We start from the raw sequence: 55,367 nt of genomic DNA on the forward strand, positions 1-55,367 counted from the left end.
ACCCGAGCAGCGCACGCGCTGGCTGCAGCCGCTGCTCGACGGCACGATGCGCTCCTGCTTTGCGATGAGCGAGCCCGACGTCGGTTCCTCGGACCCGAGCCAGATCGCCACGACGATGCGCGTCGACGGCGATGAGCTGCTGATCAACGGACGCAAATGGTTCACGACCGGCGCCGCCCACCCGCTGTGCCAGGTCGCGCTGGTGATGGTCCTCGACCTGACGGTGCCCGACGGCAGCGGCCGCCACGGCCGGCACTCGATCGTCGCGGTGCCGATGGATGCGGCGGGCCTGGTGGTCGAGCGCAACATTCCGGTGATGGACCACCAGGCCCTCGAAGGGCACTGCGAGCTGGTGTTCAGGAACGTGCGCGTGCCGAAGAGCCATCTGCTGGGCGACCACGGGGGCGGCTTCGCGATGGCGCAGGCACGCCTCGGACCCGGTCGCGTGCACCACGCGATGCGCAGCATCGGGCAGTGCGAGCTGGCGCTGGAGCTGATGTGCGAACGCGCGCTCGAGCGCCGCGCCTTCGGCTGCCGCGTCGGCGACTTCGCCAACGTCCAGGACTGGATCGCGCACTCACGCCTGGAGATCGACCAGGCGCGGCTGCTCGTGCTTCACGCCGCCTGGCGCCTCGACAGCGAAGGGCTGGCCGCGTCGCGCATCGATGTTGCGGCGATCAAGGTGGTCACCGCACAACTGCAGACGCGGGTCGTCGACCGCGCGATGCAGGTCTTCGGCGCGATGGGGCTGACGCCGGACACGCCGCTGGCGCGGATGTGGAGCTGGGGCCGGGCGCTGCGCTTCATGGATGGGCCCGACGAAGTGCATCTGCGTTCCGTTGCCAGGCACGAGCTGCAGCGTGCGAAGGGGCGGGCTCCAGCCGGCGGCGCAGCGCCTTGATCGGCAGCGCGAGCTTCAGCAGCGCCAGGCCGAAGAGCAGCGTGCACCACCACAGCGTGTTGATCAGCAGCAGCACGGAGGCGATCACGCCGCGCATCAGCGGCAGCACATTCATCGTCATGGCCACAGCGGCCCGATGGCGTCGATCGTGTTCTTCAGCACCAGCGCCATTTCGGTGTCGCCCTCCATCACGAGCTGGCGTTCGAAGAACAGCCGGTCGGCATCGTCCTGGGCGGCCAGCAGGCGCCAGAACGCCGGCGCGGCGGCTGCAATCCGCAGCGCCGCGGGCTGCGCGGTGGAGCAGACGCTGAATCCGCGGCGGCCGAGCTCGAGCTTGAGCGTCAGGCCGAGGTCGGTGACGTCGACGGCCACCACCTTGTTGGAGAGCGCCTCGCGCGCGTCGGAAGGCAGTTTCGGCAGCAGCAGCCGATCGAGTGCCGTCGCCAGCAGCAACGCCGGCGGATGCATCGGCAGGCGCGCCAGCACCGGGCGCAGTCGCGCGGCGAGTTCGAAGCCGAGCGGCAGGCGCGCAATCATGGCCGCTGCACCCGCTCGATGCCGGCGCGCGCGGCGGCGAAGCCGTTGACCAGGCCGCCCGGCGGCGCGAGCGCATTCAAGGCCAGCAAGGCCTCGTCGGCATTGCCGCCGCGGTTCATCACCCGCTCGAAGGCCTCGACGGCCTCGATGAAGTGCTGCGATGTCGGCGACAGCCGCAGCCGCGACACGCCCGCCGCGAGCAACTCCGTGCGTTCGGTGATCAGGCACTGCAGCCCGGCCGACTGGGTCTGGATGCCGTTCAGCACCAGGAAGGGCCGGCCATCGGCGGTCGACAGCAGCAGCCCGTCGTCGTCGTCGCGGCAGCGGAACTCGCACTGGTCCTTGCTCAGCCGATGGTGCCGCGCGGTGAAGCAGCGCGCCGAGAAGGCCAGCGGCAAACGGCCGTAGGCGAAGACCTCGGTCGGCAGCGTGCGCTCGTCGGCATGCACGCCGGCGACCGCCGCCAGCGACAGCTCGACCGGTGCGACCCAGCGCACAGCCCCCAGACGAACGTATTCGCGCAGCGCCGGCTTGCTGTAAACATTGATGTGCGGGCCGAGGATGAAGGAGGCCTTCATCTCGACCAGCACGTTCAGCGCCGATGCGTCACCGGCCTCGACGATGAACTCGGGCTCTTCCGCAATGCGCCGCAGCACGCGGACATCGGCCTCCGATTCGATCAGGACTTGCGTCGCGATGATCACTTCCTTGCCGGTGGCACGCAGGTCGCGGGCGAGCGCGAGCCAGTCCGGGGTCTTCATCTCGTGCCGGCGCGAGCACACGACCTCGCCGAGCACGATCGAATCGACGCTCGATTCGGCCACGCGCGCATAGAAGCTCAACAATTCCGACCGCGACCAGTGGTACTGGACCGGGCCGACCGTGAGCTGGAAATCGCGGACCGGCGGGCCCGCCTGGTGGGTCTTCATCGCCATGGCCGGTCGTAGGCTCCGAGCGTGTGTTGTTGACCCTCGGCCAGGTGGGCGAGGGTCGTCGTCCATGCGGGCTCGACGCGAAAGCGCCGCCCGTCCGCGGCCGCGGAGTCGATGGCCTGGCGCCAGACCCGCGTGACCTGCTCGACGTAGGCCGGGCTGCGCTGGCGGCCCTCGATCTTGATCGCCTTCACGCCGATGCGGATCAGTTCGGGCAGGATGGCCAGCGTGTTCAGGCTGGTCGGCTCCTCGAGCGCATAGTCGCGCGCGCCGTCGACATCGAAGCGGCCTTTGCACAACGTCGGGTAGCCGCGCGCTTCGGTCGGCGCATAGCGGTCGATCAGCAGCCCATTGAGGCGGGCTTCGACGCCCTCCGCGCTCTCGGTCCAGCGCACCGCCGACGGCGGCGAGCAGACGCCGGCGTTGTTCGGCGACTGGCCGGTCGCATAGGACGATAGCGCGCAGCGGCCTTCGACCATCACGCACAGGCTGCCGAAGCCGACGACCTCGATGTCGACCGGCGTCTGCTCGAGCACCTTGGCCACCTGCGACAAGGTGAGCACGCGCGGCAGCACCGCGCGCTGGATGCCGTAGTGGCGCTGGTAGAACGCGATGGCCTCGTGGCTGGTCGCGGAGGCCTGCACCGACAGGTGCAGCCGCAGGCCCGGGTGGTTGTCGCGTGCATAGGCCATCACCGCGATGTCGGCGACGATCAGCGCGTCGGCGCCCAGCTCGACGGCTGCATCGACGGCGCGGGTCCAGGTATCGACCTGGCGCGCGTCGGCATAGGTGTTCAGCGCCATCAGCACCTGGCGGCCGCGGGCGTGTGCATAGGCGATGCCTTCGCGCAACTGGGCGTCGTCGAAATTCAGACCGGCGAAATTGCGCGCATTGGTCGCATTGCGCAGGCCGAGGTAAACGGCGTCGGCGCCGGCGTCGATGGCCAGCTTCAGGGCGCGCAGCGAACCGGCGGGGCACACCAGCTCGGGCGCTCGTGGACTTTGCATGTGAGGTTGTGTTTGTCGTTGAAGCGGAGGGAAGTCAGCCCGGTCGGCCATCCGGGCGGGGCGTGCCGTACCAGTGGCCGTAGCGGGCGCCCCAGGCCAGGCAGACGCCGGCCCAGCCGACCGCCGCGGCGGCGATCAGCGCGACGCTCCAGGCGGCGGAAGCCTCGCGCAGCACTGCGGCCACCAGGCGCGCGACGATGGCCAGCTGCAGCACCCAGAACAGCCGCCAGACGAAGTCGTCGGCGGCCAGCGTGCGGCCGCCGTGGCCGCAGCTGACGCGGGTGACCATCGCGAACATCGTCGAGCCGAGGAAGCCCATCGTGTAGGCGTGCAGCGGCGCGAGCCCGAGCAAGGCCGGTGCGCCGCCGGCAGCAGCCACCGCGTGCGACACGCCGCTCAGCAGCAGGCCGATGCCGAGCCAGGTGAAGCCGAGGTGCAGCATCGCCAGCAGCCGCACGCGCAGGCTCTGCACCAGGCCCCAGCGCACAGCAAGCGCAAGCAGGCCGATGCCGGTCAGCCCCTCGGCGGCGGCGCGGCCGATCTGCAGGCTGTGCGGCGCAATGGTCGCGACGGCATCGAGGGCCGCAAACGCCGCCTCGAGCGCGAACACCGCGACGAAGCACCACAGCAGCCACAGCGGCCGCCAGGCGTCCAGCGACGGCACCGCGGCGGCCGAGAAGAACGGAATCATCCGGTGCGCCACCGTCGCGAACACCAGCCCGACGAAGCCCCACAGCGCTGCGTGCGTGGCGCCGTGGACCAGCGGGGGGTCGCCCATTGCGACGCCGGCCGCGGCGACGGCCAGCGCGATCAGACCGAACACGCAGCCGACGGCCACGACGGTCGGGTGCACGCGATCGGCCACTCTGCTGGCCGCCCACATCGAGAGGTAGCGTCGGATCACGCCGGCCCAGCCGAACACGACCGCGCCGAGGCCGATCGCACCCACCGACTGGCCGAAGACCGGATCGCGCCCGTGGATCGCGAGCATGAAGACCATCCAGCCGACGACCTGCGCCGCCAGCGGCGCGAGCAGGTCCCTGGCCGCAGCGGCCGGCCGCCCCAGCCACTTCGGGCCCGCGGTGAACAGAAAGCCGATGAAGTACAGCGGCATGAAGCCGAAGGTCATCAGCAGGCTGTGGGCGGTGGCCGGGGCCATGGCCCAGTGCATGGCGACCCCTTCGCCGCCGGCCAGGTTCACCATCGCCCACCACAGGCTGATGAGCATCAGCATCCAGGTCGCGGCGGCGAACGCCAGGCGATGCGGCGCGTCGAACAGCCGGTTGAAGCGCCAGCCGGTGTCAGGGCGCATGGCAGAGCAACTGCGGCTCAGGCGCCACCGCGACGGCATCGCCGCCGAGCAAACGCATCAGCAGCTCGCGCACGCTGCGGATCTGCGCGCCGAAGGGCAGCGCGCCGCGGCCGGTGAAGAACAGGCCGCGCTTGACGTCGCCCTTCAGCGCGGCGGCCAGTTGCTGGTCGATGCAGAACTGCCCCCAGCCGACCTTGCCGTCGCGCAGGCCGCATTGCGCGAGGCAGTCGAAGGCCTTGGTGCAACGCTGCTTGACCTGCGCGACGGCCTGCAGCCGCGGCTCGGCGCGCAGGTAGGCCTTCAGCCACGGCGTCGCGACCGCCCGCGCCGGCAGGCCGGCGACGCTGACGAACTCGATCTTGTCCTCTTCGCGCGCCTCGGCGAGCACGCGCTTGAACTCCGGGTGCGCATCGCACTCGGTGGTCACCGCGAACGGCGTGCCCAGCTGCACCGCCGAGGCGCCGAGCGCGACGACGCGCTTCACGTCGTCGAAACTGCGGATGCCGCCGGCCGCGATGATCGGCGTGTGCTTCTCGATGCCGGCCGCGCGCAGCACCGCGAGCGTCTCCGGAATCACGCGCTCGAACTCGAAGCGCGGGTCGTTCAGGTCCTCGACGCGCGCTGCGCCCAGATGACCACCGGCCAGGCGCGGATGCTCGAGCACCACGGCGTCGGGCATGCGCTTCTTGCGTTCCCATTTGCGCAGCACCAGTTGCACGCCGCGCGCATCCGACAGGATCGGCACCAGCGCGGTTGTCGGGTGGTCGGACGCCAGGTCCGGCAGGTCCAGCGGCAGCCCCGCGCCGACGACGATCGCGTCGATGCCGGCTTGCAGCGAGCGCTTGACGTAGGCGACATAGTCGCTGACGGCGCGCATCACGTTCATCGCCAGCAAGCCGCGGCCCTGCGACAGCCGGCGCGCCGCATGCACCTCCCGCTCCAGCGCCTCCAGGTTGGCCGCATCGATCGCGGCCTTCGCGGCGGGTCCGACGCCGAGGCCACGCGTGCGCTCCATCAGGTCGGGATGGTGCCGTCGCAGGTCCACCGACGACAGCGTGCCGACCGCCCCTTCAGCCGCGACACTGCCGGCCAGGCGATGCGCGGACACGCCCACGCCCATGCCGCCCTGCAGGATCGGCAGCAGCGTGCGGCCGCACAGCAACAGGGGTTTGAGGCCACTGCGCTCGAGCAGGGTCGCGAGGTCGGGGGGGATCACGGATGAGTCGCTCGATCGGGAGGATCGAGGGACTCTAGGGGTGTGGGGGCGCGGTGTCCCTGATGCAGGTCAAGGCCGGGTGGGGGGCTCATGGCGTTGACGTGTGCCGGCCGACTGTTGAGTTTGGCGCGCGTTGTCGACGAATCGAATTGGGCTGACGCACTGCTGGAAGGTGGTGTGCGAGCGGCAGGTCGTGAGCGTCACGTCGCAGCTCGCTCCTTCAGCTTCTGACATGCGGAAGAAGTTGCGCGATGTGTTGCGGAGCAGAAGTACCCAACCGGCCAGGCAACGGCTTCGATCAGCTTTGCGATGAAGGTGAGTGCGCGCGGCCCTCATTGAATCACCCGGTCTGCGCGCTTGAGCACCTCTGGCGGAATCGTCACGCCAATCTCGCGAGCTATGCTTAAGTTGACGACAAGTTCTTGGCGTATGACAACCTCAACCGGCAGGTCGGCTGGCTTTGCCCCTTTGAGAATCCTGTCCACGTAGGTCGCCATGCGCCGCGACACCTCGACGAGACTGGTTCCAAACTCGATCAGCCCTCCTGCGCCTGACGAGGAAAACAATGTAGGCAGCCGATGCTTCGCTGCCATCTCGGCAATGCGTCTGCGATGAATGGCGGTAGCGGGCTGTGCCAGTACCAGGAGAGCACCAGCGCTCTCTTTCCTGATGGCCTGGAAAACGTCCTCCAGATCGGGGCTGGCCCCAGCGATCTTGAGGCTCTGTGGCTGTAGACCCAATGCGCGCGCCTGCTCTTCATGGCCCTGCGAGTCCCGAAGCGCCTGGTCCCCGAGGAGAGCCACGCGTGCCAACCCAGGCAACACCTCCTTCAGCAGTTCGAGCTTCTTCCTGGCCTCCTGCGGGTCAAAGGTGGTGAGTCCGGTCAGGTTGCCGCCAGGCCGCTCCAGACTCGCGACCAAACCATTCGCAACGGGATCGATGACCACTTCGAAGACGACGGGAATCGTCGTCGTTGCACTCTTCGCCGCCCGGACTGCCACCGCACCGACTCCGACAATGATGTCCACCCGGAGACGGACCATTTCGGCTGCCAAGGCGGGAAGCTGGTCGAGCTGCCCTCCCGCCCAGCGCGTTTCGATGATGACGTCGCGGCCGTCGACGTAGCCGTGTGCGGCAAGGCTCTGACGGAATGTCTGCAACAAGGGATCGGGCGCCGCGAGCGTGGGAGCGGGGCCAGCGCCGAGAAACCCGAGCGTGATCTTTTCGGACTGCTGGGCCACTGCCACGACAGGCAGGAGGATCGTTCCGGCGACCAGGATCCTGAGCATGATCTCTCTGTGCTTCATCGCTCCACTCCTCTATGTCCTCTGCTTGACGCGCCGCCGCCCGGGGGTCTAACGCCTAATGTGCATTGACAGACACCGAGGCGCCCAGCCGCAGGCTCCGGGCGCTCATGTGTCAACCGGTCGCAACGAGGCCGCAGCTTACGCCGCCCGGCGCGCGACCGTCCAGACGCAACCGGCCTCAGCCACCCGCCAGCACCACCCCCGGCCCGAACGCCTCATCAATCTCATTGAAGACCGCCGAGTCCCCATTCAGCGCGAACGGCCCGTCCCCACTGTGCTCGGCTTCGGATGCCGGCACGAACGCACCGCGCTTCAAGTCGAAGACGTGCACCTCGCCGTCTTCGATCAGTGCCAGCCGTGCAGCGCGAGCTCGCCGCGCTCGACGCGCCGGCGCACCATCGGATAGTCCATCAGCCGTTCCAGCTGCAGCACGATGGCGCGCTGTTCGGTGCGGCACAGTGATTCGGGCGTCGGGCAGACGGGCAGGGCGGCTTCGCGTGCCAGATCGAACCAGGCGCCCAGGTTCACGGCCTCGGAGGACAGGTCTTCGTACAGCGCCTTGATCGCGCCGCAGTGGCTGTGGCCGCAGACGACGATGTGCTTGACGTGCAGGTTCAGCACCGCGACTTCGATCGCGGCATTCGTGACGAAGAGGGATGGATCTAGATCAGGCGTCGGCGGCTTCGAACTGAGCTACCGCAACGCTTCGCGGCTTTGCGACAGACTTGCGCAGCGCTTTGATCCGTTCGATTTCGTGCATCGTTTGCGCAGTGAAATACGATTCGCCGCAACTCGGGCAGGACCACATCGGAATTCGCTCGACGACCAGCAGGTCCGATCCCTTGCCATAACTGCGTGTGACGTACTTCAACTGGACTTTGGTGCCGCCGCAGAAGGTGCAGGTGGTCTCAACTGACGTAGATGGTGATGACAATGAGCTTGCCGCTCGGGCCGACCTTGGCGACGACTTCGCCGGCTGCGCCTTCGAGCGTGACGCCTTGGATGATGTACTTGGTTTCGCGGGTCGTGCGGTCGCGCTGACGCTCGATGATTTGACCCGTGAGGATGATGTTCTCGAGGTCGAGGATGGTGAGGTTGTCATCTTCAAGTTCGTCCGCGGCGTGAGTTGAAACGACGTAGCTGAGCGTACGAATCAGATGGCGAAGCTGGGCGATCGACACCTGGGTCATGGCCTAGTGTAGCGACCCTGCGGTCGGCGCTGTTCTCCCCGACGCCTGGCGAATGGCACCTCTGCGAGGACGGATCGATCAGCCGCCAGATGCTTGATTTACGTGCCTGCGCCGCCCGCCAGCACCACCCCCGGCCCGAACGCCTCATCAATCTCATTGAAGACCGCCGAGTCCCCATTCAGCGCGAACGGACCATCCCCACTGTGCTCGGCTTCGGAGGCCGGCACGAACGCGCCGCGCTTCAGGTCGAAGACATGCACCTCGCCGTCCTCGATCACGTAATGCCAGCCGTGCAGCGCGAGCTCGCCGCGCTCGACGCGGCGGCGCACCATCGGGTAGTCCATCAGCCGTTCCAGCTGCAGCACGATGGCGCGCTGTTCGGTGCGGCGCAGTGATTCGGGCGTCGGGCAGACGGGCAGGGCGGCTTCGCGGGCCAGCTCGAGCCAGGCGCCCAGGTTCACGGCCTCGGGGGACAGGTCCTCGTACAGCGCCTTCATCGCGCCGCAGTGGCTGTGGCCGCAGACGACGATGTGCTTGACGTGCAGGTTCAGCACGGCGAATTCGATCGCGGCGGCGGTGCCGTGCATGCCGCCATCCGCGGTCCCGCAGCATGGCGGGACCAGTGCACCGACATTGCGCACGATGAACAGCTCGCCCGGTCCGGCGCCGGTCAGCAGGTAGGGTACGAGGCGCGAATCGGAGCAGCCGATGAAGAGGGTCGTCGGATGCTGGCCGTGTTCGACCAGATCCTGGAAGTGCAGGCGGTGTTCGGGAAAGGTGTCGGTGTGGAAGCGCCGCAGTCGCGTCAGCAGCAGGTCGTCCATGGTCGCCGGCTATTGCACCAGCGGGCTGTCCGCGGCCTGCAGGTCGACGCCGTCGATCCTCGACTGGCCGGCGAGCAGCTGCAGGTACTGGCGCAAGGCATTCGCCCAGGCCTGCTGGCGCAGCGTGGCTGCGATGCTGCGCTCCACCTCCTCGAAGCCCGCCTGCACGCCGGTCTCGCGTTGGCTGACCTCGACGATGTGGAAGCCGAAGCGGCTGTGCACCAGGCGCGGCAGGATGCCCACCGTCTGCTGGCCGAAGACCTCGCGCGCGAACTCGCTCACGCAGTCGTCGCGCGTCACCCAGCCGAGATCGCCGCCGTCGGCGCCGGTGGGGCAGTTCGACCAGCGCTTCGCGAGGGTCCGAAAGACGTCGCTGTCCGGGTCGGCACAGCGCAGCTCGAGCAGCAGGGCTTCGGCGCGTTTGCGCAATGCGTTGACGTCGATGCCTTCGGTGACCGCGACCAGCACGTGCCGCAGCCGCAGCCGCTCGCCGCGCGCAAAGCGGGCCGGGTTGGCGTCGAAGATGCGGCGGCAGGCCGCTTCGGTCGGCTCGGGGACCACCAGGGCCTGCTCGAGCAGCGACTCGATCGCGTGCTCGGTGGTTCCCGTCAGTCCGCGGCGCGTGGCTTCCTGGCGCAGCAGCTCGGTGCACGCGCGTTGCCGCAACGCATCGGGGGACAGGCGCTCGCCGGGCTCGTGCAGCGCCACGCCGTTGACCGTGGCGATGGCGGCCGCTGGCGCTTCGATGTCGAGGACGTCGGGCATGGTGACACTCCTTCAGGCTTGCGCGCGCTGGCCGACGGCCTGCTGCGCGCGGGGCGGCGTCGCGCTGGACGCCGACGGGATCGGCGCCCCGTGTCCGGCGATATGACGCTGCGGCGCGAGGTGGCCCTGCGGCAGGTTCAGCCGCCGGCTGCGCACCATCTGGTACGGGCGGAAGACGTAGGCCAGCGTGCCGAAGCCGCTCCACACATGCACCAGCCGCGTGAAGGGGAAGACCAGGAAGAGGCTCATGCCGAGCACCATGTGGGCCTTGAACACCCAGCCGGCATCGGCCAGCAGCTCGACGCCGCCGGCGCGGAAGGTCACGATGCGCTGCGCCCATTCGGCCAGCTTCATCATCATGCCGCCGTCCAGGTGGCTCGCCGACAGCGGGATCGTCGCCAGGCCGAGCGCGAACTGCGCCCACAGCAGCAGCAGCAGCACGATGTCGCTGGTCTTCGACGTGGCGCGGATGCGCGGGTCGGTGAGGCGCCGGTGCAGCAGGATGCTCAGACCCACGAAGCCGAGCACGCCGAAGAGGCCGCCGGAGATCATCGCCACCAGCTGTTTCGTGCCGGCGCCGATGAAGGGCTCGTACACGACGTGCGGCGTCAGCATGCCGACGGTGTGCCCGACCATCAGGAACAGGATGCCGACATGGAAGAGGTTGCTGCCCCAGCGCAGGCTGCCGGAACGCAGCAGCTGCGACGAGTCGCTCTTCCAGGTGTACTGGTCGCGGTCGAAGCGGATCAGGCTGCCGAGTAAAAAGATGGTCAGGCAGATGTACGGGTAGACGCCGAACAGCAGCGTATCGAGCCAGGGCGTGGCGGCGTTCATGCCGATGCTCCTTGCGAAGTGGTGGTATTGGCCTTCGTCGAACGGACGATCTGGATCGGTTGCGGCGTTCCGGGACTGGCCTGGCCGCGCGAGCTGCAGCCGTCGAAGGCCGGGGGCTCGGCCCAGGCCTGGTCCATGTCCTCGTCGGGTACCACCGGCACCGCCTGCACCTTCTGGCCGGCCAGCTCCAGCACCGCGGCGATCACCGACGCGTACGGGTTCTCGCGCTCGCGCAGCGCGCTGAACACGGCGTTCAGGATGTGCGCCATCTCGCCGAGGAACTCGCGCGCCACGCGCTCGGGCTGGGTCGATGCGAACTCCAGCACCACCGACAGGTGATCGGGCAGCTCGTCGCCGCCGAGCAGCAGGCCGGCGCGCTCGTACATCTGCCCGAGGTCGACCATCGCCGGGCCGCGATCGCGCGAGTCGCCGTGCACATGCTCGAAGACGTGCAGCGAGGTCGCGCGCCCGCGGTCGAAGGTGTCGACGAAGCGCGATTCGGCCTCGAACGGGTCCATCGCCTGCAGCTGGCGCAGCAGCGCGTCGAGCTCGGCCAGGCGCGGCCTCGGCAGGCCGCCTTCGGCCGCCAGCGCGGCGCGCAGATCGGGGATGGCGGCGCGGAAGTCGGCGTCGGGATAACGCAGCAGCGCGGCCAGCACGCGTTTCGTCAGTCGCTTGGCATTGCTCATCGTGCGCTCCTTACACCGTCGCCTTGATCGGAATCGTGCGGCGCTTCTTGCCGCCGAACAGCGACGTCTCGCCGGCACCGTCCGAGCAGCCGTTGCCGAACGAGAAACCGCAGCCGCCGCGCAGATCGAAGGCATCCTCGGCGTACTCGCGGTGCGTCGACGGGATCACGAAGCGGTCCTCGTAGTTGGCGATGGCCATGATCTGGTACATGTCCTCGACCTGGTCGACGGTCAGGCCGCTCTGCTTCAGAGCGGCGAGGTTCTCGGTGCCCTCCACGTGCTTCGAGCGTTGGAACGCGCGCATCGCGAGCATGCGTTCAAGCGCCCGGATGACGGGCTGCGTGTCGCCGGCGGTCAGCAGGTTGGCCAGGTACTGCACCGGGATGCGCAGGCTCGAGACATCCGGGATCTCGCCATTGATGCCGACGTGGCCGGCATTGGCCGCCGCGGTGATCGGCGACAGCGGCGGGATGTACCAGACCATCGGCAGCGTGCGGTACTCGGGGTGCAGCGGCAGGGCGACCTTCCAGTCCATCGCCATCTTCCACACCGGGCTCTTGCGGGCCGCGGCGAGCCAGGCTTCCGGAATGCCGTCGGCGCGCGCCTGCTCGATGACCTTCGGGTCGTTCGGGTCGAGGAAGATGTCGCACTGCGCCTGGTACAGGTCGCGGTCGCGTTCGGTGCTCGCCGCCTGCTGGATCCGATCGGCGTCGTAGAGCAGCACGCCGAGGTAGCGGATGCGGCCGACGCAGGTTTCCGAGCACACGGTCGGCTGGCCCGCTTCGATGCGCGGGTAGCAGAAGATGCACTTCTCGGCCTTGCCGGTCTGCCAGTTGTAGTAGATCTTCTTGTACGGGCAGCCCGACACGCACATGCGCCAGCCGCGGCACTTGTCCTGGTCGATCAGGACGATGCCGTCCTCTTCGCGCTTGTAGATCGAGCCCGACGGGCACGATGCGACGCAGGCCGGATTCAGGCAGTGCTCGCACAGGCGCGGCAGGTACATCATGAAGGTGTTCTCGAACTCGCCGTACATGTCCTTTTGGACATCATCGAAGTTCTTGTCCTTCGAGCGCTTCGAGAATTCACCGCCCAGGATCTCTTCCCAGTTCGGGCCCCATTCGATCTTCTCCATCCGCTTGCCGGTGATCAGGCTGCGCGGGCGCGCCGTGGGCGAGGCCTTCGATTCCGGGGCCGACTGCAGGTGGTCGTAGTCGAAGGTGAAGGGCTCGTAGTAGTCGTCGATCTGCGGCAGGTTCGGATTCGCGAAGATGCGCATCAGCAGCTTCCACTTGCCGCCCTGCTTGGGTTCGATCGAGCCGTCGGCGTTGCGGATCCAGCCGCCGTTCCACTTGTCCTGGTTCTCCCAATCCTTCGGGTAGCCGATGCCGGGCTTGGTCTCGACGTTGTTGAACCAGGCGTACTCCATGCCGGGCCGGTTGGTCCACACGTTCTTGCAGGTGACCGAGCAGGTGTGGCAGCCGATGCACTTGTCGAGGTTCAGCACCATGCCGATCTGGGCGCGGACTTTCATGCTTGCTCTCCAGGGTGATTGGCCCCCAAGACGCCTGCGGCGTCGGCCCCCCGAGGGGGCGCGTCCGCCTTGGGGCGGCCCGGCGGCGGACTGCTTTCACCGTCGAGCCAATCGATCTTGCGCATCTTGCGCACCACCACGAACTCGTCGCGGTTGGTGCCGATCGTTCCGTAGTAGTTGAAGCCGTAGCTCAGCTGCGCGTAGCCGCCGATCATGTGGGTCGGCTTGGTCACGATGCGAGTCACCGAGTTGTGGATGCCGCCGCGCTGGCCGGTGATCTCCGAGCCGGGCGTGTTGATGATCTTTTCCTGCGCGTGGTACATCAGCGTCATGCCCTTGTTGACACGCTGGCTCACCACCGCGCGCGCGGCGATCGCGCCGTTGGCATTGAAGAGCTCGATCCAGTCGTTGTCGACGATGCCGGCTTCCTTCGCGTCGTCCTCCGACAGCCACACCACCGGGCCGCCCCGATTGAGCGTCAGCATCATCAGGTTGTCGCTGTAGGTCGAGTGGATGCCCCACTTCTGGTGCGGCGTGATGAAGTTGAGCGCGATCTCCTTGTGGCCGTTGGACTTGATGTCCTTCGCACCGAGGATCGCCTTCATGTCCACCGGCGGCCGATAACTCGTGAACTCCTCGCCGAAGGCGCGCATCCACTTGTGGTCCTGGTAGAACTGCTGGCGACCGGTGAGGGTGCGCCAGGGAATCAGCTCGTGCACGTTGGTGTAGCCGGCGTTGTACGAGACCTTCTCGCTCTCCAGCCCGCTCCAGGTCGGCGACGAGATGATCTTGCGCGGCTGCGCCTGAACGTCGCGGAAGCGGATCTTCTCGTCCTCGCGGTGCAGCGCCAGGTGCGCATGCTCGCGGCCGGTGATCTTCGACAGCGCTTCCCAGGCCTTCACCGCGACGTGGCCGTTGGTCTCCGGCGCGAGCATCAGGATGACCTCGGTCGCATCGATGTCGGTGTCGATCTTGGGCATGCCCTTGGTCGGGCCGGCCTCATGCACCTTGCCGTTGAGCTCGGCGAGCTGGCGCACCTCGTCGACCGTGTTCCACCCGATGCCCTTGCCGCCGTTGCCGATCTTCTCGAGCAGCGGCCCGAGCGCGGTGAAGCGGGCATAGGTGGCGGGGTAGTCGCGTTCGACGACGGTGAATTGCGGTCCGGTCTTGCCGGGAATCAGGTCGACCTCGCCGCGTTTCCAGTCGTGCACGTCGAGCGCCTGCGCGAGCTCGGCCGGCGTGTCGTGCATCAGGGGGGTCATCACCACTTCCTTCTCGACGCCGAGGTGGCCGACGCAGAGCTCGCTGAAGGCCTTCGCGAAGCCCTTGTAGATCTCCCAGTCGCTGCGCGCCTGCCAGGCCGGGTCCACCGCGCAGGACAGCGGGTGGATGAACGGATGCATGTCGCTCGTGTTGAGGTCGTTCTTCTCGTACCAGGTGGCGGTCGGCAGCACGATGTCGGAGTACAGGCAGGTCGTGCTCATGCGGAAGTCCAGCGTCACCAGCAGGTCGAGCTTGCCTTCGGGAGCCTGGTCGTGCCAGCGCACTTCCTGCGGCTTCGCGTCGCCCGGTCCGAGGTCCTTGCCTTGGACGCCGTGCGAGGTGCCGAGCAGGTGCTTCAGGAAATACTCGTGGCCCTTGCCCGACGAGCCGAGGATGTTCGAGCGCCACACGAACATGTTGCGCGGCCAGTTGTCCGGGTGATCGGGGTCCTCGCAGCTCAGCTGCAGCGAACCGTCCTTCAGGCTGTCGACGACGTGGCGCACCGTGTCCTTGCCGTGACTGGCGGCCGCCTTCACGACGTCCAGCGAGTTGGTCTTGAACTGCGGGTACGACGGCAGCCAGCCCATGCGCTCGGCGCGCACGTTGTAGTCGATCAGGCTGCCGCCGAATTCGCTCTTGTCGGCCAGCGGCGAGAGCACCTCGTCGACGCCGAGCCGTTCGTAGCGCCACTGGTCGGTGTGGCTGTAGAAGAAGCTGGTGGAATTCTGCTGGCGCGGCGGGCGCACCCAGTCGAGCGCGAAGGCCAGCGCGGTCCAGCCGGTCTGCGGGCGCAGCTTTTCCTGGCCCACATAGTGCGCCCAGCCGCCGCCGGACTGGCCGATGCAGCCGCACAGCATCAGCATGTTGATGATGCCGCGGTAGTTCATGTCGCAGTGGTACCAGTGGTTCATCGCCGCGCCGATGATGACCATCGACTTGCCGTGCGTCTTGTCGGCGTTGTCGGCGAACTGGCGTGCCACGGTGAGCACCTGCTGGCGCGGCACGCCGGTGATGTGCTCGGCCCAGGCCGGCGTGTACGGCACGTTCTCGTCGTAGCTCTTGGCACCGTCGCCGAAGCCGCGGTCGATGCCGTAGTGCGCGGCCATCAGGTCGAAGACGGTCGCGACGATCACGGGGTGGTCTTCACCGGGCTCCTTGCACAGGTTGATGCGCTGCACCGGCACCTTGCGCACCAGCACGTCGCCGCCCTGGGCATTGGCCGTGAAGTGCGGCGTCTCGATGCCGGCGAAATACGGGAACGCGGTGTCGGCGAGCTCGTGCTCGGCACCCTCGGTGGCCGACAGGCGCAGCGTCACGTCGCGGGCATTGCGCGCTTCCTTGTTCTCGAGGTTCCACTTGCCGGCGTCGTCGCGGTCCTTCGCGCCCCAGCGGAAGCCGATCGAGCCGTTCGGCAGCACGACCTTGCCGTCCTGGTCGATGGCGACCGTCTTCCATTCCGGGTTGTTGTCCTGGCCGAGGCGGCCATGGAAGTCGCTGGCCCGCAGGTAACGCTTGCTGGCGAGCACCTTGCGGCCGTCGGCCAGCGTCTTCTCCTCCAGCAGCACCAGCATCGGCAGGTCGGTCAGGCGCCGCGCATAGTCGTCAAAGTAAGTGCTGCGCTTGTCGAAGTAGAACTCCTTGAGGATCACGTGGCCCATGGCCATCGCGAGTGCCGCGTCGGTGCCCTGCTTCGGGTGCATCCACAGGTCGGCGAGCTTGCTGACCTCGGCGTAGTCGGGCGTCACCGCGACGGTCTTCGCGCCCTTGTAGCGAACCTCGGTGAAGAAGTGGGCGTCGGGCGTGCGCGTCTGGGGCACGTTGGAGCCCCAGGCGATGATGAAGGTCGAGTTGTACCAGTCGGCCGATTCCGGCACGTCGGTCTGCTCGCCCCAGGTCTGCGGGCTCGACGACGGCAGGTCGCAGTACCAGTCGTAGAAGCTCATGCAGACGCCGCCGATCAGCGACAGGTAGCGCGAGCCGGCCGCGTAGCTGACCATGCTCATCGCCGGAATCGGCGAGAAGCCGATGATGCGGTCGGGGCCGTGCTTCTTGGCGGTGTAGATGTTGGCCGACGCGATGATCTGGTTGACCTCGTCCCAGGTCGAGCGCACGAAGCCGCCGAGGCCGCGCTGCCGGGTCCATTCGTCGCGCGCACCCTGGTTCTCGACGATGCTGGCCCACGCGTCGACCGGGCTCCTGGCCACCGCCAGCGCGGCGCGCCAGTGCTTCAGGAGCCGGCCGCGCACCATCGGGTACTTCACGCGGTTGGCGCTGTACAGGTACCACGAGTACGACGCGCCGCGGGCGCAGCCGCGCGGCTCGTGGTTTGGCAGGTCGGGGCGCGTGCGCGGGTAGTCGGTCTGCTGCGTCTCCCAGGTGACGATGCCGCCCTTGACGTAGACCTTCCACGAGCACGAGCCGGTGCAGTTGGTGCCGTGCGTGCTGCGCACGATCTTGTCGTGCTGCCAGCGGCTGCGGTAGGCGTCCTCCCAGGTGCGGTCTTCGCCGGTGACCACGCCGTGGCCGTCGGAGAAGTCCTCCCTCGGCTGCGAGAAGTGGGTCAGTCGGTCGAGGAAGTGGCTCATCGAGGGCTCCTGGAAGGCAAGGGGGCTCGGATCGCTGCGCAGTGTGTGGAGCGCGCAGCAATGCCGTGCGAATCGGGGGTGTGGGCGCGTAACGTTGCGTGAATGGCGTGTGTCATTTCGGTATCGGCACGATCAGCATGCGATCAGCACGCGATCAGCACGGCGAGGGCGCATTGCGGCGCGCGTAGTACCACCAGGTGATCGCAATGCACACCAGGTAGAAGGAGAAGAAGACGTAGAGCGCGGCCTCCGGGCCACCGGTCATCGCGATCGACGTGCCGTAGCTCTTCGGGATGAAGAAGCCGCCGTAGGCCGCCATCGCGCCGGTGAAGCCCAGCGTCGCGGCACCTTCGGTGTTGCCTTCGCGCGTGGCCTGCGCCACGGCCTGTGCGTTCGACGGGTCGACATCGCGCAGCTTCAGGTTCAGGAAGATCACCGGGATCATCCGGAAGGTCGAGCCATTGCCGATGCCGGTGGTCATGAAGAGCACCAGGAACATCAGGAAGAAGCCGGTGAAGTTGCCGCCCTGGCCACCCGTTGGCAGGAAGGTCACGACGCCGAGCACCGCGAGCGCCATCACGACGAAGTTCCACAGCGTCACGCGGGCGCCGCCGAACTTGTCGGCCAGCCAGCCGCCGAAGGGGCGGATCACCGCGCCGACCAGGGGCCCAAGCCACGCATAGGCCAGCGGATTGACGCCCGGGAACTGGCTCTTGATCAGCAGCGGGAAGCCGGCGGCATAGCCGATGAACGAGCCGAAGGTGCCGAGGTACAGCACGCACATCAGCCAGTTGTCCTTGCGGCCGAAGATCGTGGCCTGCGTGGCGAACGAGGCCTTCGCGTCGGCGATGTCGTTCATGCCGAACCAGGCGATGACGGACGCGAGCAGGATCCACGGCACCCAGATGAAGGCCGCGTTCTGCGTCCACACCTGCAGCTGCTGGTTGTTCTTGATGATGGTCTGCGCATCGCCGCCGAACACGCCGAAGATGCCGGCCGTGACCACCAGCGGGCTCAGGAACTGGACCACTGAGACGCCGAGGTTGCCCAGGCCCGCGTTCACGCCAAGCGCCGAGCCCTTGCGCTCCTTCGGGAAGAAGAAGCTGATGTTGGCCATGCTCGAGCTGAAGTTGCCGCCGCCCAGGCCGCACAGCAGCGCGAGCATCAGCATCGTCGGGTAGCTCGTCGTGTTGTCCTGCACCGCGAAGCCGATGCCGATGGCGGGGATCAGCAGAGTCGCCGTCGAGATCGCGGTCCAGCGCCGGCCGCCGACCAGCGGCACGATGAACGAGTAGAAGATGCGCAGCGTCGCGCCCGACAGCGCGGGTGCCGCGGCCAGCCAGAACAGCTGGTTCGTCGAGTACTTGAAGCCCAGCGCCGGCAGGCCGACGGCGACCACGCTCCAGACCTGCCAGATGGCGAAGGCCAGGAACAGCGCGGGCACCGAGATCCACAGATTGAGCTTGGCGATGGCCTCGCCTTCGCGGGTCCAGAAGGCCTTGTCCTCCGGGGTCCAGATGTGCAGGACGCGGCCGGGCTTCGCGGGTCGTGCCGCGTGGGTGACGCTTGTCATGTTGATTCCTTCTTTCGCGTCAGGCGCGAACAGGTGTTGCCGCGAGGGACATCGGGTCGCCCAGCAGCGGTGCGCGGCGCACTTCGGTGAAGTACATCCAGATCAGCGAGACCCAGACCACGCCGTACATCAGCATGAAGGCCGACGAGCGCACGGCGGTCAGGTCGAGCAGCGCGCCGAACAGGATCGGCAGCACGAAGCCGCCCAGGCCGCCGGCCAGGCCGACGATGCCGCTGATGGCGCCGATGTTCTTCGGGTAGTCGTCGCTGATGTACTTGAAGACGCTGGCCTTGCCGAAGGCCCAGGCGATGCCGAGGATGAACATCAGGCCGGTGAAGCCGTAGACGTTCAGGCCGATGTGGAAGGTCGTCACGCCGTGGATGGTCTGCACGGTCAGGCTGGTCTGCGGATACGACAGCAGGAACAGGCAGATCCAGCTGACCCACATGACCCACCAGGTGATCGAATGCGCGCCGTACTTGTCCGCCAGCCAGCCACCGACCGCGCGCAGCACGCCGCCCGGCAGCGAGAAGCAGGCGGCCAGCAGCGCGGCGATGCGCACGTCGAGCCCGTATTCGCCGACGTAGTACTGCACCATCCACAGCGACAGCGCGACGTAGCCGCCGAACACGATGCTGTAGTACTGGCAGTACTTCAGCACCTTCGGGTCCTTCAGCGCCTTCAGCTGGTCGCTGAACTTCAGCGTGCTCGGCGCCAGGTGCGCGGGGTCACTGGCGCTGAACATCCAGAACAGCGCCAGCACACCCAGCATCACCGCGGCGTAGACCTGCGGCACCACCGCCCAGCCGAACGCGACCATCAGCACCGGTGCGATGAACTTGTTGACCGCGGCGCCGGAGTTGCCCGCGCCGTAGACCCCCATCGCGAAGCCTTGTTGGTTCTTCGGGAACCAGCGCGCGACATACGGCGTGCCGACCGAGAAGCTGCCGCCGGCCAGGCCGACGAACAGGCCGATGACCAGGAAGTGCCAGTACGCGGTCGCGTAGGCCATCAGGTAGATGGCCGGAATCGTCGCGGCCATCAGCGCGGCCATGACGATGCGCCCGCCGAAGCGGTCGGTCCAGATGCCCAGCGGCACGCGGATCAGCGAACCCGTGAGCACCGGCATCGCGGTGAGCAGCCCGAACTGGGTGGCGTTGAGGTTCAGTGCCTTCTTGATCGGGATGCCGATGACGCCGAACATCATCCAGACCATGAAGCAGGCCGTGAAGGCCAGCGTGCTGACGATCAGCACCGACAGGCGTTTGCTGCGGGTGCCCGACGAAGGTAACGAGGCCGGAACGGCGGTGGCGGTGGCGATGGCCATGGTGGCTCCTTGGATACGTGGACTGTCGGCCGGATGCGCCCGCGGCAACATCCACTGATAGGCTGCGGAGTGAGCGGCAGTGGAACTAGGCCGCCGGAGCGCGACCTAGTTCGAAAGGACTACTCCGGCTGAGAGGACAGGCCATGCTCGCTGGCGAAGACCGCCGCCTGCACGCGCGAGCCGAGGTTCAGCTTGCGCAGGATGTGCTGCACATGGATCTTCACGGTCGCCTCGGCGATGTCGAGGCTGCGGGCGATTTCCTTGTTGCTTGCGCCGCGCGCGATCTCGCGCAGCGTGTCGCGCTCGCGCGGCGACAACGCGGACATCGCATTGCGCTGCGCCGGCTCGGGGACGGGCGGGCGCGTCGTGCTCTGGAACGCCGAGACGAGCTTGGCCGTCATGCCCGGGCTGATCACCGATTCGCCGCTGACGCTGCGCCGGATCGCCGCCAGCAGCGCATCGCCTTCGATGGTCTTCAGCAGGTAGCCGTGCGCACCCTGGCGCAGAGCAGCGGCCAGGTCGTCCTCGTCTTCGCTGACGGTGAGCATCAGCACGCGCGAGCGCGGCGCCGCCTCGCGCAGCCCCGGCAGCGCATCGACGCCGCGCACGCCGGGCAGGTGGTTGTCGAGCAGGATCACGTCCGGCTGCAGCTCGCGCGCGCGGCGCTGCGCCTCGCCGGCGTCGGCGGCCTCGCCGACGACCTTCAGCTCGCCGTGCAGGGCCAGCAGCATCGTCAGGCCGCGGCGGAAGAGGGTGTGGTCGTCAACGACCAGCAGGCGAATCGGCGGGGACATGGTCGGCCTCTTGATCAACGTCGTGCACGGGTTGCTGCGGCGAGGGCAGCGACAGCGCGACGGTCGTGCCCGACCCCCGCCCGGACTTCACCGACAGGCGGGCGCCGATGCGTGCGGCGCGTTCGGCCATGATGCGCAGCCCGACGTGGTTGTCGTCGCGCGACGATGCGGTGTCGAAGCCGGCACCGTTGTCGATGACCTCGAAGGTCCAGGCGGGAGCCTGCACCACACGCAGCTTCACCGCCGTGGCGTGGCCGTGCTTGCGGACGTTCGACAGCGCCTCCTGCACGATGTGCAGCACCTGGATCTGCACGTCGTTGGGCAGCGCGACACCGTGCCCGATGACGTCGATGTCGGCCGAGGTGCCGGTCTGCAGCTGGAACTTGCGCAGCGTGGTGCGCAATGCCGGCTCGATGTCTTCGGTGTCGGCACGCGTGCGGAAGTGGATCAGCAGCTCCCGCACGTCGCCATAACTCTCGAGCACGCCGGCCTCGATCTCGCCGACCGTGCGGGCCACGGTGTCGGTTTCGCCGCGGGCCAGCGCATTGCGCAGCAGCTGCACCTGGATCTTCAGGAAGGCCAGCGACTGCGCGATCGAGTCGTGCAGCTCCTGCGCGATCATCGAGCGCTCGGTCGACACGGCGGCTTCCTTGTCGGCGGCGGCAGCGCGCAGGCCTTCCATGCCCCCCGCCAGGTGGCTCGCCAGCAGCTCGATCAGCGACCGGTCGGATTCGGAAGGCAGCGTCGACGTGCGATAGAACAGGTCCACCTCGCCGAGGATCTGGTGGTGCAGGCTGATCGGCACCGTCAGCAGCGTCGAGAAGCCGGCCTTGCGGCAGTGACCCTGGGTGTGGTCATCACTGCGGATCGGGATGACGCGCGAGCCGGCGGGCTGCGCGGCCTGCCCGCAATGGCATTTGCCGGCCTGCAGGCACTGCTCTTCGGCCGCAAAGCTCGGCGGCAGGCCTTGCTGGGCGAGCAGCAGGTAGCGTTGGTTGCCGGCATCCGACCACCGCAGCGCGATGGCATCCGCGCGGGCGGCCAGGCGCACCTGGCCGACGAAGCCGCGGGCCATCTCGTCGAGCGTCTCGGCTCGCGCGATCAGCGCGCTGACTTCGTACAACGCGGCCAGCCGCTGCTGCTGCGCCTGCAGGTCGGCCGTCTTCGAGCGCACGGCGTGCTCCAGCTCGGCGTACTGGCACTCGAGCCGCCCGGCCATCGCGTTGAAGCCTTCGGCGAGATCACGGAACTCGCTGGTCGACGGTGCCTGCACGCGCGCCTTCAGGTCGCCCTGCCGAAGCGATGCGATCGCCGCGCCCACGCGCCGCAGCGGCTCGAGCACCAGCACGTGGCTGGTGTACAGCAGCAGCATCGCGCCGACCACCGCGAGCGCGACCATCGCCAGCTGGAACGTGCGCAGCGCCGCCGTCCAGTACGCCAGGCGGTGCTCGATCGCTCCGACCAGCTTGTCGATGCTGCGCACGAGGACGGCGGGATCGATCGTCGAACGCGGCGCGGACACCTCGGCGAAGAAGCTCGTCCAGTGCTCGCGCACGCGCGCCAGCTCGTCACGCGTCTCGTCCGAGCCGGGCACGAACAGCGGCCGCGACGGGTCGCCGTCTCGCAACAGTCCGAGGGTCGCTTCGAAAGCCGCGGCATGTGCGGGCAGGAGCTCGCGTCGACCCTCGCGCGCCTCCAGCGCCATCCGGTAGGTCATCATGCGCAGCCGCCCGGCTTCGTTGACCGCGGCGGCACCGCCTTCGAGCTGCCACGTGACCCACAGGCTGACGGTGATCGAAGCGAGCGCCGCGGCCAGGAAGGCGACGCCGGTGATGACCAGGCGGAGCGCGAGCGAACGGGGCGGAACCATGGCGCCAACTCTAGGTACCGCGCACCCCCAGGGCCTTGAGCTTCGTCAAGGACGCAACGGCGGCCCGCGGACTATCCTGTCGCATGCCGCAACCGCTTCCCGGGTTCGAATCCCTCGCCGCCACGTTCGAGCAGCCGTTCGAGATGCTGTCGGCGTGCCACGACCGCGTGCGGCGTTCGCTGCAACTGCTGGTGCGCCTGCAGGACCATCTGCTGGCGCACGGTGCGGACGATCAGGCACGACAGGCGGCCGAGGACATCGTGCGCTACTTCGGTCTCGCTGCGCCGGCGCATCACGAGGACGAGGAGCGCCACGTCGTGCCGATCCTGCAGATTGCCGACGACGTGAAGCTGCGCAAGGCGGCGCAGCAGATGCTGCAGGACCACGCCTTGATTCGCAGCGCATGGCTTGAGCTGGCTCCGTTCCTGCAGCAGATCGGGACCGGATCCGCGCCCCAGCGCACCGGCTTCGCCGAGGCCGTCGATCGGTTCGTTCGTCTGCACGACGACCACCTGAGACTGGAGGACGAGCTCGGATTTCCCGAGGCGCGTGCCCGCCACGAGGCCCAGGGGCCGGCGGCCATCGCCGCCATCGGCGGCGAGATGGCGCGGCGGCGCAGGGCACGTTGATGGCCGGACCGTCACACAGCGTCGTCGACGACCTGCAGGCCGGCGCGACGGCCGTCATCTTCGCTTCGCTCGGGCTCGCGCTGCTGAACAGCGCCGGGCTGATGACCGGCGGCACGCCGGGGCTCGGCTTCCTGCTGAGTTATGCCACCGGCATGCCGCTGGGCGTCGCGCTCTTCCTGGTCAACCTGCCGTTCTACGTGCTGGGCTGGAAGGGCATGGGCGCGCGCTTCACGCTGAAGACGCTGGCCGCGGTGACCGGGTTGTCGCTCGGCGTGGAGGCCGTGCGCCACGTGCTGGCGGTGCAGGCATCGCCGATGTACGCGGCGCTCGCGGGCGGCGTGCTGATCGGCACCGGCCTGCTCGTGATGTTCCGGCACCAGGCCAGCTTCGGCGGCATCAACATCCTCGCGCTCTACCTTCAGAAGCGCGCCGGCTGGCCCGCCGGCAAGGTCCAGATGGCCATCGACCTCGGCATCCTGGCGGGTGCGTTCTTCGTGCTGGATGTGCAGCGCGTCGGCTGGTCGGTGCTGGGCTCGCTCGCAGTGAATGCCGTGCTCGTCTGGAACCATCGCCCCGGCCGCTATTCGCCGGCGAACCCGGCGTGATCACTTTCACACTCGATTCCGAACGGCTTGCGGCGAGCCCCACGGAATTGAGCCTGCTCAAGCCCCTGCTTGCCGAGGTCTGACCCAATGGCCCGATGGAACTGCCCGACTTCTTCGACCAGGTTCCGAAACTTCGCGTGCGCGACCCGCTGGCGGAGCTGCTCGGTTGTGCCACGGCGGGTGAGCTGGAGTACAGCTATGCAGACGCGGTTCGGTTGACGGGCCATTCGTGCCCGACCGTCGCTGCTGCCTACTGGTTGACCTGGCTGTCGCTGGCGCATCTCTATCCCGACGCACTGCCGGAGCGCGGCGCCATCCGCGTCGAGTTCCAGGAGGGTGCCCGCTCCGGCAGCACCGGCGTGGTGGCGGCAGTCGTCCAGCAGCTCACGGGTGCGGCGGGAAGCACCGGCTTCAAGGGCCTGGGCGGACGGTTCAATCGCGCCGGCCTGATCCGCTTCTCCCCCGATCTGCCGCTGTCGCTGCGGTTCACGCGCATCGACACCGGCCAGGCCGTGGATGCGGCTGCCGACCTGTCGCTGGTGCCTTCGGATCCGGTGCTCGAGCTGCTGCTCGCCCGCTGCGCGCAAGGGCAGGGCTCGGCGAGCGAGCTGCGTCTGCTGGGCGAACTGTGGCAGGGGCGCGTGCGGATGCTGCTGCTCGACCTGGCCGATGACCCCGGCGTGTTCAAGGTGCGGCCGGTCGAGAAGCGCGGTGCCAGGCCGGTCGTTCGATCGCCGCTGGAGCGGCGCGAATCGGCCCGTGCCGGGATGCACGTCGTTCAGTTGCCGATCAGAGAGACAGCAATCCTGCGGGATGCTTCGTGACGGCCACCGACACGATCCACGCGGCGGTCATCAGGGCCGCCAGCCACGCAGCCGCCCTGACGGGCTTGGTGAACGAGGGCCGCAACGCCACCACGCCGAGGCCGATGTAGGCGATCAGGCCGATGATCTTGGCCGTTATCCATGGCGCGTTGCCCGGCGTCAGCTTCAGCATCCAGGCGAGCGCCAGCGCCGACAGCAGCAGCACCGTGTCGACGATGTGCGGCAGCGTCTTCGCGGCGCGTGAAGTCGCCCACTCGGCACCGAGCAGTGCGCCGGCGCCGCGCGCGAAGAATCCGACGAGCGAGATCACGACGGCGAGCTGGTGTATCGTCTTGAGGGTCGCGTAGTCCATGGTCATCCAGGGCGCCCATCGAGCCGCGGGCGGATGAGGAACGACCAGTAGCGCAGCGCGTAGAGCGCAAAGCCGGCCGACCAGAGCGCGGCCGAAGCCAGCAGGGCCTCGGTGATCAGCCGGGGCACGGCCCACGGCAGCAGCACGCGCACGATGCCTGCCAGCAGCACCAGCACGTAGCAGGCGGTGTCGAAGCCGTCCGCGCGCAAGGGCCGCGCGGTGTGGCCGCGCGCGGTGCGGGTCATCATGCCGATGATCAGCCCGCCGATGGCCCCGACCGCCAGCGCATGGCTGGCCGTCGAGCTCGAGACCCAACCGACGCTGGCCAGCGCACGCAGCACCAGGTGGACCGGAATCCACAGGTAGGCCACGTGCAGGACCCATACCAGCGGCACGCGGGTCGTCCGCCAGGGCTGCCACAGGGCCCAGCGGGCGGCATGGGCACGGCGGCCGCCGCGGCGATGACTGCCAGCGCGATGCCGTGGATGCCGAGCACATCGGCCGCCAGCAGCGCCAGCACCCCCCCGAGCGCGGCTTTCTCGAGCAGGGGCTTGCGCACCGCGGTCGCGCCCGGCACGCCGTTGTTCGTGAACATCGGAATGACGCGGCCACCCATCACGACGACGATGAACAGCACGATGTCGAGCGCGAGCTGGATGCCGGCCCAGGCCGGCGCCGCGATGAGGCCGAGCCGGCCGGCGTGAATGAACGCGGCGGCGATGGCCAGCAGCACCAGCAGGCCGACGAAGAAGTAGTTGCGCCGGGTCCTGGCACGCAGGAACGGAATGCCCAGCGCGATGGCCGCCGCCAGCGGAAACGCGATGTTGGCTGCCGCGGCGGCCCAGCCCCACGGTGTCAGCACGAGCACGCGCGCGGCGACCCAGAGTGCCGCCAGCGCCGCGAGCGGCACGCCGGTGGGCGTCGGCAGGTTGCTCCAGTTGCTTCCTGCGGTGAGCAGGAAGCCGACCACCACCGCCAGCGTGAAGCCGAACACCATCTCGTGCGCATGCCACAGCGGGCCGTCGAGGTAGGTGCGCCCGAGCAGGCCGGAGAACTGCAGCGCCCACAGGGCGATGGACAGCGCGGCGAACCCGCTGGCGAGCAGGTAGAACGGCCGGAACGCCAAGTCCCAGAGCGCGAAGCGCTTCGGGGGTGGCTGCGGCGGCTCCTCAATGGCGAACAGGGTGCTCATGATGGGGTCGATCGATGGACGAGTACTTGATGCGCCAGGCCAGCGCCGACCCCGCGACGGTCAGCACGAAGAGGCCGATGGCGGCGGCGTTGATCGCCGAGCCGGTGCGAGCATAGTCGGGAGCCAGCGGCGCCAGGAAGAGCCGCCAGGCCAGCGAGACATGCAACAGCGCCAGCGGCGCGTAGAACGCCGCGCTGAAGTGCAGCTTCACCCGCGCCACCGCGGGCAGGATGACCGGCGCGTGCCCGAAGATCATGCTGAACACGAAGCCGAGGGCCAGCGCGTGCAGCGCGGCGTCGCGCCACGGCAGGCCGAGGGACGTGGCCGCCCAGGCCAGACCGCTGAGCGCCAGCCAGCCATGACCCAGCAGCAGGCAGATCGCCATGTAGCGGCTCAGTCCGCGCGCAACCACCGTGCGCCGCGCGATGTCGAAGGTGAGCAGCCACAGCGCGAGACCGAACAGGCCCGCGCCGTAGGTGACGCCGCCCCAGCCCGAGACCGACGACAGGATGGCGCCGCCGAGCATCACCGCCAGCGCCGCATACAGCGCCACGCCAGCACGCGCGCTGCGCCGCATCAGGCGTGCCATCTCGAGGCGCTCCGCGGCGATGGTCAGCACCAGGAAGGCCAGCCACAGCGGCACGACGGCCGCGCGAAGCAGGTCGAGCGCGTGGCCCAGGTTGGCGGCCAGCCAGACCAACGCGGCCATCAGCAGCAGCCCGGTGTGCGAGGCGCGCTGGCGCGCCACGACGATCACGTTGACGAGCACGAAGACCGCCGCGGCGAAGACCGCCAGCGCCGCGGCCGCTGCGGAATGGCCCGCCAGTGCCAGCACGCCGGCCCCTCCCGATGCTGCCGGCGCCGCGAATGACCAGGCCCGCTTGACGGCCACCGCGCGTTCGATGCCGATGACCGTGCCGAGGAAGCCGCACACCATCAGGAAAGCGTGCGCGACGACGGCTTGCGTCAGCCAGGCGCTCGCTTCGATCGGAAGTGGCCAGCCGGCGCGAACCAGGCCTCCGACGATGCCGGCCAGCAGCGATGCAGCCACGACCAGGCCGAACAGCACGCGGACGACCATGAGCGTTACCAGCCCATGAAGGCCTTGGCGCGCGGGCTCATGCGGTCGGGGCTCCAGGCGGGCTCCCAGACCAGCTCGACGGCAATCTCGAAACCTTCGGGTGCCACCCGGTCGAGCGCCGTCTCGACGTCCTCGAGGATCAGGTCCGTCACCGGGCAAGCGGCCGAGGTCATCGTGATCACCGCATGGAGCCGGCCGTCCGCGACGGTGACGCCGTAGACGAGGCCGACGTCGACGATCGACAGTGCCACTTCCGGGTCGACCACGCGCATCAGGGCCTGCTCGATCGGCATGCGCATCAGCGCGGGTCCGATGTAGGGGTACGGCGATGCGGAAGTCCGGTCGTTCATCGTGGTCTGCCGATGTTCAGCACGCTGACGAGCGACGGCTGATCGCGCACCAGGTCGGCCAGCGTGCAGCGGTCGAGCGTGGCGTAGAAGGCCTGCACGGCGTCGGCCAGCACGCCGCGCAGGCGGCAGCAGCCGGCGATCGCGCAATGGCCGCCGCCGGCCTCGAAGCATTCGGCCGGCAGCGCGGCGCCTTCGGTGTCGCGCACGACCTGGCCGATCGACACCGCGTCGCTCGGCCGCGCGAGCGCCATGCCGCCGCCTTTGCCTCGGATCGTCGTCAACCAGCCTTGTTTGCCGAGGAAGTGGACGATCTTCGTCAGGTGGTTCTCCGACATGTCGAAGGCGGCGGCAATCTCGGCGATCGTCGCGCGCCGGCCGGGTTCGGCCGCCAGGAAGATGAGCACGCGCAGGCTGTAGTCGGTGAATGCGGTCAGCTTCATGGCGGTGGCATCCGGGTCAATGCTTGAATGCGGTACTGGCCACCGCGCCGAGCGCGGGCTGCCGCGCCACCGCGCCGCGGCGCAGCAGCTTCAGCGCGTACAGCGCCAGGAACACGCTGCCGACGGCGAACACGATGTCGCCGGGCACGCGCAGCCACACCAGCGTTTCCATCACCGGCGAATGCATGATCTCCGGCGAGCGCGCGTACCACAGGCCCTTCGAGAGGCTGGCCCAGGCCTGGTAGATGCCGGCCGGCAGCAGCGACATGAAGACCATCATCGCGAGGCCAATGTTCAGGCTCCAGAACGCGGGCGTCAGGAACTTGTCCGCATGCAGGTTTCGTTCGTACAGCCCGCGCAGGCAGAACAGCATCAGGCCGATGCCCAGCATGCCGTAGACGCCGAACAGCGCCGCGTGGCCGTGGGCCGCCGTCATGTTCAGGCCTTGCACGTAGTAAAGCGACGCCGGCGGGTTGATCGCGAAGCCGAGCAGGCCCGCGCCCACCGTGTTCCAGAAGCCGACCGCGACGAACGACAGGATGACCCACTTGTACGCGCCGAGCCACGCCACGTTGCGCGACCGGCGCCAGGTCTGCAGCGCCTCCAGGCCGATCAGCGTCAGCGGCACGACCTCGAGCGCCGAGAACACCGAGCCCACCGCGATCACCGAGGTCGGCGTGCCGGTCCAGTACAGGTGGTGCAGCGTGCCGAGGATGCCGCCGAACAGGAACACGATGGTCTCGGCGACGATCGCGCGGTTCGCGCTCGCCGCGCGCACGAGGCCGAGGTTGGTGAAGATCAGCGCGACCACGGCGGTGGCGAAGACCTCGAAGAAGCCTTCCACCCACAGGTGCACCAGCCACCAGCGCCAGTACTCGATCATCGAGTAGTGCGTGTGCTGGCCCCAGGTGAGCGACGTGGCATAGAAGCCGCCGATGCAGCTGGCCGACAGGAAGACCATCGCGATCAGGCCGCGCGTCTCCGAAGGCTTCTTCAATGCCGGCCAAAGTGCGCGGCCGAGCAGGAAGACCCAGAACAGCAGGCCGGCGAACAGCAGCAGCTGCCAGACGCGGCCCATGCTGGTGAACTCGAGGCCCTGGTTGCCGAGCCAGAAGGCGAAGTGAATGCCGCGGTGCTGCAGCGTGCCGAGCCAGCCGGTGATGGTCGAGCCCAGCACGACGACGATCAGCGCCCAGAACAGCGCATCGACGCCGAGCTTCTGCAGCTTCGGCTCCTTGCCCGACAGCAGCGGCGCGACATAGAGGCCGGTGGCGAGCCACGCGGTGGCGATCCAGAAGATGCCGACCTGCGTGTGGATGGTGCGGCTCGTGACGTACGGCAGCACCTCGGCCAGCGGCAGGCCGAAGAACGACTGGCCCTCGACCGCGTAATGCGCGGTGATGACGCCCATCGCGATCTGCAGCAGCATCAGCCCGATGACGGCGAAGAAGTACTTGCGCGTGGCCTTCATCGACGGTGTCGCCTTCGCGCCCGCCAGCGGATCGGCCTTCGGCACCTGCGCTTCTTCCTCGTGCTCGCCGCGGCCCTGCAGCCACAGCATCGCGGCGATGCCGGCCAGCAGCAGGATGATGCTGGCCATCGACCACATCGCCGCCGACGTCGACAGCGTATTGCCGACCAGCGGCTCGTGCGGCCAGTTGCTGGTGTACGAGAGATCCGTTTCCCCGGGCCGGTTCGTCACCGCCGCCCAGGCCGACCAGAAGAAGAACGCGGCCAGGGCCCGGCGCTCGGCGGGGTCGGGCAGCGCGCCGTCGGTCATCGCGTACTGCTCGCGCAGCTTGGCGAGCGCGGGGTCGCTGCCGAACAGGCTTTCGTAGTGCGCGGCGACCTGCCTGATCGCCCGTGCGCGCTCGGCGGACACCTTCACGGTGCCGTCGATGTCGTCGTAGGTGTTGCGGCGCATCTCGTCGCGCACGCGGGCGTTCACGGCCGCCCGGTCCGCTTCGGACAGGCTGCCGCCGCGCGGCTGTTCGGCAGCGCGAATGGCCTGCAGCGCGACCGCCTCGCGGTGCAGCCAGTCGGCCGACCAGTCGGGGGCCACGTAGCTGCCGTGTCCCCACACCGTGCCGAGCTGCTGGCCGCCCGCGGACAACCAGGCCTGCTGGCCCAGCTGGACCTGCTCGCCGGTGAAGAGGACGTCGCCGTCCGTCGACACGACGGCCTTCGGGATCGGCGGCGCCGATAGATAGATCTCCCATCCGAGGTACCCGAGTGCCCCGAACGAGAGAACGCAGATGAGGCCGAGCCATCGCCACAGCCTGCTGGTGCTCTTCATGTCTGGTCCTGTTGAACGTTGGAGTGAGTCGTTGCGCGTATCAAGCGCCGCCGCAGGTGGCGGTCGCGCGGTGCAACTGGCCGCACATCAACCGTCGCCGCGATGGGAACACTCACGCTCATGGTTCGCTCCGTTATCGAAGGTGCATTCGAGATGCATCTATCGTAGGGAGCGCCCCCTGGCGCGAGCTTGCGCCACGTCAAAGAGGGGGCAGATCTTGCCAGCGGCGCAGGCTGCTTCGAGCAGCCGCGCCTTCGCGACGCCGAAGGCGCGCACGCGGGAGGAGCGCTGCTTCGGTTGACGCGAATCGATCGGCGCCGTCAGGTCCGGCGCGCCCTGGCCTTGGGCGCTGCCGGCGCCGTGCGGGCGAACACCGCGCGGCCGCTGGCGCGGCGTTCGAGCTGGCGCGCGATGTTGCCGCACACCAGGTCGCACAGCGCGTAGACGTTCGGGTCGACGATGCGGTAGTAGCCGCTGGTGCCGCGGCTTTCGCGCTCCACCAGTCCCTGCTGCGTCAGGAACGCCAGGTGGCGCGAGATGTTGGCCGAGGTGTAGCCGCACAGCTGCGCCAGCTCGCCGACGCTGCGTTCGCCGCTGCGCAGCAGGTTCAGGATCTGCAGGCGCGTCGGCTCCGACAGCGCCTGGAAATACGCCGCCACCTGTTCCAGGGCCTCGGGGGGCAAACCTTCCATGCTGATGCCGAGCGGGGGTGGTTGTCGAACCGACATGATGCCTCAGCGCCGCATGCTGCTCCGATGGTTTGACTAAATACGTACTTGACTATTTAACTACGTAGCTAATAATACACGTCAAGCCCGACCCCATCCGCCTCCTTCACCACCACCCTTCCGCAAACGCCATGGCATTCGATGCAAGCCGAACCCTCCTGGGCGCCGTGTGGCTGGCGCTGGCGCTGGGCGCGTCGGCCGGCAGCCCGCCGGCGCCACCCACCGCGCCAACGCCCGCGCTGCCGACCGCGCCGGTCACGTCCAGCGGCGCCGCGGACGTCAGCGGCTTCGATGGCGTGGTGCAGGCCGTTCGCCAGACCGTGGTGGCGGCGCAGGTGCCCGGCGCCGTCGTGGCGCTGGACGTGAAGGCGGGCGACGCGGTGCGTGCCGGCCAGGTGCTGCTGCGGCTGGATGCGCGCGCGGCCGAGCAGACCGCCGCCGCCGGCGCGGCACAGGTGCAGGCCGCCCGCGCCGCGCAGGACGCGGCCAGCAAGGACTTCGAGCGGCAGCAGCAGCTGTTCCAGCAGAACTACATCAGCCGGGCGGCGCTGGACCGCGCCGAGGCGCAATACAAGGCGACGCAGGCGCAGGCCTCCGCGCAGCTGGCCGCCGCCGGCGCCGCGCGCACGCAGTCGGGCTTCTACGTGGTGAAGGCACCCTACGACGGCGTGGTGTCGGATGTGGCGGTGGTGCTGGGCGACATGGCGATGCCCGGCCGCGCGCTGCTCACGCTGCACGACCCGCGTCTCTTGCGCGTCAGCGTCGCCGTGCCGCAGAGGGTGGCGGCGCGCCTGGCGCCGGGGCAGCCGCTGCAGGTGGAGCTGCCCGGCCTGGCCGCCGGGCGCATCACGCCGCTGAAGACGCAGCTGCTGCCGACGGTGGACCCCGCCACGCACACGCTCGAGCTGCGGCTGGACCTGCCCGCCGGCCTGCGCGGCGCCACGCCCGGCCTGTTCGCCCGCGCGTGGCTGCCGGTGGCAGGCGGCGCCGAGGCGCGGCTCTACGTGCCGGCGCGCGCGGTGGTGCGCCGCGCCGAGCTCACTGCCGTCTACGTCATCGGCAACGAGGGGCGGCCGCTGCTGCGCCAGGTGCGGCTCGGCCGCATCCAGGGCGATGGGGTGGAGGTGCTGGCCGGCGTGTCGGCCGGCGAGCAGGTGGTGCTCGAGCCGCAGGCGGCCGCCCGCCTGCCTTGAAGGGACGCCCGGCATGAACACGTCCCTGGGCATCTCCGGCCGCATCGCCGCGTTCTTCCAGTCGGCGCAGATCACGCCGCTGCTGGCGCTGGTGGCGCTGCTGCTCGGCGCCTTCGCGGTGATGGTCACGCCGCGCGAGGAAGAGCCGCAGATCAACGTGACCATGGCCAACGTGATGATCCCGTTCCCCGGCGCGTCGGTACGCGACGTGGAGCAGATGGTGGCCACGCCGGCCGAGCAGGTGCTGTCGCAGATCGCCGGCATCGAGCACGTGATGTCGGTCTCGCGCCCGGGATTGGCCGTGATCACGGTGCAGTTCAAGGTCGGCGTTCCGCGCACCGAGGCCCTGGTGCGGTTGTACGACACCGTCAATGCCAATGCCGACTGGCTGCCGCGTGGCTTGGGCGTGGGCGAGCCGCTGATCAAGCCCAAGGGCATCGATGACGTGCCCATCGTCACGCTCACGCTCTTCACGAAGAACGAGGCCAGCGGCGCCTTCGACCTGGAGCGGGTGGCCCACAGCGTGGAGGCCGACCTGAAGCGCGTGCCCGGCACGCGCGAGGTGGCGACCCTCGGCGGCCCGGGCCGCGCGGTGCTGATCGAGATCGATCCCGCCCGCCTGGCCGGCGCCGGCACCACCGTGGCCGATCTGCGCAACGCGCTGCAGTCGGCCAATCTCGGCATGCCGGTGGGCGAGCTGCTGGGCGGCAACCGCTCGGTGGCGCTGGAAGCCGGGCCCTTCCTGCGCGATGCGCGCGAGGTGGGCGAGCTGGTGGTCGGCGTGCATGCCGGCAAGCCGGTGTTCCTGCAGGACGTGGCCACCGTGCGCGATGGTGCGCTGCCCGCGCAGCGCTACGTGTGGCACGGCATCGCCGGCGCGAAGGGCGAGGACAAGGGCGGCGAGTTTCCGGCAGTCACGCTGGCGATCACCAAGAAGCCGGGCGAGAACGCCATCGATGTCGCCGACGCGGTGATGCGCCGCATCGCGGGACTGCGCAACACCGTGATCCCGCACGGCGTCGAGGTGGCCGAGACGCGCAACTACGGCGCCACCGCCAACGACAAGGCGCGCAAGCTGATCCAGAAGCTGCTGTTCGCCACCGCCTCGGTGGTGGCGCTGGTCTTCGTCGCGCTCGGCCGCCGCGAGGCCGCGATCGTCGGCGCGGCCGTGATCCTGACGCTCACCGTGACGCTGTTTGCCTCCTGGGCCTGGGGCTTCACGCTCAACCGGGTGTCGCTGTTCGCGCTGATCTTCTCGATCGGCATCCTGGTGGACGACGCGATCGTGGTGGTGGAGAACATCCACCGCCACCAGGCGCTGCATCCGGACCGCACGCTGGCCCAGCTGATCCCCGGCGCGGTCGACGAGGTCGGCGGCCCGACCATCCTGGCCACCTTGACGGTGATCGCCGCGCTGCTGCCGATGGCCTTCGTCTCCGGGCTGATGGGGCCCTACATGAGCCCGATCCCGATCAACGCCAGCATGGGCATGCTGCTGTCGCTGGCCATCGCCTTCATCGTCACGCCGTGGCTGGCGCGGCTGTGGATGAAGCACGCGCCCGCAGGGCGCCACGACACGAAGACGGGGGCGCACGCCGCCGCTGCGCCCGGTGCGCAGCAGCCCGTCGCACATCACGGTCTGGCGGCCCGCCTCGGCCCGCTCTTCGCGGCGGTGTTCCGCCCGCTGCTGGACGAGCGCCGCGGCGCGCGCAACCGCGCCCTGCTGGGCGCCGGCGTGGCCGCGCTGATCGCCGTGTCGCTGGCGCTGCCGGCACTCGGCCTGGTGGTGCTGAAGATGCTGCCCTTCGACAACAAGTCGGAGCTGCAGGTCATCGTCGACATGCCGGCCGGCACGCCGGTGGAGCAGACAGCCGCGGTGCTGCGCGAGCTGGCCGCTCACCTCGCGCGTCAGCCCGAGGTGACCGACTACCAGGCCTACGCCGGCACCGCCGCGCCCATCAACTTCAACGGCCTGGTGCGGCAGTACTACCTGCGCTCGGGCGGCGAGGTCGGCGACCTGCAGGTGAACCTGGTCGACAAGCACGCGCGCAGCGAGCAGAGCCACGCCATCGCGATGCGCCTGCGCCCGCAGCTGCAGAAGATCGGCCGGCGCTTCGGCGCGAACGTGAAAGTGGTGGAAGTGCCGCCGGGCCCGCCGGTGCTGGCGCCGATCGTCGCCGAGGTCTACGGCCCCGACGCCGATGGGCGGCGCCAGGTCGCCCAGGCGGTGCGCGCGGTGTTCGAGAAGACACCCGGCATCGTCGACGTCGACGACAGCAGCATCGCCGCCGCGCCGCGCAAGCTGCTGCTGGTGGACCGCCGCAAGGCGGCGATGCTGGGCGTGCCGCAGAGCGCCATCGTCAGCACGCTGCGCGCGGGGCTGGCCGGCGAGGCCGCGGCCTGGCTGCACGATCAAAGCAAGTACCCGGCGGCGGCCCTGCTGCAGCTGCCCGCCGCGGCGCAGGGCGAGCTGGACCTGCTGCTGCAGCTGGCAGTGCGCGGCGCGGCCGGCCAGCTGGTACCGATCCGCGAGCTGGTCACGGTGAGCGACACGCAGCGCGAGCAGCCGGTGCACCACAAGGACCTGCTACCGGTGAACTTCGTCGTCGCCGACATGGCCGGCGCGCTGGACAGCCCGCTGTACGGCATGTTCAGGATGCGCGGCGCGCTGCAGGCCATCGCGACGCCGGACGGCGGCCGCCTGGCCGAGTACTTCATCCGCCAGCCCGACGATGCCTGGCGCGGCTACGCCATCAAGTGGGACGGCGAGTGGCAGATCACCTACGAGACCTTCCGCGACATGGGCGCGGCCTACGCGGTCGGGCTGATCCTGATCTACCTGCTGGTGGTGGCGCAGTTCGGTTCGTACCTGACGCCGCTGATCATCATGGCGCCGATCCCGCTGACCATCGTCGGCGTGATGCCGGGCCACGCGCTGCTGGGCGCGCAGTTCACCGCCACCAGCATGATCGGCATGATCGCACTGGCCGGCATCATCGTGCGCAACTCGATCCTGCTGGTCGACTTCATCGGCCTGCAGCGCGCGCAGGGCGTGGCGCTGAAGGACGCGGTGGTGCGATCGGCCGCCACGCGCGCGCAGCCCATCGCGCTGACCGGCCTGGCCGCGATGCTGGGCGCCTTGTTCATCCTCGACGACCCGATCTTCAACGGCTTGGGCGTCTCGCTGATCTTCGGCATCCTGGTCAGCACGGTGCTGACGCTGGTGGTGATCCCGCTGCTCTATTTCGTCGCGTACCGCCGGGCCCCGGCGGACGTGCCCGCCGTGTCCACCCCTGAAGGAGCCCCCACATGACTTCCTGGCAAATCGTTCGCCTGTTCGCAGGCACGTTCATCCTCGTCTCGCTCGCGCTCGGCGTGCCGGGCAGCCCGCTCTTCGTGAGCCCCTGGTGGCTGGCGTTCACCGCCTTCGTCGGCGCCAACCTGCTGCAGAGCGCGCTCACCCGCTGGTGCCCGCTGGAGATCATCCTGCGCAAGCTCGGCGTTCGAGCCGGCTGCTGACGGTGGACCGATGCCATCGTCACTGCTTGCGCAGCAGGTGCCAGACGGCGATGAACATGGCCGCGACGGCCGGCCCCACGACGAAGCCGTTGATGCCGAGCAGCGCCATGCCGCCGAGTGTCGTGATCATCACCAGGTAGTCGGGCATCCGGGTGTCCTTGCCGATGAGCACCGGCCGCAGCAGGTTGTCCACGACGCCTATCACCAGCACGCCGTAGGCGATCAGCCCGACGCCCTGCCAGAGGGCCCCCGTCAGGAGCAGGTAGCCGGCGACCGGCAGCCACACCAGCGCGGGGCCGACGGCGGGCAGCAGCGACAGGAAGGCCATCAGCACGGCCCACAGCAGGGCACCGTGCACATCGAGGTACCAGAAGGCGATGCCGCCCAGTGCGCCCTGAACGGCCGCGACGACCAGGGTGCCCTTGACCGTCGCGCGCACGACGGCGCTGAAGGTGTCCAGTAGCTCCTGCTTGTGGGCTGGTGCGAGCGGGACCGCGTCCCTCAGCGTACGCACGATGTCCTCGCCGTCGCGGATCAGGAAGAAGGCGAGGTACAGCATGACGAACAGGCCGACGACGAATTCGAAAGTGTCCTGCCCGATGTTCAGCGCCTGGGTCGCGAGGAAGCGGCTCGCCTGCGTCAATGCAGTGGTCAAGCGCTGCTGCAGGGCATCGAAGTCGGCGAGCCCGACGCGATCGAGCAGCGCTGTCATCCACGCCGGCAGCGCCTCGAATGCGCCGCGCAGCGAGGCAGCGACATTCACCTCGCCCGACTGCACGCGCTGGACCACTCCCGCCGCTTCGCGCGCCAGCGACGTTGCGACGATGGCCGACGGAATGACCACGATCAGCAGCGCCAGCAGCAGTGTCACCAGCGCCGCCGGCGTTCGGCGGCGTCCGAGCCGGGCCAGCAGGCGACGATGCACGGGTTCGAACAGCAGCGCCACGATCGCGGCCCACAGGATGGCGCCGTAGAAGGGCAGCAGGATCCATCCAAGACCGACGGACACGGCGATGACCAGCACCCAGAGTGTCCGGTTCTCGCGGGTGGCGGAGGTGCTGGGGTCGGATGGCTTCATCGAAGTTCACTGGAGCAAGTCGTCCTCCCGGCCACCGCCTCCGCGGCCCGGCCCGATCGCCAGGACGCCGCCAACGCGCGCGGCCTAGAACCGCATCTTCATGCCCAGGCCCAGCGCCCACACCGCCTGGCGCCGGGCGGCAGCATCCGGACGGGCCCAGAAGCGGCCGACGATCAGCTCGCCGTGCAGCCAGCTGCGGTGCAGGGGCTGCTGCCAGCGAGTCTGCACGCCCCATTCGCGCACCGCCACGCCCGAGCCGGTGAGGCCGTTGACGATGCCCTCCACCGAGCCCCGGCGTTCCGAGCCGAAATCCTTGATCAGCCCGAGGTCGCTGGACCAGTCGAATTCCTTGCTGCGCTGCGTGATCGTGGCGGCGCTCAACCAGCGCAACGCCAATGTCCGCGAGAACGGTCGCTCGTAGGACAGCGCGGTGGTGGATCCGAGGTGATCGGCCAGGGTCCAGAACAGCGTCTCCCGAAATTCGACCAGTCCGCGCTGCCCCACTGGCCAGCGCTGGTGGAAGCGGGCCTGGGCATAGGGCTTGAGCCCGCCGCGCAGGCCGAGCCGGAAATCCACGTTCTCGCGCCAGTCGTAGCCCAGGCCGGCGAAGAAGCTGCGCTCCGCGCGTCGTTCGGATTGCAGCCGGTCCTGCCGGGTGAAGGCCGCGGGCGTGTCGGTCACCAGTTCGCGCTCGTCGTCGCGGCCCAGGAACAGATACGTGCTGCGCTCGACGTTCGGCAGCCGGAACCGGGCGTTGAAGCGCAGGCTGAACTCGGTGCCCTCGTCGCGGCGATGCAGCAGGTTCAGGACCACGCGGCCGTCGGTCACCTTGCCGCCTTCCTCGAAAGGCCGGTCGCCGAACCAGCTGTCCACGCTGCGCGCCAGCCACTCGGCGGTGGAGCGGACGCTGTCGCGGGCGGCATCGAACACGTCCGGCCCGGTCGCGGCGGGGGCGGTTGGCGACTGCGCCGCCACGGGCGGCGGCCAGGCCGCGACCAGGCACAGCGGCAAGAGGAGCAACCGAGACTTCTGCATGCGCAATGCTCGCGCACTTTTGGGTTGCGCGGGCGGAGGCACGCGGCGCTTTCAGCGCCGGTTGTGCTCAGGACTGCAGCGGACCGCACAGGCAGCCCTGTTCCGCGGCGTCGCAGCCGCAGCGCGGGCCGCAGGCGCACGACGGGCTCGCGGCCACGGCCGGCGGCGCGGTTTGCGCGTGCTGGCAGCCGCAACGGCAGCTGGCGCCGGGGCAGTCGATGCATTGGCACGAAGGGGTGGCGGCAACATTCATGAGGATCTCCTGAGGGGTTGAAACATCGAATCCGGCGGATCCGTGAGTTGAATTCTGGTCATCCGGCCCGTTCGCGACTTGAACGAAACGGCTGTTCTCATAGACTTCGCCGCGAAGGGCAGACGACGCATGGACATGCACCCGCCGATCGAGACCGGCGCCACGGCGTCGCGTCGCCCTGTGGCGGGCGTCGGCCGCGTGCTTCTGTGGAGCGGCGGCAGCCTGTGGATCGGCCGCCAGGCGGGGCGCGTGGAGCGGCATGCGCACCACGCGGTGCAGATCACGCTGGCGCTCGATGCCAGCTTTCGCATGCGCGGCGACGCGGCCGATTGGCACGAGCACCACGGCGCCATCGTGATGCCGCACCACGCGCACCAGTTCGACGGTTGCGGCCACGCGGTGGTGCACCTGTTCGTCGAGCCGGAGGCAGCGCCGGGCAGGGTGCTGCTGCAGCGCCACGCTTCGACCGCCATCGCCGACCTGCCTCGGGACATCGTCGACGCACTGGTGCGTCCGCTGCGCCACGCGCACGCGCAGCGCGCCCACGACGAGACGCTGGTGGCGCTGGCCAGGCAGGCCATTGCCGAGCTCGCCGGGCCGGCGCCCGCGCCGGGCAGCGTCGATCCGCGCATCGGCCGCAGCATCGCGTGGGTGCGCCAGCGGCTCGATGCGCCGTTGTCACTCGCCGATGCTGCCGCCGTCGCCCACCTGTCGCCGAGCCGCTTCCGGCACCTGTTCGTCGCGCAGACCGGCATCTCGTTTCGCGCCTACCTGCTGTGGGCACGCGTGGAGACGGCGGTGGCGGCCGCGATGGCCGGGCAATCGTGGACGGCGGCGGCGCAGCATGCCGGCTTCGCCGACTCCGCGCACCTGAGCCGAACCTGCCGGCGCATGTTCGGCATCGCGCCGGCCACCCTGGTGCGCGAGTAAGCCGCGCGCCGATGGGCCGGTCTCAAGCGCCGAGCACGTGCAGCGCAGCCCGCACGATGCTCGACGCATCGACTTCGAAGAAGCTGCGCAGGGCCGCACGCGTATCGCTGCGCCCGAATCCATCGGTCCCCAGCGTCAGATAGCGCCGGCCTTCGGGCAACCAGGCGCGTACGCTCTCCGCAACGGCTCGCACGTAGTCCGTCGCCGCGACGATGGGCGCATGGCCCGCGCCCAGCTGTCTGGCGATGAACGGCACGGTGACCGGTTCACCGCGCTGCGCGGCAGCGCTGCATGCCGCGCCATCGCGCGCCAGCTCGCTCCAGCTCGTGACGCTGAAGACTTCGGCCGCAATGCCCTGCGCCCCCAGTTGCTGCGCAGCGCGCACCACCTCAGTGAGGATTGCGCCCGAGCCCAGCAGCGTGACTTGCGGCGTGCGACTGTCGGCCGGGAACACGCCAAGGCGATAACAACCGCGCAGCACGTCGTCCGTCACGCCCGGCGGCAGGCTGGGCTGCGCGTAGTTCTCGTTCATCAGCGTGACGTAGTAGAAGACGTCCTTCTGCTCGACCATCATCTCCCGGATGCCGGCATCGACGATCACCGCCATCTCGCCGGCAAACGCCGGGTCGTAGGCCTTGCAGTTCGGGATCGTCGCGGCCACGAGATGGCTGGTGCCGTCCTGGTGCTGCAGGCCCTCGCCGCCGAGCGTCGTGCGACCCGAGGTGGCGCCGAGGAGGAAGCCGCGCGCGCGCTGGTCGGCGGCGGCCCAGATCTGGTCGCCCACGCGTTGAAAGCCGAACATCGAGTAGTAGATGTAGAACGGCAGCATGGCCAGCCCGTGCACGCTGTAGCTGGTGGCCGCCGCGGTCCAGCTGGCGATGGCGCCGGCCTCGCTGATGCCTTCCTCGAGGATCTGGCCGTCGGTGGCCTCGCGGTAGCTGAGGATCGTGTCGATGTCCTCCGGCGCATAACGCTGGCCGACGCTCGAGTAGATGCCGACCTGCTTGAACAGGTTCGCCATGCCGAAGGTGCGCGCCTCGTCGGCGACGATGGGCACGACGCGAGGACCGAGCACCGCGTCCTTCAGCAGTGCGCCGAGCAGGCGCACGAACGCCATCGTCGTGCTCATCTCCTTGCCGTCGGCAGCCAGCGCGAACTGCGCGTAGGCGGCGATGTCGGGCTTGGGCACCACGGCACAGTCCGCTGCTCGCCGCGGCATCGAGCCGCCGAGTTCGTGGCGCCGCGCCTGGAGGTACTGCATCTCCGGGCTGGTGTCGCCCGGCCTGAAGAAGGTGAGCGACGTGGCCTCCTCGTCGCTGAGCGGCAGATTGAAGCGATTGCGGAAGCCGATCAGGTCGGCATCCTCGAACTTCTTGTGCGAGTGCGTGGTCATCCTGCCTTGCCCCGCGCCCATGCCGTAGCCCTTCTTCGTGTGGGCCAGGATCACGGTGGGCTGTCCCCTGTGAGCGGCGGCCGCGGCATAGGCGGCGTGGATCTTCACGATGTCGTGACCGCCGCGCTTCAGGCGGTCGATCTGCTCGTCGGTCATGCCCTGGACGAGTTGGCGCAGCGCTTCGTTCCGGCCGAAGAAGTTGTCCCGATTGAAACGTCCGTCCTTCGCGGCGAAGGTCTGCATCTGGCCATCGACGGTGTCGGCGAGCGCGTGCACCAACGCGCCGCTGGTGTCGCGGGCGAACAGGCCGTCCCAGTCGCTGCCCCACAGCAGCTTGACGACGTTCCAGCCGGCACCGGCGAAGAGTTGCTCGAGCTCGTCGATGATGCGGCCGTTGCCGCGAACCGGCCCGTCCAGGCGCTGCAGATTGCAGTTCACGACCCAGACCAGGTTGTCCAGCTTCTCGCGCGCGGCGAGCGTCAGCGCGCTCATCGACTCGGGTTCGTCCATCTCGCCATCGCCGAACACGCCCCACACCTTGCGCGCGCTGCAATCGAGCAGCCGGCGATCCGTGAGATAGCGCATGAAGCGAGCGTGGTAGATCGAGCTGATCGGGCCGATGCCCATCGAGCCGGTCGGAAACTGCCAGAAGTCCGGCATCAGCCAGGGATGCGGATAGCTGCTCAGGCCGCGTGCGCCTTCGCCCTCGCTGAAGGACGGGGCGCTCAGTTCCTGCCGGTAGTGCTTCAGGTCGTCTTCGCTCAGCCGGCCTTCGAGGAAGGCGCGCGCGTACACGCCGGGCGCGCTGTGCGGCTGGAAGAAGACGAGATCGCCGCCGTGATGCGCGCAGCGCGCATGGAAGAAGTGGTTGAAGCCGGTCTCGAAGAGATCGGCGGCGCTCGCGTAGCTGGCGATGTGGCCGCCGAGCTCACCGTAGGAGTGGTTGGCGCGGACCACCATGGCCAGCGCGTTCCACCGCATCAGCGAAGCCAGCCGCTCTTCGATCGCCAGGTCGCCGGGAAAGGGCGCTTGGGCCTCGACGGCGATCGTGTTCACATAGGGCGTCACCAGCTCGGGTTGCCAGCCGATGCGTTGCTGCCGCGCGAGGCGCGCCAGTTGATCGAGCATCCATCGAGCACGCTGGGGGCCATGGGCGGCGATCAGCGCCTGGAACGCATCGCGCCATTCGGCGGTCTCGCCGGGATCGGCATCGTGCGTGTCGTCGAGCGGATCAGGGTTCATTCGGTTTCGTCACTCCGGATTGATTCCAGCCTTGCGCACGACGTCAGCCCACTGCGTGACTTCGCTGCGCATGAACGTGCGCAGCTCGTCGGGGGTCGATGCTCTCACCTCGATGCCCAGCGTGGTGAGTCGCTCGCGCGTGGCCGGATGGGCCAGCGCTGCGGCCACCTCGCGGTTGAGTCGTTGAACGATCTCGGTCGGCGTCGTTGCCGGTGCCACCAGCGCCCACCATTGGCTGAACACCATGCCGGGAATCCCGGCCTCCGAAGCGGTGGGCACGTTGGGCAGCGCCGCGACGCGGGATGGCCCCGTCACCATCAGCGCCGATATCTTTCCCGCGCCGAGCAGCGGCGCACCGCTGGCCAGCGTCGAGAAATGGCTCGACACCAGGCCCGCGGCGACATCGACCAGGGCTGGCGCAGAACCGCGGTACGGAATGGGATTGATCTTCACGCGCGTCGCTGCGGCGAACAGCTCGCCCGCGAGATGGCTGACGGTGCCGTTGCCGCTGTGCGCCAGCGGCAGCGGCGTGGCGCTGGCCCGTCCGTCCTTGAGGAATTCCTGGATGCCACCGCTGCGGTATTGCGATGCGTTGACGAACAGCAGCAGTGGCGACGTGCCGAGCATCGAGACCGGCGTGAAGTCGCGCAGCAGGTCGTACGGCATCTTGATGAACACCGCGGGCGCGATCGCGTGGGGCAATTCGACGATGGCAATCGTGTGGCCATCGGGTGCCGACCGGGCAGCCGCCTCGGTGCCGATGCGCCCGGAGCCGCCCGAGCGGTTGTCCACCACGACGCTCTGGCCCATGGTTTCGCTCATGTGCTGCGCGACGGCCCGGGCGACGGCGTCGGTGCTGCCGCCGGCCGCCCAGGGCACGATCAGGCGGATGGGTCGGTCGGGGTAAGCGGCTTGAGCGTTGAAAGCGAACAATGAGCCGGCGATAAGCAAGGCCTGGAGCGGGCGGATCGGCATTGACGGTTCCTGGTGGCGGGAATGGGATGGATGGGCTACTGCGCGACATGAAAGCTGTCGCGATCGCCTCGGGCAGTCAGCAGCAGCAGGGCATGGTCCGACGGCGCGATGTCGCCTTGCCTGCGCAGGCTCGCCAGTGCGCCGACACCCGCGCCGGCGCACAGCTCGACCCACAAGCCCTGGGCTGCCAGCTGAGAGACACCCTTGGCGGCTTCCGCGTCATTGACGACGACGGCGCCACCGCCGGATTGGCGGACCGCAAGCTCCTGCTGCAGCGTGACGGTGCTGCCGGCAATCGAGGACTGGGCCGTCAGCCCTTCGAACTCCGATTGAAGCGGAGCACCGGCCAGCACGCGGCTCAAGCGCGGAAAGGGTTCGACCGCCCAGAGCTTCGGCATGTGCGGGATGAGGCCCGCCGCCAGCAAGTCGCGCAGGCCGCTGTGCAGGCCCCAGAGCAGGTCGCCTCGTGCGGTAGGAACGATGATGTGGTCTGGCAGGCAAGCGTCGGCCGCGCACTCGAGCGCCACGGCGCGGTAGGCCTCGACGCAGAAGACCGAGCTGCCAATGGCGGGTACGTGGTAGTTCGTGAGGGCAAATGCGCCCTCGCTTTCGACCTGCCGGCGCACATGTTCCCATCGGTCGCGGCTTCGATCGAATAGCACGCGCTTTGCTCCGAAGCGGGAGAGCGCCCGCACATAGGGCTCGGGCATCTGGCGATACGTCGCGACCTCGCAGCGAAGGCCCGCAACCGCGCAATAGACGGCCGCTGAAACGGCGGCATTGCCGCTCGACGCCAGCACGACGGTGCGCGCGCCGACATCCAGCGCCCGGTTGATGCCCTGTGCCGACATGCGGTCCTTGTGCGAGCCGGTCGGGTTCATCGCCTCGACCTTGGCACTCAGCTGCCGCACGCCCAGCTCGCGCGCCAGCCGCGGAAGGTCCATGCAGGGCGTGTTGCCTTCGGCCAGCGAGATGCCCTGCGTGTACGGCAGCCATGCCCCCCACCTATAACCTGAGCTGGCGGGCTGAAGGGTCTTCGGCAGTGCGCCGTACACGACCTCCAGACTGGCGGGGGTGCCTCGGCCGGCGCATTCCGGGCAGCCCGTGGGCATGTCCTGCAACGGATATCGGCGCGTGCAGCCCATGCAGCGCAGGCCGGCCATCGCATTGCGTCTGATCGAAGCCGGCCTCGCCGCGCTGTCGTCCACAGTCAAGAAGCGCTGATTCATGAGCAGATGGTAGGAACGATCGGCCCTCCTGTGGTCTCGACTCTTCCAACTCTAGAATAAGTGAAACTTATGCGAGGGCACGCTGATGCAGGATCCCAAAGAGGTCAGCGCACGTCAGATCGAAGTCTTTCGCATGGTCATGCGGCTGGGCACGGCCAACCGTGCCGCCGCTGCGCTGCACGTCAGCCAGCCGGCCGTGACACAGATCCTTCAACAGTTCGAAGGCCGATCCGGCCTCAAGCTGTTCGAGCGCCGCAAGGGCAAGCTGGTGCCGACGCCGGAGGCGCATGCCTTGATGGAGGAGGTGGAGCGGGTCTACGAGGGGCTCGATGCGGTGCAGCGCAAGATCCTTGCACTGCAGACGCATGCCGAGACCGTGCTGCGAATCGGCTCACTGCATGCCCTGGCGGCCAGTGTCATGCCGTGGGCGTTGACCGAGTTCCAGCGCAGTTATCCGCGGACCCGATGCCAGTTGCTGGTGGACAGCTCGAGGGGCTTGCGAGAGAGCTTGCTTCAAGGCGCGGTCGACATGGCGTTTCTTGGCGACGAGGCGGACACCAGCGGCCTGATCTCCTCGCTCTTCTACGAGGTAGCGGCCGTGTGCGTCCTGCCTGCGGCCCACCCGATGGCGCGCAGGGCTTCGCTGCAGATTCAGGACCTGCGAGAGGTGCCGCTGGTGGCGCTGTCGCCGCTGGATCCTGCGCAGCGGCGCCTGGAAGCGGCCTTTGCGCAGCAGGGCATCGAACCGCGCTTCGTGATCGAAACCCCCTTCAGCGCGACGCAGTGTGCGCTGGTGCTGGCAGGCGCCGGACTGGCCGTGACGAATCCGCTGGTGGCGCGAGAGTTCGTCGCGCTCGGCCTGCGCTGCATTCCGCTGGCGTTCGAACTGCACTTTCGTGCGCTGCTGGCTTTCAATCCCCGCCTGCCCCAGTCACGCGCGGCGCAGGAGTTCGTCAGCCTGTGCCGCCGAGAGGTCACCCTGCGCGTCCGACCCGCGTGGAGCATGGTGGGCTGACGACCTGACTCGCCGTCGTTCGGTGAGATCGGCCGCGTGTGCGGTCGCGCCGCTTGATTGACTTTTGCTCAATCGAAGTCGCCGCAAATCTCGTTTGTGAATCGAGCTGCTGGAAACAAGACTAGCAGCACGCCACCGATTCACCCCCGCAACGAGAGACCCCGCCCCATGCCCGAACTGTCCTATCCCCTGTGGAGCACCGGACCCGAAGCCGCGCTGCTCGCCTCGCGCGATGTCGCCACCGGCGAGATCGTGTTCCCTGCGTTGCCTGCCGAGGCACCACTGGCGCATCGGCACGAGACCGTGCCCGTCGCCGACATCGGCTGCGTCTACAGCTACACGGTGATCCACCCCGGTGCGAAGACCGGCCTGGCGCCTTACGCGCTCGGCTTCGTCGACTTCCCCGGGCCGGTGCGCATCTTCGGCCGCCTGGTCGGTGCGGCGCGCCCGGTGATCGGCGCGCGCTACCGAGCGCGTCCCGACGCGAGCTTCGGCTACGTCTTCACCACTGTCGGCTCCTGAGCCTCGCCACTCACCCCACCGGAAGACATCCATGCAAGACATCCACATCACCGGCGGCGCCATGACGCGCTTCGGCCGCCACCCCGGCGTGTTGGCGCCCGAGCTCGCGCAGCAGGCGATCCTGAAGGCCCTGGCCGACGCCGGCGTCGGCGTGGGCGACGTGCAGGCGATCTACTGCGCCAACGTGCTCGGCGGCATGATCCTCGGCCAACTCGTGGTGCGCGACCTCGGCTTCCGCGGCATCCCGGTCTACAACGTCGAGAACGCCTGCGCCAGCGGCGCCACCGCGGTGCACCTGGCGCGCCACGCGCTGATGGCCGGGCAATACGACACGGTGCTGGTGTTCGGCATCGAGCAACTGACCGCGCTCGGCGGCGGCACCATCCCGCTGCAGCGCAACGACCACAAGACCGAGCTCTATGCCCGCGCCGGCATGGTGCTGCCGGCCGTCTACGCGATGCGCGGAACGCGCTTCCTGCACGAGCGCGATGCGCAGCCGGCCGACCTGGCGGCCGTGGCGGTGAAGAACCGGCACCACGGCTCGCTGAACGAATACGCGCAGCAGCGCAGCGAGACCACGATCGACGAGGTGCTGGCCTCGCGAATGATCGCCGACCCGCTGACGCTGTTGCAGTGCTGCCCGTCGCAGGTCGATGGTGCCGCCGCCGTCGTGCTCAGCACGCGCACCGATCGCGTGGCGACGCGGCCGGTGAAGCTGCTGTCGTCGGTGGTCGTCTCGGGCCTGCGCGAGCGCGCCGACGACGACATCCTCGATGCCGAGATCACCGCGCGTGCGGCAGCCCAGGCCTACGAACAGGCCGGCGTCGCGCCGTCGGATGTCGATGTCGTCGAGCTGCACGACGCCTTCACGATCGCCGAGCTGCTGTACTACGAGGCGCTGCAGCTCGCGCCGCGCGGCGACGCGGTGGCGCTGCTGAAGTCGGGCGCAACCCGGCTCGGCGGCCGCGTGCCGGTGAACCCCAGCGGCGGGCTGCTGGCCAAGGGGCATCCGCTGGGGGCCACCGGCGTCGCGCAAATGGTCGAGGTGATGTGGCACCTGCAGGGCCGCGCCGGTACGCGCCAGGTCGCGGGCGCGCGCATCGGGCTGACGCAATGCACCGGCGGCGGCATCGCCGGCGTCGACCACGCCGCGTCTTCGGTCCACCTGCTGGGAGTCTGAGCATGAGCACGCAGAACCAACGATTCAACGCCGGCGAAGTCGCCGTGGTGACCGGCGCCGCGCGCGGCATCGGCCTGGGCATCGCCCAGCGCCTCGCGCAGGAAGGCCTCACCGTCGCGCTGCTGGACCGCGATGCCGCGGCGCTCGACGAGGCCGTTGCCGCGCTGCAGGCCGACGGCCACCGCGCGCTCGGCGTCACGGTCGACCTGACCGACGCCACGGGTGTCAACGATGCGATCGCCCAGGTGCTGCAGCAGGCCGGCCGCATCGACCACCTGGTCAACAACGCCGGCGCGGTGCGCGACAAGCGCTTCCTGAGCATGACAGACGAGGACTGGGACCTGGTGATCAACACCAATCTGCGCTCGCAGTTCCTGTGCTGCCGCGCGGTGCTGCCCGGCATGGTCGAGCGGCAGTCCGGACGCATCGTCAACATCTCGTCGCGCGCCTGGCTGGGCGGTTTCGGCCAGGCCAACTACGCGTCCGCCAAGGGCGGCGTGGTGAGCCTGACGCGCTCGCTCGCGATCGAGTTCGCCGCCAAGGGCGTGACGGTCAACGCCGTGGCGCCCGGCATCGTCGACACGCCGCTGTTCCGCAACTTCGCGCCCGAGGTGCAGGCCCGGCTCAAGGACTCGGTGCCGGTGCGGCGCATCGGCAGCGCCGACGACATCGCCAACGCGGTGGTCTTCTTCCTCGACCCGATGGCCTCGTACGTCACCGGCCAGACGCTGTACGTCTGCGGTGGCCGCAGCCTGTCGTCGCCGAGCGTGTGAGGGGAGGTCGAATGATGAACTCCATCCGATTCGACGCGCAGGACGGCGTCGGGATCATCACGATCGACCGGCCCGATGCGATGAATGCACTCGGCATCGAGACGCTGCGCGCGCTGCGGGCCGCGCTGGTCGAGCTGCGCGACCGCAGTGACCTGCGCGTCGCCGTGCTCACCGGCGCCGGCACGCGCGCGTTCTGCGCCGGCGCCGACCTCAAGGGCACGCGCGCTTCGCCCGCCTCGTATGCCGAAGCCGTGTTCCGCAGCACCGAGGCCGCGGCGGACCTCGGCCTGTACATCCGGCTGATGGACCTGGCCGAGCTGGGCCTGAACAAGCCGATGATCGCGGCGATCAACGGCCACTGCCTCGGCGCGGGCCTGGAGCTGGCGCTGCAGTGCGACCTGCGCATCGCGTCGGCCACTGCGCAGTTCGGCTTGCCGGAAGCACGCGTCGGTTCGATCCCGGCCGTCGGCGGCCTGCATCGGCTGCTGAGGGCGGTGCCGCCGGCGCATGCGATGCAGATGGCCCTGACCGGCGAACGCATCGGCGCCGCGCACGCGCAGCACATCGGCCTGGTCAGCGAGGTGGTCGAGCCGGCAGCGCTGCTCGACCGTGCGCTCGCGCTCGCCGCCGCCATCGCGGCCAACGCGCCGCTGGCGGTGCAGGCGATCAAGCGGCTGTCGCGGCAGACGCTGCATTTGAGTGATAGCGATGCACAGCAGCTCACCGAGCTGACCTGGGGCGCGCTGCGGGATACGCAGGACCGGATCGAAGGGCGCCAGGCCTTCGCCGACAAGCGGGCGCCGGTGTTCGCCGGACGCTGAATCGATCATTGCCTTCGAAGGATCACCATGAACTCTCTCCGACTCCCGCGACGGAACGTCGTGCTTGCCGCGGCCCTGCTGGCTGGCGTCGCCGCCGCACCGGCGCTCGGCCAGTCCACCTTTGCGCAACAGAAGCCGATCACGCTCGTCGTGCCGTTCGCCCCCGGCGGCGGCAACGACATCCTGGCCCGGGCCCTTGCGCCGCGCATGGCGCAGCTGCTGGGCCAGACCATCGTCATCGAGAACAAGCCCGGGGCCGGCGGCAACATCGGCGCCGACCAGGTGGCCCGCGCGGCACCCGACGGCCACACGCTGGTCATCGCGTCGAGCCAGGTGACGATGAATCCGTTCCTCGACATGAAGGTGCCCTTCCGCATCGAGCACGACTTCGAGCCGGTCGGGCTGATCGCGTCGGTGCCGCTGCTGCTGGTGGCCCATCCGCAGCAGCCCTACAAGACCTTGCCGGAGTTCCTGGCCTACACCCGCTCCAACCCCGGCAAGTTGAGCTACAGCAGCCCCGGCAACGGCACGCCGCAGCATCTGGCCGGCGAGGTGTTCGCCAAGCTCGCCAAGGCCGAGATGCTGCACGTGCCGTACCGCGGCACCGGCCCGTCGATCTCGGACCTGGTGGCCGGACAGGTGCAGATCTCGTTCGCGACCTATGCGTCTGCGGCGCCCTTCGTGCAATCGGGCAAGCTGCGCGCGATCGGTGTGGCCGGCCAGAAGCGCTCGGCGCTGATGCCCGAGCTGCTGACCTTCGGCGACGCGGGCATGAAGAACTACGAAGCCAGCCTCTGGTACAGCCTGCTGGCCCCGGCGAAGACGCCGAAAGCGGTGGTCGACAAGCTCAACACGGCGATGGTCTCAGCACTCCAGGATCCGGCGGTGAGCCGGCAGCTCGCGCAACAGGGTTTCGAGACGCAGAGCTCGACGCCGGCAGCGCTCAAGACCTTCATCGCCAGCGAACTGCAGCGTTGGGAACGCGTCATCAAGGACCACCAGATCAAGGTGGCGCCATGAGTGCCGCGCTGCTGGATGGTGTCGCCGATGTCGCTGCAGCGGCCGACAACCCGCTGCTGCAGCACCTGGCGATCCGGCTCGTCGATATCGCCGCCGGACGGGCGAGCTTCGAGCTCGACGTGCAGCCGCGCCACCTGAACCGCCAGCGCAAGCTGCAAGGCGGCGTGGTCGCGACCTTGCTCGACGCGGCCTGCGGGTACGCCGGCCTGGTGGCAGCCGATGGCGACGCGCTCGGTCATGCGGTGACCGTGACGCTGAACATCAACTACCTCGCGAGCGCGGGCGTTGGCCGGCTGCGCGCCACGGGCCGCGTGACGCGCCGCGGCCGCTCGCTGTATTTCGCCAGCGGCGAATTGGTCGACTCGTCCGGCCAGCTGATTGCGACCGCGCAGGGCGCGTTCAAGCGCAGCGCCCATCCCACGGAGGCTTGAACACGATGTTGCGCCACGCACTGGACGGCCTGACGGTCGTCGACTTCACGCAGATCGGGGCCGGCCCGACCTGCACGATGCTGCTCGCCGACATGGGCGCGCGGGTCATCAAGATCGAGGCGCCCGAAGGTGAGCTTGGCCGCGGCCTCGGACCCGGCTGGATCGGCGACGACTCGGCGCTGTTCCATGCCTTCAACCGCAACAAGCTCGGCGTCGCGCTGGACCTGAAATCCGGTTCCGGGCTGGCGGCGGCGCGGCGGCTGATCGCCCAGGCCGACGTGCTGGTCGAGAGCATGCGGCCCGGCGTCATGGACCGCCTGGGCCTGGGCTTCGAGGCGCTGGTGGTCGAGCATCCGGCGCTGATCTACTGCTCGATCTCGGCCTACGGGCAGCGTGGGCCATACGCCGGGCGCGCCGGGGTCGACGGCATCATCCAGGCCGACTCCGGACTGATGAGCCTGATCGGCACCGAAGGCGCCGAGCCGTGCAAGGTTCAGGCGCCCGTGGTCGACGTGATGACGGGTTATGTTGCCGTGATGGCGGTGCTGGCGAAGCTGGCGCAGCGTGCGCGCGACGGGCAGGGAGGCCAACTGGACGTGAACCTGCTGAACAGCGCGCTGGCGCTGCAGCAGTCGTCGATCACCAGCTATTGCGCCGACGGCCGTCTGCCCGAGCGCACGGGCAGCGCCGCGCCGTACGCGGCGCCGAATCAGGCCTTCCGCACGAGCGATGGCTGGTTGATGATCGCTGCCTACATGCCCGAGCGCTGGGTCCGGCTGTGCGAGCTGCTCGGCCTGCCACACCTGGTGAGCGATCCCCGTTTCGCGAGCTCCCCGTCGCGGGTCGCCCATCGGCACGACATGGTGACGCTGCTGACCGAGGTGCTGCAGACGCGGACGACCGACGAGTGGCTGCCGCTGCTGCGCGGCGCCGACATCCTGTGCGCGCGCGTCGCCGGCTACGACGACCTGCTCGAGCATCCGCAAGTGGCGGCCAACGCGATGCTGGCAGAGGTGAACCATCCGCAGCATGGCCGGCTGCGCATGCCGGGCTTTCCGGTCGACAGTGCGACGTCCAATGCGCAAGCCCATCGCCCGGCGCCGGCCTGCGGCGAACACACGCGAGAGGTCCTGCACGCGGCAGGCTTCGACGAGGACGAGATCCAGGTGCTGCAGCAGGCGCGAGCGGCTCATTGCACCGCAGCTTGAGATTTGCTCAAGCGAAGCGGGCCGCGAACTCGATTGAAGCGACGTCGGCGGCTGCCTAGAGTTGAACGCAAGGGCCAGCAGCGGCCCGGTTCAACCAGGAGCAGCACCATGACCCGCGCCAGCACCGAACACACCTACGAACTGCGCTTCGATGACCTCTTCGTCGCCGGCCGCGGCTATGTCTTCCCCTGCGACGCGCAAGGCCGGGTCGACATGAACACGCTCAGCGATCGGGCACGCAACAACTACCTCTACGCGCGCGCCGTGGTCGGGCGGGCGACGGCACGGCCGGCGGTGCGTCAGGTCCTGAACTGATCGAGCAGCCAGGTGCGGAAGGTCGCCATGTTGGCGCTCTCCTCGCGGTGGCTCGGTGTCAGCAGGTAGTACGTGAAGTCGCCCATGTCCACCGTCTTGCGAAACGGCTGCACGAGCCGGCCATCCTCCAGATCCTTGGCGACGAGAAAGAGCTGCGCGATCGCCAGCCCCTGGCCCTCGATGGCGGCGGCATACGCCATCGCCGAGCTCTCGTAGGTCATGCCGGCACGGGCATCGACGCTGTTGCCGGCGCCGGCGGCTTCCAGCCACGTGGCCCAGTCGTCCGGCCGGGCGATCGAGTGCAGCAGCGTGTGGCGGGCCAGGTCGGCCGGCTTCTTCAGCTTCGGGCCGGACTGCAGCAGCGCCGGGCTGGCCACCGGAGACAGGATGTTCGGGACCAGCCGGTGGCTGTGTGCGCCGGCAAACCGGCCATCGCCGAGGCGGATCGCGCCGTCGATGTCTTCCTTGCGGAAATCCACCGGCTCGAGCGATGCCTTCAACAACACCTCGATGTCGCGATGCGCTGCATGGAAGCCCGACAGGCGCGGAATCAGCCAGCGCATCGCGAAGGTGGTGTAGGCGCGTATCTTCAATTGCTTGCGCTGCCGGGTCCGCGTCAGCTTGCGCGTTGCGTCGCGCATCAGGTCGAGCGCCGCGGTGATGCTGCGGTAGTAGTCGGCGCCTTTGCGAGTGAGTGTGATCTCCCGATGCCCACGCTCGAACAGCGGCAGGCCGAGCGCCTCTTCCAGGCTCTTGATCTGTCGGCTCACGGCGCCGGCGGTGACGTGCAGTTCGTCAGCGGCCAGCGTGATGCTCAGGTGCCGCGCAGCGGCTTCGAAGGCTCGCAGGGCGTTGAGCGGCGGGAGGCGGTCCATGCGACAACGTAGCGCTCGATCGACCGGGGTTCAATCGGGACAAGCCGCGAGCAGGCGCGCGGCGTTTGTCACGCGCGCGCTACACGGCGTTCACACGACGTTGCGCGATGACAAGCTGGGTTGCGGGAGCAGTTGCACAGCCTGCCTAGAGTTGTCTCCATCGAAGCACGAACGCACCGGAGACCAACATGCCGACCATCTCGACGACGAGCGCGCAGACCGGCTACGAGCTGCGTTTCCAGTCGCTGTTCCAGGCCGGACGCGCTCTCGCGTTCCCGTGCGATGCCGACGGCCACGTCGACATGGATGCGCTGAGCCGCCGCGCGCTGAACAACTACCTGTTCGCCCGCACGCTGATCGGCCGCGACTTCGGCTCGCCGATGGTCAGCCCGATCCTGCACTGAGACTGCTGCGGGGCCTTTCTGTTGCGGGGAAGGGGGGTCAGGCCGGCGGCGCGGTGGCGGCCAGGCGGGCACGCAACTCGGTCTTCAGCACCTTGCCGTAGTGGTTCTTCGGCAGCGCATCGACGAAGTGGTATTCCTTCGGCCGCTTGAAGCGGGCGATGTGCTGCTGACACAGCGCGTCGAGCGCCGTGCTTTCCAGCACCGCCCCGGGCCGTGCGACGATGAAGGCGACGACGACCTCGCCCCACTCGGCATCACGCCGGCCGATCACCGAGACCTCGGCCACCGCCGGGTGGCGCAGCAGCACCTCCTCGACCTCGCGCGGGTAGATGTTCGAGCCGCCACTGATGATCACGTCCTTCGAACGATCGCGCAGCGTCAGGAAGCCGTCGCCGTCGAGGCTGCCGACGTCGCCGGTGTGCAGCCAGCCTTCGCGCAGCGCCTGCGCCGTGGCCGCCGCGTCGCGCCAGTAACCCGCCATCACGCTGTCGCCGCGGACGATCACTTCGCCGGTGCTCTGCGGCGGCAGCGCGTGGCCGTCGCCATCGACGATGCGCACCTCGACCGCCGATTGCGCGACGCCGACCGACGCCAGCCGCTCCAGGTGCTGCGGATGTGCCGTGTCGCTGAAGTGCGCGCGTGCGAGCGCGGTGATCGTCATCGGGCTCTCGCCCTGGCCGTAGATCTGCACGAAGCGCGGGCCCAGCACCTGCAGCGCGCGCCGGATGTCCTCCAGGTACATCGGGCCGCCGCCGTAGACGATGGTCTTCAGCCCGGCGCCGTGCTCGCCGGCCGCGGCGGCGTGTTCGACCAGGCGGCGCACCATCGTCGGCGCGGCGAACATCGAGATGCCGCGCAGGCGTCGGCCCAGCGCCAGGATCTCCGCCGGGTCGAAGCCGCGCGACTCCGGCACCACATGCCGCGCCGCCGCCAGCACGTGCGGCAGGCAGTACAGGCCCGCGCCGTGCGACATCGGCGCCGCGTACAGCGCGCTGTCCTGCGGCCGCACCGTGTCGACGTCGCTGAAGTAGCACAGCGTCATCGTCAGCAGGTTGCGGTGCGTGAGCATCACGCCCTTCGGGTGGCCGGTGGTGCCCGAGGTGTAGAACAGCCACGCCAGGTCGCCCGGGGCGCGCTCGAGCGGTGCGTCGATGCGCCCGGCCTGCAGCAGCGCCGCGTAGCCGGCCGAGTCGATGTCGATCAGCGCGCGCAGCTCGGGCAGCGGCAGCGCGGCATCGCCCAGCCCGCCGCCGATGTCGCCGCCGATGAAGGCGGCCGACGCGCCGCTGTGGGCGAGGATGTAGTGCGCCTCGCGCGGATGCAGCTTCGGATTGACCGGCACGACGGCCAGGCCCGCCCACCAGCAGCCGAACAGGATCTCGAGCACCGCTGGATGGTTGTGCGTGAAGAGTCCGACCCGTTCGCCGGGCTGCAGCCCGAGGCGATCGCGCAAGGCGCCTGCCAGCGCGGCGGCGCGCTGCGCGAGGCCCGCGTAGTCGTGCAGCTGCGTGATGCCGAGCAGCACCGCGGGGCGCGCACCGGCGGTCTGCGCGGAGCGCAGCAGCAAGCGTGCGAGGTTCACCTCAAGGCCTCAGTGTCTGACAAAGTCCGAGGGTCCACCCAGCGCCGAGAAGGACGTAGACAGTGCATCAGCCTCCTCGCAGAAGTAACCATTGCGGCCGCGTCGTTTGGCCTCGTAGAGTGCTACATCGGCGCGCCGAAGCAGCTCCGCGTCGTCAGTATCGCCCGCATTCCACAAGGCCACGCCAACGCTGGCCGTGATCTCGCAAAGCTTGCCCGCCAGCGCCGTCGGGGCTCCTAGCGTTTCCACCAGCTTTCCCGCCAGCGTCTTCGCGTTGGTCGCGCTGCGCAGGCCCTCCAGGATGATCGTGAACTGTTCCGGCCAGCCGTACCGCGCGGCCGTTGACGTCGCGCTCCACCACGCGCCAGCGGGCGTGCACCCACAACCAGTCTCCGAGGCGTTTGCGAATCCGGAATTCGGCGTGATACACCAGCACTTCGGCCTTCAGGGTTGCCTTCAGGCTCGCTCGCATCGCATCCAAGTCGTCGGGATGCACAAACGACCGCCACTCTGCGGCTGATGCCGTGGTCTCCACTGCAGGCTCGTCTCGCATCGCCGACGCCTGCGCGTCGTGGTAGATGCGGTCGCCTGCGATGTCCCAGTCGAACAGGGCGAGTCCGGAGCCCTCCAACGCCAGGCTCAGTCGCGTTGGCTTGAATTCGTGCCGATCAATTCAGGGTGGCTGGATGCCACGATCGTTCCGTGTGCATCCAGGACGGACACGGTGCGAACACCGGGCATCGCATCGCTCAGCAACTTGAGTCGGCCCGCGATGACCGCCTTGCCACCGCCGGGCCCAAGGCGTTCGATCTCATCACGGACGCCCGTGAGCGCCTTGTTCGCGCCCTCCAGTTGGCGGATCAGGTTCTGATCGACGACACGAGCCTGGGTCTGGAGGCGGTCACTCTCCTGCGCTCCCAGCGCGTCGCGTTGGCGCTTGAGCGAGACGGACAGGACAGCGCCGAGTAGCACCAGCAAGCCGCCCACGGCCAGCCGCTCGACCCGAAAGCGCCTGGTCCGGATCTCAGCGCGCAGCGGCTGCACTGCCGGCGATCTCGGCGAGGCGCGCTTCGAGCCACTGCGCGTCGGCCGAACCGGGCGGCACCTGCGCCAGCAGGCGGCGCCAATGCTGGGCGGCGCGTGGCTTGTCACCGCGCTTGTAGGCCGCGGTCGCGGCGAGCGACAGCGCCATGCCGTGGTCCGGGTCGATATCGAGCGCCGCGTGCACGAGCTTCAGCGGCTGGCCTTCGATGTCGCCTTGGGCCAGCGTGGCCAGCACATCGGCATAGGCGGCCAGCAGCGCCGGCTCGCGCTGCAGCGGCGCGCCGATGCGCTCGAACGCGGCCTTGGCCTGCGGCATGCGGCCGAGCGCGTGGTACGAGCGCGCCAGCATCGCCCAGCCGGCGCTGTCGCCGGG

The 55,367-nt window shown here is 69.0% G+C and carries 52 protein-coding genes and 4 pseudogenes (2 of these 56 cut by a window edge); 18 read left to right on the top strand and 38 right to left on the bottom strand.

Features of this window, described 5'->3' with window-relative positions; translation table 11 throughout:
- A protein-coding gene (locus HLB44_RS28790) for an acyl-CoA dehydrogenase family protein (protein ID WP_173131900.1) crosses the window boundary here: on the top strand, window positions 1–901 show its 3' portion. The gene continues 341 nt to the left of window position 1, outside the view; only the last 901 of its 1,242 coding nucleotides appear in the window; its start codon lies beyond the left edge, outside the window; the stop codon is at window positions 899–901.
- 117 nt (window positions 902–1,018) lie between these two features.
- Here the strand turns inward: HLB44_RS28790 and ubiT are convergent, their stop codons facing one another.
- The 19 genes and pseudogenes from ubiT to HLB44_RS28885 all read right to left on the bottom strand — a co-directional run bounded on the left by ubiT (window position 1,019) and on the right by HLB44_RS28885 (window position 22,460).
- Window positions 1,019–1,438, bottom strand: a complete 420-nt coding sequence (ubiT, locus tag HLB44_RS28795; RefSeq protein ID WP_173131317.1) for a ubiquinone anaerobic biosynthesis accessory factor UbiT — start codon at window positions 1,436–1,438, stop codon at window positions 1,019–1,021.
- A complete protein-coding gene (locus HLB44_RS28800) occupies window positions 1,435–2,367 on the bottom strand; it encodes a U32 family peptidase (RefSeq protein ID WP_173131320.1) in 933 nt (310 codons plus the stop codon). Before HLB44_RS28800 ends, ubiT begins: the two co-directional genes overlap by 4 nt.
- The gene (gene ubiU, locus HLB44_RS28805; protein WP_173131321.1) at window positions 2,364–3,377 is read right to left on the bottom strand and encodes a ubiquinone anaerobic biosynthesis protein UbiU; all 1,014 of its coding nucleotides are present in this window, start codon (window positions 3,375–3,377) and stop codon (window positions 2,364–2,366) included. The genes HLB44_RS28800 and ubiU overlap by 4 nt, the downstream gene beginning before the upstream one ends.
- Before the next feature lie 34 nt (window positions 3,378–3,411).
- Window positions 3,412–4,689, bottom strand: a complete 1,278-nt coding sequence (locus tag HLB44_RS28810) for an NnrS family protein (RefSeq protein WP_173131323.1) — start codon at window positions 4,687–4,689, stop codon at window positions 3,412–3,414.
- The gene (locus tag HLB44_RS28815) at window positions 4,679–5,905 is read right to left on the bottom strand and encodes an NAD(P)H-dependent flavin oxidoreductase (protein ID WP_425500875.1); all 1,227 of its coding nucleotides are present in this window, start codon (window positions 5,903–5,905) and stop codon (window positions 4,679–4,681) included. Before HLB44_RS28815 ends, HLB44_RS28810 begins: the two co-directional genes overlap by 11 nt.
- Before the next feature lie 332 nt (window positions 5,906–6,237).
- A complete protein-coding gene (locus tag HLB44_RS28820; RefSeq protein ID WP_173131326.1) occupies window positions 6,238–7,212 on the bottom strand; it encodes an ABC transporter substrate-binding protein in 975 nt (324 codons plus the stop codon).
- 178 nt (window positions 7,213–7,390) lie between these two features.
- A pseudogene (locus tag HLB44_RS28825) lies at window positions 7,391–7,857 on the bottom strand (carbonic anhydrase); the annotation flags it as partial.
- Between the two features lie 133 nt (window positions 7,858–7,990).
- Window positions 7,991–8,146, bottom strand: a pseudogene (locus HLB44_RS38395) (YgiT-type zinc finger protein); the annotation flags it as partial.
- On the bottom strand, window positions 8,121–8,402 hold the full coding sequence (locus HLB44_RS28835; protein WP_173131330.1) for a DUF4258 domain-containing protein: 282 nt from the start codon (window positions 8,400–8,402) through the stop codon (window positions 8,121–8,123). The pseudogene HLB44_RS38395 and the gene HLB44_RS28835, both read right to left, overlap by 26 nt.
- A 98-nt stretch (window positions 8,403–8,500) precedes the next feature.
- Entirely contained in the window at window positions 8,501–9,226 is a 726-nt protein-coding gene (locus HLB44_RS28840; protein ID WP_173131333.1) for a carbonic anhydrase, read from the bottom strand.
- 9 nt (window positions 9,227–9,235) lie between these two features.
- Entirely contained in the window at window positions 9,236–9,991 is a 756-nt protein-coding gene (locus HLB44_RS28845; protein WP_173131336.1) for a peptidylprolyl isomerase, read from the bottom strand.
- A gap of 12 nt (window positions 9,992–10,003) precedes the next feature.
- Window positions 10,004–10,825, bottom strand: a complete 822-nt coding sequence (narI, locus tag HLB44_RS28850) for a respiratory nitrate reductase subunit gamma (protein ID WP_173131338.1) — start codon at window positions 10,823–10,825, stop codon at window positions 10,004–10,006.
- Complete coding sequence (gene narJ, locus HLB44_RS28855) at window positions 10,822–11,514, bottom strand: nitrate reductase molybdenum cofactor assembly chaperone (RefSeq protein ID WP_173131341.1); 693 nt, start codon at window positions 11,512–11,514, stop codon at window positions 10,822–10,824. The genes narI and narJ overlap by 4 nt, the downstream gene beginning before the upstream one ends.
- A gap of 10 nt (window positions 11,515–11,524) precedes the next feature.
- Window positions 11,525–13,048, bottom strand: coding sequence for a nitrate reductase subunit beta (narH, locus tag HLB44_RS28860; protein WP_173131344.1), 1,524 nt, complete (start codon window positions 13,046–13,048; stop codon window positions 11,525–11,527).
- Window positions 13,045–16,896, bottom strand: coding sequence for a nitrate reductase subunit alpha (locus HLB44_RS28865; protein ID WP_173131347.1), 3,852 nt, complete (start codon window positions 16,894–16,896; stop codon window positions 13,045–13,047). Before HLB44_RS28865 ends, narH begins: the two co-directional genes overlap by 4 nt.
- A gap of 154 nt (window positions 16,897–17,050) precedes the next feature.
- Complete coding sequence (locus HLB44_RS28870; RefSeq protein WP_173131350.1) at window positions 17,051–18,469, bottom strand: NarK family nitrate/nitrite MFS transporter; 1,419 nt, start codon at window positions 18,467–18,469, stop codon at window positions 17,051–17,053.
- A gap of 19 nt (window positions 18,470–18,488) precedes the next feature.
- Window positions 18,489–19,796: an MFS transporter gene (locus HLB44_RS28875; protein ID WP_173131353.1), complete on the bottom strand. Its 1,308-nt coding sequence runs from the start codon at window positions 19,794–19,796 to the stop codon at window positions 18,489–18,491.
- A 119-nt stretch (window positions 19,797–19,915) separates the two neighbouring features.
- Window positions 19,916–20,590 (bottom strand): response regulator, encoded by a 675-nt coding sequence (locus HLB44_RS28880; protein ID WP_173131356.1) that lies wholly within the window; start codon window positions 20,588–20,590, stop codon window positions 19,916–19,918.
- Window positions 20,559–22,460 carry a type IV pili methyl-accepting chemotaxis transducer N-terminal domain-containing protein gene (locus HLB44_RS28885; protein WP_173131359.1) on the bottom strand — a complete coding sequence of 634 codons (1,902 nt, stop codon included), beginning with the start codon at window positions 22,458–22,460 and terminating at the stop codon, window positions 20,559–20,561. Before HLB44_RS28885 ends, HLB44_RS28880 begins: the two co-directional genes overlap by 32 nt.
- 35 nt (window positions 22,461–22,495) lie before the next feature.
- Between HLB44_RS28885 and HLB44_RS28890 the strand changes: the two genes are divergently transcribed.
- The 3 genes from HLB44_RS28890 (at window position 22,496) to HLB44_RS28900 (ending at window position 24,518) form a co-directional block, all read left to right on the top strand.
- Window positions 22,496–23,089, top strand: coding sequence for a hemerythrin domain-containing protein (locus HLB44_RS28890; protein WP_246312527.1), 594 nt, complete (start codon window positions 22,496–22,498; stop codon window positions 23,087–23,089).
- The gene (locus tag HLB44_RS28895; RefSeq protein WP_173131362.1) at window positions 23,089–23,694 is read left to right on the top strand and encodes a YitT family protein; all 606 of its coding nucleotides are present in this window, start codon (window positions 23,089–23,091) and stop codon (window positions 23,692–23,694) included. Before HLB44_RS28890 ends, HLB44_RS28895 begins: the two co-directional genes overlap by 1 nt.
- A 95-nt stretch (window positions 23,695–23,789) precedes the next feature.
- Complete coding sequence (locus HLB44_RS28900) at window positions 23,790–24,518, top strand: hypothetical protein (RefSeq protein ID WP_246312528.1); 729 nt, start codon at window positions 23,790–23,792, stop codon at window positions 24,516–24,518.
- Here the strand turns inward: HLB44_RS28900 and HLB44_RS28905 are convergent.
- The 8 genes and pseudogenes from HLB44_RS28905 to HLB44_RS28935 form a co-directional block, all read right to left on the bottom strand.
- Window positions 24,484–24,870, bottom strand: coding sequence for a SirB2 family protein (locus HLB44_RS28905; RefSeq protein ID WP_173131365.1), 387 nt, complete (start codon window positions 24,868–24,870; stop codon window positions 24,484–24,486). The genes HLB44_RS28900 and HLB44_RS28905 overlap by 35 nt on opposite strands.
- A 2-nt stretch (window positions 24,871–24,872) precedes the next feature.
- Window positions 24,873–25,265: an NnrS family protein gene (locus tag HLB44_RS38250; RefSeq protein ID WP_343051612.1), complete on the bottom strand. Its 393-nt coding sequence runs from the start codon at window positions 25,263–25,265 to the stop codon at window positions 24,873–24,875.
- A gap of 110 nt (window positions 25,266–25,375) precedes the next feature.
- Window positions 25,376–26,062, bottom strand: a pseudogene (locus HLB44_RS38255) (NnrS family protein); the annotation flags it as partial.
- Window positions 26,040–27,143 (bottom strand): hypothetical protein, encoded by a 1,104-nt coding sequence (locus HLB44_RS28915; protein WP_173131368.1) that lies wholly within the window; start codon window positions 27,141–27,143, stop codon window positions 26,040–26,042. The gene HLB44_RS28915 and the pseudogene HLB44_RS38255, both read right to left, overlap by 23 nt.
- A gap of 5 nt (window positions 27,144–27,148) precedes the next feature.
- Entirely contained in the window at window positions 27,149–27,493 is a 345-nt protein-coding gene (locus HLB44_RS28920) for a metal-sulfur cluster assembly factor (RefSeq protein ID WP_173131371.1), read from the bottom strand.
- A complete protein-coding gene (locus HLB44_RS28925; RefSeq protein ID WP_173131374.1) occupies window positions 27,490–27,933 on the bottom strand; it encodes an Rrf2 family transcriptional regulator in 444 nt (147 codons plus the stop codon). The genes HLB44_RS28920 and HLB44_RS28925 overlap by 4 nt, the downstream gene beginning before the upstream one ends.
- A gap of 16 nt (window positions 27,934–27,949) precedes the next feature.
- The gene (locus tag HLB44_RS28930) at window positions 27,950–30,229 is read right to left on the bottom strand and encodes a nitric-oxide reductase large subunit (protein WP_173131377.1); all 2,280 of its coding nucleotides are present in this window, start codon (window positions 30,227–30,229) and stop codon (window positions 27,950–27,952) included.
- Window positions 30,230–30,549: 320 nt separating this feature from the next.
- Window positions 30,550–30,921, bottom strand: a complete 372-nt coding sequence (locus HLB44_RS28935; protein ID WP_173131380.1) for an ArsR/SmtB family transcription factor — start codon at window positions 30,919–30,921, stop codon at window positions 30,550–30,552.
- Between the two features lie 167 nt (window positions 30,922–31,088).
- On the opposite strand from HLB44_RS28935, the gene HLB44_RS28940 reads away from it, so the two are divergent.
- Genes HLB44_RS28940 through HLB44_RS28950 form a run of 3 tightly spaced genes read left to right on the top strand, consistent with a single transcriptional unit; the run spans window position 31,089 to window position 35,669 of the window.
- On the top strand, window positions 31,089–32,150 hold the full coding sequence (locus HLB44_RS28940; protein WP_173131383.1) for an efflux RND transporter periplasmic adaptor subunit: 1,062 nt from the start codon (window positions 31,089–31,091) through the stop codon (window positions 32,148–32,150).
- Window positions 32,151–32,163: 13 nt separating this feature from the next.
- Window positions 32,164–35,463 (top strand): efflux RND transporter permease subunit, encoded by a 3,300-nt coding sequence (locus HLB44_RS28945; protein ID WP_173131386.1) that lies wholly within the window; start codon window positions 32,164–32,166, stop codon window positions 35,461–35,463.
- Window positions 35,460–35,669, top strand: coding sequence for a YgaP family membrane protein (locus tag HLB44_RS28950; protein ID WP_173131401.1), 210 nt, complete (start codon window positions 35,460–35,462; stop codon window positions 35,667–35,669). Before HLB44_RS28945 ends, HLB44_RS28950 begins: the two co-directional genes overlap by 4 nt.
- 19 nt (window positions 35,670–35,688) lie before the next feature.
- Here the strand turns inward: HLB44_RS28950 and HLB44_RS28955 are convergent, their stop codons facing one another.
- Both HLB44_RS28955 and HLB44_RS28960 read right to left on the bottom strand, forming a co-directional pair.
- Window positions 35,689–36,747, bottom strand: a complete 1,059-nt coding sequence (locus HLB44_RS28955; RefSeq protein ID WP_173131404.1) for an AI-2E family transporter — start codon at window positions 36,745–36,747, stop codon at window positions 35,689–35,691.
- Between the two features lie 84 nt (window positions 36,748–36,831).
- On the bottom strand, window positions 36,832–37,788 hold the full coding sequence (locus HLB44_RS28960; RefSeq protein WP_173131407.1) for a hypothetical protein: 957 nt from the start codon (window positions 37,786–37,788) through the stop codon (window positions 36,832–36,834).
- Window positions 37,789–38,164: 376 nt separating this feature from the next.
- On the opposite strand from HLB44_RS28960, the gene HLB44_RS28965 reads away from it, so the two are divergent.
- Window positions 38,165–38,965, top strand: a complete 801-nt coding sequence (locus tag HLB44_RS28965) for a helix-turn-helix transcriptional regulator (RefSeq protein WP_173131410.1) — start codon at window positions 38,165–38,167, stop codon at window positions 38,963–38,965.
- A gap of 22 nt (window positions 38,966–38,987) precedes the next feature.
- On the opposite strand, the gene mdeB is transcribed toward HLB44_RS28965, so the two are convergent.
- Genes mdeB through HLB44_RS28980 form a run of 3 tightly spaced genes read right to left on the bottom strand, consistent with a single transcriptional unit; the run spans window position 38,988 to window position 43,804 of the window.
- Window positions 38,988–41,600 carry an alpha-ketoglutarate dehydrogenase gene (mdeB, locus tag HLB44_RS28970; protein ID WP_173131415.1) on the bottom strand — a complete coding sequence of 871 codons (2,613 nt, stop codon included), beginning with the start codon at window positions 41,598–41,600 and terminating at the stop codon, window positions 38,988–38,990.
- A 9-nt stretch (window positions 41,601–41,609) separates the two neighbouring features.
- Entirely contained in the window at window positions 41,610–42,575 is a 966-nt protein-coding gene (locus HLB44_RS28975; protein ID WP_173131418.1) for a tripartite tricarboxylate transporter substrate binding protein, read from the bottom strand.
- A gap of 35 nt (window positions 42,576–42,610) precedes the next feature.
- Window positions 42,611–43,804 (bottom strand): threonine synthase, encoded by a 1,194-nt coding sequence (locus tag HLB44_RS28980; RefSeq protein ID WP_246312529.1) that lies wholly within the window; start codon window positions 43,802–43,804, stop codon window positions 42,611–42,613.
- 85 nt (window positions 43,805–43,889) lie between these two features.
- On the opposite strand from HLB44_RS28980, the gene HLB44_RS28985 reads away from it, so the two are divergent.
- From HLB44_RS28985 to HLB44_RS29025, 9 genes are all read left to right on the top strand, one after another.
- Window positions 43,890–44,819 (top strand): LysR family transcriptional regulator, encoded by a 930-nt coding sequence (locus tag HLB44_RS28985; RefSeq protein WP_173131421.1) that lies wholly within the window; start codon window positions 43,890–43,892, stop codon window positions 44,817–44,819.
- A 168-nt stretch (window positions 44,820–44,987) separates the two neighbouring features.
- A complete protein-coding gene (locus HLB44_RS28990) occupies window positions 44,988–45,341 on the top strand; it encodes a Zn-ribbon domain-containing OB-fold protein (protein WP_173131437.1) in 354 nt (117 codons plus the stop codon).
- A gap of 31 nt (window positions 45,342–45,372) precedes the next feature.
- On the top strand, window positions 45,373–46,521 hold the full coding sequence (locus HLB44_RS28995) for a thiolase family protein (RefSeq protein WP_173131440.1): 1,149 nt from the start codon (window positions 45,373–45,375) through the stop codon (window positions 46,519–46,521).
- 2 nt (window positions 46,522–46,523) lie between these two features.
- A complete protein-coding gene (locus HLB44_RS29000) occupies window positions 46,524–47,294 on the top strand; it encodes an SDR family NAD(P)-dependent oxidoreductase (protein ID WP_173131442.1) in 771 nt (256 codons plus the stop codon).
- A gap of 14 nt (window positions 47,295–47,308) precedes the next feature.
- Window positions 47,309–48,115 (top strand): enoyl-CoA hydratase/isomerase family protein, encoded by an 807-nt coding sequence (locus HLB44_RS29005; protein ID WP_173131444.1) that lies wholly within the window; start codon window positions 47,309–47,311, stop codon window positions 48,113–48,115.
- Window positions 48,116–48,142: 27 nt separating this feature from the next.
- Window positions 48,143–49,135 (top strand): tripartite tricarboxylate transporter substrate binding protein, encoded by a 993-nt coding sequence (locus HLB44_RS29010; protein WP_173131447.1) that lies wholly within the window; start codon window positions 48,143–48,145, stop codon window positions 49,133–49,135.
- On the top strand, window positions 49,132–49,566 hold the full coding sequence (locus HLB44_RS29015) for a PaaI family thioesterase (RefSeq protein ID WP_173131450.1): 435 nt from the start codon (window positions 49,132–49,134) through the stop codon (window positions 49,564–49,566). Before HLB44_RS29010 ends, HLB44_RS29015 begins: the two co-directional genes overlap by 4 nt.
- Before the next feature lie 5 nt (window positions 49,567–49,571).
- The gene (locus tag HLB44_RS29020; RefSeq protein WP_173131453.1) at window positions 49,572–50,774 is read left to right on the top strand and encodes a CaiB/BaiF CoA transferase family protein; all 1,203 of its coding nucleotides are present in this window, start codon (window positions 49,572–49,574) and stop codon (window positions 50,772–50,774) included.
- Between the two features lie 108 nt (window positions 50,775–50,882).
- Window positions 50,883–51,089 (top strand): hypothetical protein, encoded by a 207-nt coding sequence (locus HLB44_RS29025; RefSeq protein ID WP_173131457.1) that lies wholly within the window; start codon window positions 50,883–50,885, stop codon window positions 51,087–51,089.
- On the opposite strand, the gene gcvA is transcribed toward HLB44_RS29025, so the two are convergent.
- Window positions 51,074–51,964, bottom strand: a complete 891-nt coding sequence (gcvA, locus tag HLB44_RS29030; protein WP_173131460.1) for a transcriptional regulator GcvA — start codon at window positions 51,962–51,964, stop codon at window positions 51,074–51,076. The genes HLB44_RS29025 and gcvA overlap by 16 nt on opposite strands.
- 188 nt (window positions 51,965–52,152) lie before the next feature.
- On the opposite strand from gcvA, the gene HLB44_RS29035 reads away from it, so the two are divergent.
- On the top strand, window positions 52,153–52,368 hold the full coding sequence (locus tag HLB44_RS29035) for a hypothetical protein (protein WP_173131463.1): 216 nt from the start codon (window positions 52,153–52,155) through the stop codon (window positions 52,366–52,368).
- Between the two features lie 37 nt (window positions 52,369–52,405).
- Here the strand turns inward: HLB44_RS29035 and HLB44_RS29040 are convergent, their stop codons facing one another.
- The 5 genes and pseudogenes from HLB44_RS29040 to ccmI form a co-directional block, all read right to left on the bottom strand.
- Complete coding sequence (locus HLB44_RS29040) at window positions 52,406–53,950, bottom strand: AMP-binding protein (RefSeq protein WP_173131466.1); 1,545 nt, start codon at window positions 53,948–53,950, stop codon at window positions 52,406–52,408.
- 9 nt (window positions 53,951–53,959) lie between these two features.
- A complete protein-coding gene (locus HLB44_RS38400) occupies window positions 53,960–54,376 on the bottom strand; it encodes a diguanylate cyclase domain-containing protein (protein ID WP_173131912.1) in 417 nt (138 codons plus the stop codon).
- Window positions 54,273–54,581: pseudogene (locus tag HLB44_RS38405) on the bottom strand (PAS domain-containing protein); the annotation flags it as partial. The gene HLB44_RS38400 and the pseudogene HLB44_RS38405, both read right to left, overlap by 104 nt.
- 8 nt (window positions 54,582–54,589) lie before the next feature.
- Complete coding sequence (locus HLB44_RS29050; protein ID WP_173131469.1) at window positions 54,590–54,994, bottom strand: PDC sensor domain-containing protein; 405 nt, start codon at window positions 54,992–54,994, stop codon at window positions 54,590–54,592.
- Window positions 54,975–55,367, bottom strand: partial view of a c-type cytochrome biogenesis protein CcmI gene (gene ccmI, locus HLB44_RS29055; RefSeq protein ID WP_173131483.1) — the end only. It continues 552 nt past the right edge of the window; 393 of the gene's 945 nt are visible here — the last part of the coding sequence; its start codon lies beyond the right edge, outside the window — the gene reads right to left on this strand; it ends in the stop codon at window positions 54,975–54,977. The genes HLB44_RS29050 and ccmI overlap by 20 nt, the downstream gene beginning before the upstream one ends.

Source organism: Pseudaquabacterium terrae, from assembly GCF_013266755.1.
Taxonomy (GTDB): Bacteria; Pseudomonadota; Gammaproteobacteria; order Burkholderiales; family Burkholderiaceae_C; genus Pseudaquabacterium; species Pseudaquabacterium terrae.

What these genes read in the sequence shown, in the direction of transcription:
- ubiT (WP_173131317.1), bottom strand. Translation starts at nt 1,438, where the DNA reads ATGATTGCGCGCCTGCCGCTCGGCTTCGAACTCGCCGCGCGACTGCGC.
- HLB44_RS28800 (WP_173131320.1), bottom strand. Translation starts at nt 2,367, where the DNA reads ATGAAGACCCACCAGGCGGGCCCGCCGGTCCGCGATTTCCAGCTCACG.
- ubiU (WP_173131321.1), bottom strand. Translation starts at nt 3,377, where the DNA reads ATGCAAAGTCCACGAGCGCCCGAGCTGGTGTGCCCCGCCGGTTCGCTG.
- HLB44_RS28810 (WP_173131323.1), bottom strand. Translation starts at nt 4,689, where the DNA reads ATGCGCCCTGACACCGGCTGGCGCTTCAACCGGCTGTTCGACGCGCCG.
- HLB44_RS28820 (WP_173131326.1), bottom strand. Translation starts at nt 7,212, where the DNA reads ATGAAGCACAGAGAGATCATGCTCAGGATCCTGGTCGCCGGAACGATC.
- HLB44_RS28835 (WP_173131330.1), bottom strand. Translation starts at nt 8,402, where the DNA reads ATGACCCAGGTGTCGATCGCCCAGCTTCGCCATCTGATTCGTACGCTC.
- HLB44_RS28840 (WP_173131333.1), bottom strand. Translation starts at nt 9,226, where the DNA reads ATGGACGACCTGCTGCTGACGCGACTGCGGCGCTTCCACACCGACACC.
- HLB44_RS28845 (WP_173131336.1), bottom strand. Translation starts at nt 9,991, where the DNA reads ATGCCCGACGTCCTCGACATCGAAGCGCCAGCGGCCGCCATCGCCACG.
- narI (WP_173131338.1), bottom strand. Translation starts at nt 10,825, where the DNA reads ATGAACGCCGCCACGCCCTGGCTCGATACGCTGCTGTTCGGCGTCTAC.
- narJ (WP_173131341.1), bottom strand. Translation starts at nt 11,514, where the DNA reads ATGAGCAATGCCAAGCGACTGACGAAACGCGTGCTGGCCGCGCTGCTG.
- narH (WP_173131344.1), bottom strand. Translation starts at nt 13,048, where the DNA reads ATGAAAGTCCGCGCCCAGATCGGCATGGTGCTGAACCTCGACAAGTGC.
- HLB44_RS28865 (WP_173131347.1), bottom strand. Translation starts at nt 16,896, where the DNA reads ATGAGCCACTTCCTCGACCGACTGACCCACTTCTCGCAGCCGAGGGAG.
- HLB44_RS28870 (WP_173131350.1), bottom strand. Translation starts at nt 18,469, where the DNA reads ATGACAAGCGTCACCCACGCGGCACGACCCGCGAAGCCCGGCCGCGTC.
- HLB44_RS28875 (WP_173131353.1), bottom strand. Translation starts at nt 19,796, where the DNA reads ATGGCCATCGCCACCGCCACCGCCGTTCCGGCCTCGTTACCTTCGTCG.
- HLB44_RS28880 (WP_173131356.1), bottom strand. Translation starts at nt 20,590, where the DNA reads ATGTCCCCGCCGATTCGCCTGCTGGTCGTTGACGACCACACCCTCTTC.
- HLB44_RS28885 (WP_173131359.1), bottom strand. Translation starts at nt 22,460, where the DNA reads ATGGTTCCGCCCCGTTCGCTCGCGCTCCGCCTGGTCATCACCGGCGTC.
- HLB44_RS28895 (WP_173131362.1), top strand. Translation starts at nt 23,089, where the DNA reads ATGGCCGGACCGTCACACAGCGTCGTCGACGACCTGCAGGCCGGCGCG.
- HLB44_RS28900 (WP_246312528.1), top strand. Translation starts at nt 23,790, where the DNA reads ATGGAACTGCCCGACTTCTTCGACCAGGTTCCGAAACTTCGCGTGCGC.
- HLB44_RS28905 (WP_173131365.1), bottom strand. Translation starts at nt 24,870, where the DNA reads ATGGACTACGCGACCCTCAAGACGATACACCAGCTCGCCGTCGTGATC.
- HLB44_RS28915 (WP_173131368.1), bottom strand. Translation starts at nt 27,143, where the DNA reads ATGGTCGTCCGCGTGCTGTTCGGCCTGGTCGTGGCTGCATCGCTGCTG.
- HLB44_RS28920 (WP_173131371.1), bottom strand. Translation starts at nt 27,493, where the DNA reads ATGAACGACCGGACTTCCGCATCGCCGTACCCCTACATCGGACCCGCG.
- HLB44_RS28925 (WP_173131374.1), bottom strand. Translation starts at nt 27,933, where the DNA reads ATGAAGCTGACCGCATTCACCGACTACAGCCTGCGCGTGCTCATCTTC.
- HLB44_RS28930 (WP_173131377.1), bottom strand. Translation starts at nt 30,229, where the DNA reads ATGAAGAGCACCAGCAGGCTGTGGCGATGGCTCGGCCTCATCTGCGTT.
- HLB44_RS28935 (WP_173131380.1), bottom strand. Translation starts at nt 30,921, where the DNA reads ATGGAAGGTTTGCCCCCCGAGGCCCTGGAACAGGTGGCGGCGTATTTC.
- HLB44_RS28940 (WP_173131383.1), top strand. Translation starts at nt 31,089, where the DNA reads ATGGCATTCGATGCAAGCCGAACCCTCCTGGGCGCCGTGTGGCTGGCG.
- HLB44_RS28945 (WP_173131386.1), top strand. Translation starts at nt 32,164, where the DNA reads ATGAACACGTCCCTGGGCATCTCCGGCCGCATCGCCGCGTTCTTCCAG.
- HLB44_RS28950 (WP_173131401.1), top strand. Translation starts at nt 35,460, where the DNA reads ATGACTTCCTGGCAAATCGTTCGCCTGTTCGCAGGCACGTTCATCCTC.
- HLB44_RS28955 (WP_173131404.1), bottom strand. Translation starts at nt 36,747, where the DNA reads ATGAAGCCATCCGACCCCAGCACCTCCGCCACCCGCGAGAACCGGACA.
- HLB44_RS28965 (WP_173131410.1), top strand. Translation starts at nt 38,165, where the DNA reads ATGGACATGCACCCGCCGATCGAGACCGGCGCCACGGCGTCGCGTCGC.
- mdeB (WP_173131415.1), bottom strand. Translation starts at nt 41,600, where the DNA reads ATGAACCCTGATCCGCTCGACGACACGCACGATGCCGATCCCGGCGAG.
- HLB44_RS28975 (WP_173131418.1), bottom strand. Translation starts at nt 42,575, where the DNA reads ATGCCGATCCGCCCGCTCCAGGCCTTGCTTATCGCCGGCTCATTGTTC.
- HLB44_RS28980 (WP_246312529.1), bottom strand. Translation starts at nt 43,804, where the DNA reads ATGAATCAGCGCTTCTTGACTGTGGACGACAGCGCGGCGAGGCCGGCT.
- HLB44_RS28985 (WP_173131421.1), top strand. Translation starts at nt 43,890, where the DNA reads ATGCAGGATCCCAAAGAGGTCAGCGCACGTCAGATCGAAGTCTTTCGC.
- HLB44_RS28990 (WP_173131437.1), top strand. Translation starts at nt 44,988, where the DNA reads ATGCCCGAACTGTCCTATCCCCTGTGGAGCACCGGACCCGAAGCCGCG.
- HLB44_RS28995 (WP_173131440.1), top strand. Translation starts at nt 45,373, where the DNA reads ATGCAAGACATCCACATCACCGGCGGCGCCATGACGCGCTTCGGCCGC.
- HLB44_RS29000 (WP_173131442.1), top strand. Translation starts at nt 46,524, where the DNA reads ATGAGCACGCAGAACCAACGATTCAACGCCGGCGAAGTCGCCGTGGTG.
- HLB44_RS29005 (WP_173131444.1), top strand. Translation starts at nt 47,309, where the DNA reads ATGAACTCCATCCGATTCGACGCGCAGGACGGCGTCGGGATCATCACG.
- HLB44_RS29010 (WP_173131447.1), top strand. Translation starts at nt 48,143, where the DNA reads ATGAACTCTCTCCGACTCCCGCGACGGAACGTCGTGCTTGCCGCGGCC.
- HLB44_RS29015 (WP_173131450.1), top strand. Translation starts at nt 49,132, where the DNA reads ATGAGTGCCGCGCTGCTGGATGGTGTCGCCGATGTCGCTGCAGCGGCC.
- HLB44_RS29020 (WP_173131453.1), top strand. Translation starts at nt 49,572, where the DNA reads ATGTTGCGCCACGCACTGGACGGCCTGACGGTCGTCGACTTCACGCAG.
- HLB44_RS29025 (WP_173131457.1), top strand. Translation starts at nt 50,883, where the DNA reads ATGACCCGCGCCAGCACCGAACACACCTACGAACTGCGCTTCGATGAC.
- gcvA (WP_173131460.1), bottom strand. Translation starts at nt 51,964, where the DNA reads ATGGACCGCCTCCCGCCGCTCAACGCCCTGCGAGCCTTCGAAGCCGCT.
- HLB44_RS29035 (WP_173131463.1), top strand. Translation starts at nt 52,153, where the DNA reads ATGCCGACCATCTCGACGACGAGCGCGCAGACCGGCTACGAGCTGCGT.